Here is a 57,671-nt window from a genome sequence, read left to right as displayed (position 1 = left end):
GGTGGTTGCCGCCGATCGACAGCACGTCACCGTCACCGGTCACCACCCACACCGACAGATCCGGCCGGGTCACCGCGAGCCCGGTCGCGATGGCGGGCGCGCGGCCGTGGATGGAGTGGATGCCGTAGGCCTCGAGGTAGTACGGGAACCGGCTCGAGCAGCCGATCCCGGAGACGAACATCAGGTTCTCCCTGCGCAATCCGAGTTCGGCGAGGAAGCCGCGTACGGTCGCCAGGATCACGTAGTCACCGCAGCCGGGGCACCAGCGCACCTCCTGATCGGAGGTGAAGTCCTTGACCTTCTGCGGTCCGTCTGCGGACGGCACTCCGGAAAGGCCGGTGAGACCCAGATCGGTTCCGACGAGCGAGGTTTCGACCATGGTCATCAGTTACCCCCAGTCGAGTACGTGGCCCGCGCCCGTGCCGCGAAGGCCTTATCGTGTTCCATATCCCCGATCGACCCGTCGAGTGCCGCATCGATCACCCCGACGAGTTCCTGTGCGGAGAATGCCGTGCCCGCGATCTTCGTCCACGGTTGCACATCCACCAGATACTTCGCGCGCAGCAGCATGGCCAGCTGGCCGCCGTTCATTTCCGGCGCGACCACCGTCCGATAGCTACGCAGCACGGCACCGAGGTTGGCGGGCAAGGGATTCAGATGGCGCAGATGCGCCTGCGCGACCGGGACACCGCGACGGCGGGCGCGGCGGCAGGCCTCGCCGATCGGCCCGAAGGAACTGCCCCAGCCGATCAGCAACAGTTCGGCCCGTCCCTCCGGATCGTCGATCTCGAGGTCGGGGACGGTGATGCCATCGATCTTGGCCTGCCGCAGCCGCACCATCAGTTCGTGATTGCCGGGCTCATAGGAGATATTGCCGCTGCCGTCGGCCTTCTCCAGTCCGCCGATCCGATGCGCGCGACCGGCGGTGCCGGGCACGGCGAGCGGTCTGGCGAGCGTGTCGGGATCACGCGAGTAGGGCTGGAACGGCGTGCCCTCCTCGGCCCCGGGTTCGAAGCGCGGATCGATCGGCTCCAAGTCGGCGACACGCGGAACCGACCATGGCTCAGAGCCATTGGCGATCGAGCCGTCGGAGAGCAACAGCACCGGCGTGCGGTAGGTGAGTGCGATGCGGGCCGCTTCCACCGCGGTGGCGAAGCAGTCGGCGGGGGAGCGCGGCGCGAGTACGGCGACCGGCGATTCCCCGTTGCGGCCATAGAGCGCCTGCAGCAGGTCGGCCTGTTCGGTCTTGGTCGGCAGTCCGGTCGATGGACCGCCGCGTTGCACGTCGACGATCACCAACGGCAGTTCCGTCATCACCGCGAGCCCGATGGTTTCGCTCTTGAGCGCCAGTCCGGGGCCGGATGTACTCGTGACGCCGAGCGCGCCGCCGAGCGAAGCGCCGAGGGCGGCGCCGATGCCCGCGATCTCGTCCTCGGCCTGGAAGGTGGTGACGCCGAAGTTCTTGTGCTTGCTGAGTTCGTGCAGGATGTCGGAGGCGGGCGTGATCGGGTACGTGCCGAGAAATACCGGCAATCCGGACAACTGCCCCGCGGTGACGAGGCCGTAGGCGAGCGCGGTATTACCGGTGATCTGGCGGTAGGTGCCCGGGGGCAGCTCGGCCGGTGCCACCTCGAAGGTGGTTGCGAAGCTCTCGGTGGTCTCGCCGTAGTTCCAGCCCGCGCGGAAGGCGAGCAGATTCGCCTCGGCAATATCGGGTTTCGCGCCGAACTTCTCGCGTAGGAAGCGTTCGGTGCCGCCGATCGGACGTCCGTACATCCAGGACAGCAGCCCGAGCGCGAACATATTCTTCGCGCGCTGACCGTCTTTCTTGCCGACACCGGTGGGTTCGGTCGCGCCGAGGGTGAGTGAGGTCATCGGCACGCGGTGAACTACGAAATCGCTCAGCGTGTCGTCGTCGAGCGGATCGGTGGTGTAGCCGACCTTGCTCAGATTGCGTTTGGTGAACTCGTCGGTGTTCACGATGAGGGTGGCGCCGCGCGGCAGATCCTCCAGGTTGGACTTGAGCGCGGCCGGGTTCATCGCGACCAGCACGTCCGGTTGGTCGCCCGCGGTCAAGATGTCGTAGTCGGCGATCTGGATCTGGAAGGACGAGACGCCGGGAAGTGTGCCCTGCGGCGCCCGGATCTCGGCCGGGAAGTTGGGCTGGGTGGCCAGGTCGTTGCCGAATGCGGCCGCCTCGTGCGTGAAGCGATCACCGGTGAGCTGCATTCCGTCACCGGAGTCACCGGCGAACCGAATTACGACCTTTTCCAATTTCGCTGTGCCGACATCACTTTGGTCGGAAACCATATGCCTGCTTCACTTCCTCGTCCGATGGGAGGTGCCACTGGCCAACGTACTCCGCCGTGTGCGGGAATTGCTTGTGAAATGCTCTACGCGAAGAGCGCCAGCTGCGTGTCGTTCGGCTGCGGTGTCGAGAGTCTGGGCTCGGGCTCCGGGGTGTGCTCGCGGGTGAGGCCGTGCCGCTGGAGCAGTGGCTGCACACGCTCGCGTAGCCAGGACGCATATTCCGGTGTCACATAGGCGCCGCGGCCATAGAGCTGGCGGTAGCGGCGCACCAGTGCGGGATGCGCCTCGGCCAGCCAACTCAGGAACCAGCCACGGGTGGCGCCGCGCAGATGCATCGGGAAGGCGACCACCGATACCGCCCCGGCCTCGGCGATCGCGGCGAAGAGTGCGTCGAGATGGGCGCGGCCGTCGGTGAGATACGGAATCACCGGCGCGACCATGACGTTCACCTCGAATCCGGCGTCGGTCAGCGCCCGCACCAGCTCCAACCGCGCCTCGGGTGACGGGGTACCCGATTCCAGGCTGCGGTGCAGATCCATATCCAGGATCGCGATGGAGACGGCGATGCTCACCCGGACCTGGTGGGCCGCGGCGGTGAGTAGCGGCAGATCCCGCCGCAGCAGGGTGCCCTTGGTGAGAATGGAGAACGGCGTGCCGGAATCGGTCAGCGCGCGAATGATGCCGGGCATCAACCGATATCGCCCCTCGGCCCGTTGATACGGATCGGTATTGGTGCCCAGCGCGACGGGTTCGTGATGCCAAGACCGCCGGCCGAGTTGTTTGCGCAGCACCGCGGCGATATTGGTCTTCACCACGATCTGCGAATCGAAGTCCCGGCCCGCATCCAGATCCAGATACTCGTGGGTGGGTCGCGCGAAACAGTAGCGGCAGGCGTGTGAACAGCCGCGCATCGGATTGATCGTCCAATGGAACGGCAGGTTCGACGCCTCCGGCATCTTGTTCAGCGCGGTCTTGCACAGCACCTCATGGAATGTGATGCCCTCGAATTCGGGGGTCTGCACAGTACGCACGAAGCCTGCCCGGTCGAGACCGGGCAGGGCACCGTCGTCGGCATCCAGGGTTTGGTTTTGCCACCGCACTCCTTCAGTCGAACATGTGTTCTAAGAGGTGTCAAGCAATCTGTCGGCTGTCGGGTGAGTTGAGCTGCTTCGGATCGGTGAAGAACGTGACCAGATCGCGCACTGTCGTCTCGATGGGCCGTGGCTGATAACCGATTTCGCGCTCCGCCTTGCCGTGATCGACGATCGGAGCCGAGACCAGCGCGCCGAGTGCGGCCTTCGACACGATATCGGTTTTGAACATTTTGCCGATCGGTTCGAGCACTGGAATCAGGCCGTTGACGACCTTGGGGGAGATCGAGAACTTCGGCCCCTTCTTGCCGCTGCATTCGGCCGCGGTGCGACACAGGTCGAGCATCGAGATCATCGAACCGCCGAGCAAGTAGTTCTCGCCGGTCCGCCCGTGCTCCCCGGCCAGGATCAGACCCTTCGCGACGTCGCGCACGTCGACCAGATCGAAGCCGCCGCCGATCATCGCGGGCACTCGGCCGCGGGCCGCGTCCTTGAGGGTGCGATTGATCCTGGACAGTGGGGTGCTGTAGTCGAGCGGGCCGAAGACGCCGGTGGGATTGCAGATCACCGCGTCCAGGCCCTGTTCGATCACCTTGCGCAGTTCGACCTCGCCCGCCCATTTGGAGCGGTCGTAGACGGGCAGGCTGGGATCGGTTGAGCGCACCGAGGTCTCATCGATGCGGCCGCCGCAGGTGTACTGGTTGAAGGCGTGGATGGAGCTGGCGTGCACCATACGGCGCACGCCGAGGGCCAGCGCCGCCTCGGCGACGACCCGCACGCCCTCGGTATTGACTCGCCATGCGAGGTCGTGCTGCTCGGCCAGGGTGATCACGGCAACCAGGTGATAGACGATCTCCGCGCCGGCAAGCACGGTGCGCATGGATTCGGGGTCGAGCACGTTGCCGGAGACCCAGCTGACGTTCGGGTCTGCTCGCTGTTCCGGAATCACGCGATCGATTGCCGTGACCTCGTGTCCTTGTTCGACCAGCAGGCTGAGCAGATTTGTGCCAAGGTAGCCGGCTGCGCCGGTCACTGCGACCTTCATGCGATCGAGAATATAGAACTTGTTCTAATTTGCAACATGTTCCAGTTCCTTTCCGGTGGCCTCGCTTGGCTCGAAACTTGCCGGTGGGGTCCGCTATATTGGGCGCAACCGCAGTGGCGCCGGAACCGATTCGCGACTGCGCAGGGGCTCGGTCGCAGCCGAGCTGCCGGGGCGGGCAGGGAGTAGATGTTGATCGACGCTATGAACACTGAACTGCAGTTCACGACGATTTGGGGGGTGCAACTCGATGGCTGATCTCTCGGTGGAGACCGATGCGGTCCGAGTGTTCGCGACGACCAATGCCGGGGTCGCTGGCGAGATCGCGGGCGCGGCGAATTTCGATGCCGTGCAGAACGTTGCCGCGCTCACGCCGGTTTTCGGCTTGATCGGCGGCGACTATCTGTTGGCGTTCGCCGCGGCACAGGTGTTGCAGGCCAAAGATATCAATGAGCTATCGGCCAAGTATGACAAACTGTCGAAGTCCGCATTCACCGCCGCCGCCGCGTTCGACACCACCGACTCCGGCAACGCGAGCGTGCTGAGCGCCCTCGCCAACGAGGTCGGAGGTGGGGCATGAAGCCGATGGATTCGGGCGTGACCGGCGTGATCGCACCTGACCAGCAGAGCGTCGCCATCGAAGAGGCCATCATCGCGACGCAGAACACCGCGGTTGATGCGCTGCAGAACGCGTCGCAGGGATTGAGCGATCTGTCGCTGCCGCAGTTGCCCGCGGATCTGCCGCCGATCGAGGCGCCGGAATTCGTGCTCGCGCGCAAGATCACCGAGGAATCGCCGCAGCTGGGAACCATGCCCGGCGGGCTGTCGGGGCTCAACGGCAATTCGACCCCGGACGCGAGCGCGATTCTCTCCGGTGCGGTCCCGCCCGATGTATCGCAGGCACTCACCGATGCGCAGACCGCGATCAGCCATGCGGCGGCGCCGGTCGTGCAGGCGGCGCAGGGCGTGGCGCAGCAGGCACAGAGCGCGGTGAGCGGTGCGCTCGGTGGAGCGAGCGGCCAGGGCGCGGCCTCGGCCGTGACGAATATTCCGTCCGATCCGGTCGCGGCGCTGATGCAGGGGCTGTCGATTCCCGGGATTCCCGGCATCGACACGTTGTTCCAGCCGATCCTCGAGCTGCTCAACAGCTTCGGCACCGGTGTCATCGGTGCCTTCGACCCGACCGCGATCCTCAGCCAGTCCTCCAAGATCATCGAGGCCGCGGTATCGGTCGGTAAGGGCGGTCTGCAGACCGTTGAGCAGGTCTGGCAGGGCCAGTCGTCTCGTGAGGCGCAGGCCGCGAGCCAGACCGCGCAGAACCAGGGGCAGGACACCAGTCAGCGCGGTATCGATATCTCCGAACTCACCCAGCGGGCCGCGGCTGTGGTGCAGCAGGGCAATGCGCAGTTGCTCGGGATCGCGAGCGAATTCGCCACGCAGGCAACCGCACTCGTGCCGGTGGCACTGACGCCGCCCGGTCAGGCCGCGCTCATCGCGACGGCGACCGAACATCTCGGGTCGGCGGTCTCGGTAGCCAATGCGACCCGCGGTGATCTGGCCGGGAAGACGGCCGAGCTGACCGGTATGGTGAACCAGCTGCTCGGGACCAGTGGTCTTCCCTCGCCGCAGGAGGTCGCGCAGGCAGCCATGCAGAATCTCGGTGAGCCGATCATGTCGCAGGCGCAGGAGGTCGCGCAGAATGCGTCGACCAATGCGGCCGGCCTGTTGGACGGCTCCAGTACCTCCGGTTCGCCGAGCACGTCCACGTCGGCGGCATCGATCAATACGGGCCACACCACTACGGGCACCCCGGGCATCACCGGCATCGGAAGCCATGCCGGTTCGCCGAGGACATCGGGCTCGCCGTCGACGCAGAAGTTGGCCGGCACGCCGGGCAGCACGGTCGCGCCCATCAGCCGGGTCTCGGGCCTGTCCGGCACATCCTTCGGCACGGGCACGTCGACCGGCGCGGCGAGCTCGGGGAACTCCTTCATGGGCGGCAGCCCCGGTGCCACCGGCCAACGCGGCGCCAACGACGACGAGCACGCGCGCAATGTGGAGCCGTACCAGAGCCGTACCGGCAACGATGACCTCACCGGCCCCCTCGGTGAATCCACTCCGGACGTTATCGGCGCGACCCATCCTGATGAATTGGTCAGCTCGGACTACGAACAGGACCAGTTCTAGTCCGAAAGCAGTTCGCCAGTGCCCCGCTCGGTTTCGAGCGGGGCACTGGCGTTCTCGGGTTGTGGTGGACGGCTGCGCGACCTTTTGTGTTGCGATCGCCGATTTCGTGGTGGCGCAGCAGTTTGTCGGGCTGCTGCAATGCCGCACCCCACGCGCGAGTGGGAGGGCGTTGGCTGCGGGATCGGCTCAGTGGTCTTTGGTGAAGGCGTCGATGAGTTTGCGGTAGAGGTCGGTGAAGCGTTTGCGGTTCGATTGTTGATCGGGGGTGAGGTTCTCGGTCGCGTCGGGGGCGTACATGAGCAGATGGACGTCTTGGTCGGGTGGGGTGGGCATGAGATCGATGATCTGGGTCCCCTGGTCGGTGGCGCTGGGCATGCCGAGGTCGAGGGCGGCGAGTGCTTTGGTTTCCGCCAGTGCCGCATTCAGAACATCGACGGGGATGGTGCCGGTGAGTCGCTGCGGTGGGACTTCGGCGGCGCGGGTGGTGGATGCGGCGTCGGGTTGTTGGACCGCGCGGCCGTCGGCGTAAATCTGCAGGAGCGGACGCAGGTCGACCCGCTCGGACCAGCCGCTCGGGATGGTGGTGAGTGTGAGCAGCGCGGTGACAGGCGGTTGTGGTGTGTCGGCGGTCGGTTGGGCCGAGGCGACACCCCAGCCACCCGCGAGTGCGACGACGAGAACCAGCAATACCGACTTTGTTATCCGCATGAAATCCCTATCTACGCTGTGCCACAGTCCAATTGGTCTCGACGACCGAGGCCATCGATCATCCCGGCGCGCGGGTCCGCATCCGTACCGCGCCGTTGTGTCGCTCGAATTCCTGGCGCCGAGCTGTTGATCATCTGTTGGTGATCAGCGCAAGGCCGATGGGTTGTTCAGGTCGGCGGCCGAGTACGTGTCGCATGCTCGGACCTGGCCGGTCTTGTAGCCGGTGAGGAACCATTTCTGGCGTTCGCTCGAGGAGCCGTGGGTCCACGCCTCCGGGTTGACGCGGCCCTGGGCGGCACGCTGGATTCGGTCGTCGCCGACGGCGGAGGCTGCGGAGAGGGCATCGCGAATATCGTTGTCGGACAGAGGTTTCAAAAAAGGCTGGTTGGTGCCGGGAGCAGGCAGTTTGTCGGCGAAATGGGCCCAGATGCCCGCATAGCAGTCGGCCTGGAGTTCGGTGCGCACCGCGCCGGATTCCGGTCCGCGCGGATCCTTTTGCGCCCGGCCGATATCGCCGAGCAGATTCTGGATGTGGTGACCGACCTCGTGTGCCACCACATACTCCTGGGCGAGCGGGCCGCCGCTGGCGCCGAATCGGTCGACGAGTTCGCGGAAGAAGCTGATGTCGAAGTAGGCGGTCATATCGGCCGGGCAGTAGAACGGGCCGACCGCGCTGGTTGCATTGCCGCACCCGGTCGAGACCGCACCGGAGAACGGCCGCACCTTCGGCTCGACGTACTGTTCGCCGGTCTGCTTCGGCAGTTCGGTGCCCCACACCGCGTCCAGGCTCTGGATGGTGAGGGCGACCCGGCAGTCGGCGTACTTGTTGGCGCTCGCGCCGTCGGTGCAGTGTTCAGGCAGGGTGCCGGTGCCCGGCTGCTCCACCATGGTGCCCCCGACGCCGTTGAAATTTCCGAGCACCGAGCCGGGATCGCCGCCCAGCAGCAGCGCCAGCAGCAGCAGGATGATGCCACCGGCGCCGCCGCCCAGCGCGATCTTGCCGCCCATGCCCGGTCCGCCACCCCACGAAACTCGATTCGGATCGATCTGCATGCCCTCGTTGAAGGTCATCGTCGTCGCTCCCTGTGTGTCGGCCGCACGGCTCCGCGTTGTCTAGAGCTTGGCATGGGCGGGTCCTGTGTTTCCACTCGGCGGATGTGTCTCATCATCACGATCCGTGATTTCTCGCCGGATCATCGGACCGGCCCGTTGTGGTGCCGTTCGTCACCGGACACGGACGCGGCGCCGTTCGCCATTGCGGATGTCGTTGCCGGACAGTGGTTTCGGGAAATGCCCGGTGGTGGATGAGCCACCGCGAACTCTTGTGCGTGGTCGGCGCAATTGCTAAAGTCACCTCCAGAGGGATGATTCATTCGCCGGGGGGTGTAGATATGCGCTGTCCGATGGATCTTATTTTGGGGAAAGTGAGTCCACCATGACTTTCAACGATGGCATAGGCGTAGAGCCCTGCAGGGCAGGTGTGTCCGGCTGGTCCTGTACACCCACACCCATTGATGGCGACCGAATGGGCGAGACCTGGTGCCGCCACGACACGGGGGAATGTTATGGCAGGCCGTGCTGCAGTATCCCGCAGCCCATTGCGTATGCATCCGCCTCCACAAACCTGCAGCCCGATAGCGTTTCCACGTTTGCCCTGGTGGGGATCCTGATCGCATTTCTTATTCGCCGTACCGTCTGGAGATTTCTTTCCGCGTTCGGTGGATCCAGAATTTTTACCCGGCGCCGAACAGTGTGAGGCACCGACGCACCTGTGAATTGGTGTCGTCGTGATTATCGACCGAGATTATTTCCTGATCGTCCGATTCCGCTGCGGCTGTTCATGTCCGTGTAATTGACTACTCATCCGGTCGTGCCGACATCACCGGTTCCGCTCGGTGATGTCGGGTTCCGGGTCCGCTGCGGGACTGGCTACGATGGCTACCGCATCTGGTCATTGCCTGCCGGTGCGGAAAGTCGTCGAAAGGAATCCCGTGCTGCGCACCCACTTGGCTGGTTCGCTGCGAAGCGAGCACGCCGGTCAGACCGTCACCCTCACCGGCTGGGTGGCCCGGCGTCGTGACCACGGTGGCGTGATCTTCATCGATCTGCGCGATGCGTCGGGTGTGGCGCAGGCGGTGTTCCGCGAGGGCGAGCCCGCGGCGCAGGCGCACAAGTTGCGCGCCGAATTCTGTGTGCAGGTCACCGGGCTGGTCGAACGGCGGCCCGATGGCAACGAGAACCCGGAGCTGCCGACCGGTTCGATCGAGGTCAACGTCACCGAACTCGAGGTGCTCAACGAGAGTGCGCCGCTGCCGTTCCAGCTCGACGAGCAGCCCGGTGACGAGGCCCGCCTCAAGTACCGCTACCTCGACCTACGCCGCGAGGCGCCGGGTAAGGCCATCCGGCTGCGCTCGAAGGTCAACGCCGCCGCCCGCACGGTGCTGGCCCGTCATGAGTTCGTCGAGGTCGAGACCCCGACGATGACCCGCTCGACGCCCGAGGGCGCCCGTGACTTCTTGGTGCCCGCGCGCCTGCAGCCGGGCAGTTTCTATGCGTTGCCGCAGAGTCCGCAGCTGTTCAAGCAGCTGCTGATGGTCGCCGGTATCGAGCGGTACTACCAGATCGCGCGCTGCTACCGCGACGAGGACTTCCGCGCCGACCGTCAGCCCGAGTTCACCCAGCTCGACCTCGAGATGAGCTTCGTGCGCCAGGAGGACGTGATCCTGGTCGCCGAGGAGATCCTGGATGCGCTGTGGAAGCTGGTCGGCTATGAGATCCCGTTCCCGATTCCGCACATGACCTATGCCGAGGCGATGCGCCGCTTCGGTAGCGACAAGCCGGACCTGCGGTTCGGCGTAGAAATCACCGAATGCACCGAGTATTTCACGGAGACCCCGTTCCGGGTGTTCCAGGCGGAGTACGTGGGTGCGGTCGTGATGCCGGGCGGTGCGAGCCAGCCGCGGCGTCAGCTCGACGCCTGGCAGGAGTGGGCCAAGCAGCGCGGCGCCAAGGGGCTGGCGTATGTGCTGGTGCAGGAGGACGGCACGCTCGGCGGTCCGGTCGCCAAGAATCTCAGCGAATCCGAGCGTGAGGGCCTGGCAAAGCACGTCGGTGCGGTACCGGGTGACTGCGTGTTCTTCGCTGCGGGCCCGACCAAGGCGCAGCGCGCGCTGCTCGGTGCGGCGCGTGGCGAGATCGCGCGCAAATGCGGTCTGATCGACGAGAACGCGTGGGCGTTCGTGTGGATCGTGGATGCGCCGATGTTCGAACCCGCCGCCGAGGCCACCGCGAGTGGCGAGGTGGCACTTGGTCATTCGGCATGGACCGCGGTGCACCACGCGTTCACCTCGCCCAAGCCGGAGTCGCTGGACACCTTCGACACCGACCCGGGCTCGGCCCTGGCCTACGCGTACGACATCGTCTGCAACGGAAATGAGATCGGCGGCGGCAGTATCCGTATCCATCGCCGCGATGTGCAGGAGCGCGTCTTCAATGTGATGGGCATCGGGCACGACGAAGCGCAGGAGAAGTTCGGCTTCCTGCTCGACGCGTTCTCCTACGGCGCCCCGCCGCATGGCGGTATCGCCTTCGGCTGGGACCGGATCACCGCGCTGCTGGCCGGAATGGATTCCATCCGTGAGGTCATCGCCTTCCCGAAGACGGGTGGCGGTGTGGATCCGCTGACCGATGCGCCCGCGCCGATCACCGCGCAGCAACGCAAGGAAGCCGGACTGGACTTCAAGCCCGAGAAGAAGAAGGACGAGGCCGGCGCGGGTCGCCCTTCGGAATAGCGTGGGCCGTCGCTGGAACGGTACTTTCTGGTCAGTCTCATCGATGTTGACCACGAGAGGTTCCAGTGCTGCACTTACGCATGATCAGCCCGCCCGAAGTCACCGAGAAGGTGATGGCGGTGCTGAGTGCCGATCCCGGCGTCACCCATGTGACATTGGCGCCGGGTGCCGCCATCGAACCCGTCGGTGATCTGATCCAGGCCGATATCGCGCGTGAGGCTGCCAACGATGTGCTCGCCGATCTGACCTCGCTCGGCATCAAACACACCGGCGGTATCACGCTCGTCCCCGTCGAGACGGTGATCTCCGACGCGGGCGAGCGGGCGATCGAGGAGGCGCCCGGCGATCCGACCGACGCGGTCGTGTGGGAGGAACTGCTCGCGCAGACGCATGAGGAGTCCGAGCTCACCCTGAGCTTCGTCGCCTTCCTCACCATCGCCTGCCTGCTCGCGGCCGTCGGCGTGGCCACCGACTCATCGGTGACGATTGTCGGCGCCATGGTGGTCGGGCCGGAATTCGGGCCGCTGGCCGCCTTTTCGGCGGGGCTGTGGCGGCGCGATTTCCGACTCGCCCGCAAGTCGGCGGTCGTGTTGCTGGTGGCATTTCCGGTGGCGATGGTCATCACACTGTTGGCGACCTTGCTGTGGGAGCAGTTCGGCTGGATCACCATGACCGGTGTGGAAGCCGTCCAGAACGTCGACTTCATCTATGAGGTCGGGCCGTTTTCGCTGGTAGTCGCACTGCTGGCGGGTGCGGCGGGCATGCTCGCGCTGGTGACGGCGAAATCGGCGGCGCTGGTCGGGGTGTTCATTTCGGTGACGACTGTGCCCGCGGCCGGATTCGCGGTGATCGCGGCAACTTTGGGCCAGTGGCATATCGCGTTCATGTCGGTGGGGCAGCTTGCGGTGAACCTCGCCGGCATCGTCACGGCCGGGGTGCTCGTGCTGGCGCTGCGCCCGCCGACGGGCCGTGAGGGCGGCCCCATCGCACGTTTCAGGCAGTGGTGGTGGACGCGGTCACTGTCCTCGAAGTGACCGCCAATTCTGTTGCGGGGCTGGACGCTAGGAAACGGACGTGGTGCCGCCGGTGAGTGCCCGGTAGGCGTAGGTCACCGCGATCGTGCAGACCGGTCCGGCGACGAGTAGTCCGAAGCCGCACAGCAGGGTGGCGACAAAGGTGATGACCAGCACCGCGAGGGCGAGTAGCAGCACCTGCCCGATATTGGTGATGACCAGCGTCGCGCTGGATTTGATCGCGGCGAACGGACCCTGTTCCTGATCGACAACGAAATGCAGTGAGAACATGCACAGGAATCCGGCGATCAGACCGGGTACGAAGCACAGCGCCGCACCGATCCAGGTGAGCGTGAAAGCGAGCAGGGCCGTCAAGAGGGCATTGCCCGCATTCACGAAATTGAAGTAGGAAGCGAAAGTCTGTTTGTTGCCGTCGGTTTCGTAGAGGGCGCCGCGGATCATCGCGGCCTGTAGCAGCCAGATCGCGACCATGACCACCAGGAAGACCAGCAACAGACTGAACAGCGAATTCGGTTGCACGACTTGGACGATGAGCACGAAGGCGAGATAGATGATCACGCCGAGCGCGGCAACCGCCAGCCAGGGGCCGAAATTCGCGCGGAACTTCTCCCAGCCGTAGCTCAGGGCGTTGCCGACATCGAGGGTGATCGGTGTGCCGGGGGCGGATTGGTAGCCATAGGTCGGTGCGTCGGGCCGGGAGCCTGGGGTCATGGTGCCGGGGGGCGGCATGGTGCCAGGGGGCGGCATAGTGCCAGGGGGCGGCATGGTGCCGGGAGGCGGCATGGTGCCGGGCTGTGTAGCGCCGGGCGGCATTGCGCCGGGAGGTACGGCACCGGGCGGCATGGTGGCAGGTTTCGCCAGACCGGGTGCTACTGCGTCAGCAGGTTCGAAGCCGGGCTGCATTGCGCCCGACGGGACCGCACCGGCAGGCGTCGCGGCAGCTGCAGGAGGCATTGCGCCGGGGGGCATTGTCACGGGCTGCGCCGAGCTGGGACCGGTTCCCGGTGGACCGTAGGTCGGCTGCCCCGGTTGGCCGGGCGCGCCGACCGGTGGCGGCGGCTCCAGCGGTGCACTGCCGTATTGCGCCGCGCCGGGACCCTCGAACTGTGGGTAGCCCGCGGGCCCGGCCATCTCGTGCCTGGCGGGTTCGGTGCCCGCTTCCGTCGGTTGCGGATCGGCACTTTTGTGCTGCCTTGGACGTGCGGCGAACTGTTCGCCACCATCTTCGTCGGGCGCGCCGCCGCTCGGTTCGGGCGAGCCGGTCGGCTCGTTCGGCGTGGGCGACGGTGAGTCGGTCATTGTCTGCAGACCTTTCGACGCAACTGGTTTGCGGTGTGGCGCACGGCAGTTGACGATGAGAAAACCGGACAGCCGCAATAGTGTCAAGCACGCGGCGCCCGTTCCGCGACCTTGACGCAGACACGCCGAACGACGCGGAAAGGTTGTGTAACCGCTCGCTAGAAGTGACCCGGTGCGAGTAGCTTGATTAACGATGACCGCACTATTGGCCGAACGCGCCGCCGAAGTCGTGTCCGCAGCACAGCAGTTGCTCACAAAGCGAATGGGTGCTCCGGTAAAGCTGAGCGATCCGATGGAACTCAGCGGTAGTGGTAGGACGACAGTCCTACGCGTGCGTGTTTCAGAGAACGCCTACTCCCTGCCACGGACGCTCATCGTCAAGCAGGTTCGCGGATCCGCGGCGGACCGCAGGACGGGTGGTCTGGCGCCCGGCGTCGTCAGCATCGACTCCGCGTTTCTGCGCGAAGCCGTGTCGTATCAGTTCACCACGGCGCTCAGCCGCGAACAGCGGCCCGGCGCCTATCTGATTGCGCACAGCCTCCCGGACCGGTTGCTCGTCCTGAGTGATCTCGGGGAGAACGCCCGGCTGACGCAGGTGCTGCAATCCCGTGCGGAGCCGACGACACGCAATGCGCTCATGGCCTTCGCCCAGGCGCTCGGCCGGATGCATGCGGCAACCGTCGGGCGCGAGGCGGATTTCGTCGCGTTGCTGCGCCGGGTGGATGTGGTGCACCGGGTCGACGGCATCGCGCAACAGGCCGAGGCGGCCATCTCCGAGGTGCCCGGCATGCTGCAGCGTGAACTCGGCATCGAGGTGCCCGGTGAGATCGCCGAGCGGATCGTGCGAGGTAATCGCCTGTTCTCCGCGGGTCGCTTCCGGGCATTCAGCCCCTCGGACCTGTGCCCCGACAATGTGATCCTCAATGACGAGGGCGCCCGCTTCCTCGACTACGAATGGGGCGGCTACCGCGACGCCACCCTCGACATCGCCTACGCACTGGTGTCTTCCCCGGGCTGCCTCTGCGACTTCGAACTGTCCCGCGAGCGTGCCCAGCACATGGTCGAGGCATGGCGCGCCGAGGTCGTCGGTGTCTGGCCCGCCCTGGCCGACGACGCCGTACTCGCCGAACGCATCCTGGAAGCCCGCCTCATCTGGGTCTGGCTCAGCACTTACTGGTTCCTGCCCGCCGACCACACCCGCATCGCCTCCGCCCGCGAACACGGCCTCTCCGTTCCGCGCTCGGAAGCCCTCATCAACCGGTGGGCCGCCCTGGCCGAAGACGCGCGCTGCACTGGTGACGACGCCGTCGGTGATTTCGCCGAGGATGTGTCGGCGATGCTCGAAGAGCGCTGGGCGGAATAGGTTTCGGGCTCCTCGCTGTCGCGCCGGGAGACCTCGCACTGCTTGTCGGTGGGGTCAGAGCGAGAGGTCGGACCGGCGGGCTTCGAGGTGGGCTCGTTCGATGGCGTTTTCGGTCAGGAGTAGGGCGGATTCGTAGGCTCGGGCGGCTTCGGTGGTGCGTCCCAACTGGGTGAGGAAGGCGGCGCGGGCGGCTTCGAAGTAGCCGTAGGTGGCGAGGGAGGGTTCGCCCGCGAGGGCGTCGAGGAGCGCGAGGGCTCGCGCCGGGTTGCCGGAAAGGCCAACTGCCACCGCGTGATTGAGGCGCACGACCGGTGACGGCCAGATTCGGAGTAGCAGTACGTAGAGGCCGGTGATCTCGCGCCAGTCGGTTTCCGCCCAGGACGGTGCCTCGTCGTGGACGGCGGCGATGGCGGCTTGCAGGGTGTATCGATCCGTATGTGGCAGAGCGGTTTTCACCAGAGCGATGCCCTCGCTGATGGCCGCGCGATCCCAGCGGGAGCGGTCTTGGTGTTCGAGGGTGCACAGGCGGCCTTCGGCATCCACGCGGGCGGCGCGACGCGCGTCGGTGAGCAGAATCAGGGCCAAGAGGCCAGTGACAGCGGGGTCGTCCGGGACGAGCGCATGCATCATTCGCGCAAGTTGCAGCGCCCGGTCGACCAGATCGGCACGCACCAGCGCGTCACCCGAGGGCGCGGTGTGACCCGTGGTGAACTGCAGATGGATGACCGCGCAGATGGCATCGAGCCGGTCCGGGAGTTCGCGCACCGACGGCACCCGATATGGGATGCGCGCCACCGCGATCTTCTTCTTGGCGCGCGTGATTCGGGCTGCCATGGTCGATTCGCTGATGAGGAAGGCGCGGGCGACCTCGGCGGTGGTGACACCACAGACCAGACGCAGGGTCAGCGCGACCTGAGCCTCGCGCGCCAGGGCCGGATGGCAGCAGGTGCTGATCAGGCGCAACCGGTCATCGGGGATGGCGGCGGCCGAATCCAGTTCCGCGAGTGCGAGATCGGCGGTGTCCTCGGCTTGATCGGTGATCAGCATGGGCAGTGCGCGCTGCATGGTGGAGTCGCGGCGCAGCAGGTCGAGGCCACGGCGGCGGGCGACGGTGGTCAGCCAGGCGCCGGGTTTGGCGGGAACGCCGTGCGCGGCCCATTCGGTGAGTGCGCGTGTGTAGGCGTCCTGGACGCATTCCTCGGCGAGGTCGAAGTCGCGGACGAGCCGCACCGTCGCGGCGAGCACGAAGGCCCATTCGCGACGGTGCGCCTGGTCGACGGCCGCGGCCGCTTCGGTGTCGCTCGGCACAGGGCTAGTCGAAGGTCATGATCGGGCGCACCTCGACGCCGCCGAACCGGGCCGGCACCTGCTTGGCCACCGCGATCGCGGCGTCCAGATCCGCGGCCTCGATCAGGTAGTAGCCGCCGAGCGCCTCCTTGGCCTCGGCGAACGGGGCATCGGTCACGGTGAAATCGCCGTTATCGGTCTGCCGGATGGAGGTGGCGGTGGAAGTCGGCTGGAGTGCGCTACCACCGCGCACCGCATCGCCCGCGATCTCCTGGAAAGCCACGTGCGCTTGGTAGACCTCGCCCATGACCTGCTCCGATGCGGTTGTGTACGCGTTCTCGTCCTCGTAGATCAGCACCAGGTACTGGCTCATGTTCTCGCTCCTTCGGGTTGCGCCGGCCCGCCGATCGGGCCGTCGTATTCGTTCCGACGAGCGAGCTCGACGGAAATCGACAATCTGTCGCGAGAAAAATTCTGCTCCTTGAATCGCGTGGAGTCTCGCGAGTCGACACACATCCCGGACCTGTCGGCCCTGCTCGGTAACGTGCTCGGTGTGAGCGAAGGCCTATTCGACGTGCCCGGCGACGACGCGCCGACCGGACACTCCATCGACAGTGTGGTGCGCCGCGATGCCGGTGCGCCGCTGGCGGTGCGGCTGCGGCCCGCGACATTGGACGAGGTGGTCGGTCAACAGCATCTGCTCGGCCCCGGCTCACCGTTGCGGCGGCTGATCGAGGGTTCGGGTGCGGCGTCGGTGCTGTTGTACGGGCCGCCAGGAACCGGCAAGACCACGCTGGCCTCGCTGATTTCGCAGGCCACCGGTCGTCGCTTCGAGGCGCTGTCGGCCTTGTCGGCCGGTGTGAAGGAAGTGCGCGCGGTCATCGATGTGGCCCGCCGCCGTCTCACCGGGGGCGAGCAGACCGTGCTGTTCATCGATGAGGTGCACCGCTTCTCGAAAACTCAGCAGGACGCGTTGCTGGCCGCAGTGGAGAACCGGATTGTGCTGCTGGTCGGCGCGACGACCGAGAATCCGTCGTTCTCGGTGGTCTCGCCGCTGCTGTCGCGCTCATTGGTGCTGCAATTGCAGTCGCTCACCGCGGCCGATATCCGGCTGGTGCTCGACCGTGCGCTCACGGACCCGCGTGGCTACGACGGCGCGTACACGGTGACCGAGGCCGCGCTGGAGCACATCGTGCGGATCGCGGGTGGTGACGCCCGCCGGGCGCTCACCGCGCTGGAGGCGTCGGCGGAATCCTCGTTGAACGGCACGGTCGATGTGGATCTTGTCGAGGCCAGTGTGGACAAGGCCGCCGTCCGCTACGACCGTGCCGGTGACCAGCACTACGACGTGGTGAGCGCCTTCATCAAATCCATCCGCGGCTCGGATGTCGATGCGGCCCTGCACTATCTGGCCCGCATGCTCAGCGCAGGTGAGGATCCCCGCTTCATTGCCCGCCGCCTGGTGATCTCGGCGAGCGAGGACATCGGCATGGCCGATCCGATGGCGCTGCAGACCGCGGTCGCGGCGGCGCACGTCGTGCAGCTGATCGGCATGCCCGAGGCTCAGCTCACCCTGACCCACGCGACAATTCACCTGGCCACGGCCCCCAAATCCGGTGCCGTACCCGCCGCACTCGGCGCCGCGCTCGCCGATATTTCGGGAGGCAAGGCGGGTGCGGTTCCGGCACATCTACGCGACGGCCACTACGCGGGAGCCGCCGCACTCGGTAACGCCAAGGGGTACAAATACCCGCACGACGACCCGGATGGCGTACTGACCCAACAGTATCCACCCGACGAAATCATCGGCCGCGACTACTACACCCCGACCGACCACGGCGGCGAACGCGATATCCAACGCCGTGTCGAGAAGTTGCGCCGAATCGTGCGAGGCCGATAGCTCGACGCATCGTGGCTGTATCGGTGTATCGACCGTCCGGCCGAGCAGAACGGGAGGACTTGGTGATGGCCATGGCGGCTCGACCCCAATGCTGCTTACGGAGTTCGAAGAACTCGCCAGACATTCAGGGGAGACGGTGACGTTTGAGTTTCTGTACGGGAAGCTGGGGAAAGGCGGTGCCGGATGGGAATGCTGGGTCGACCCAGATCCGGCGCTGCTGGTCGTCGAGTGACGTCCGATGACTCCGATACCGACCGGCGTGACCGTGTCGAGAAGCCGTGCGCAGATACGAAGCCGGTATCCCGGTCGACCTGCTGATCGACCGCGACAGCGGAGAATCCATCGCGTTCAGTCGTCCCGAGGATGGTGTCTACGCCAGCACCATCCGGCACCGATTCGGCAAGACGGTCGTGCCGCCGGACCCGGTCGCCTCACGTGGACACCGAGGCCCTCGAGTCCTGGGTCCGCTGACCGCCTCGTGAGTGTTCGACACAACCCTGGTCGCTGAAAAAGGGGATGTGGGACACCGGTAAGCTGGATATTTGTGCAGACCCACGAGATCCGACGGCGATTCCTGGACCATTTCGTCCGTGCCGGACACACCGAGGTGCCCAGTGCCTCGCTGATCCTGGCCGACCCGACCCTGCTGTTCGTCAACGCGGGCATGGTTCAGTTCAAGCCGTATTTCTTGGGCCAGGAGGCGCCGCCGTTCCCACGCGCGACCAGTGTGCAGAAATGCGTCCGCACCGGCGATATCGAAGAGGTCGGTGTCACCACCCGGCACAACACCTTCTTCCAGATGGCGGGCAACTTCTCCTTCGGTGACTACTTCAAGGAGGATGCCATCACCCTCGCCTGGGAGTTGATCACCACATCGCAGGAGGACGGCGGCTACGGCTTCGATCCCGAGCGGATCTGGGTGACGGCCTACGAATCGGATCCGGAGGCCGCCGAGATCTGGCACCGGGTCGCGGGCATTCCGAAGGAGCGGATCCAGTTCCGCGACGGCAAGGACAACTACTGGGATATGGGTGTGCCCGGCCCGGGCGGCCCGTGTTCGGAGATCTACTACGACCGCGGCGCCGAATACGGCAAGGACGGTGGTCCGGTCGCCGACGAGGACCGCTACCTGGAGATCTGGAATCTGGTCTTCATGCAGGACATCCGCGGTGAGCAGAGCCCCAAGCTCGGCTACCCGCCGATCGGATCGCTGCCCAAGAAGAACATCGATACCGGTATGGGCGTCGAGCGCATCGCGCTGCTGCTGCAGGGCGTCGACAACGTCTACGAGACCGACCTGCTGCGCCCGATCATCGATAAGGCCGAGGAATTGACCGGCCGGTCCTACGGTGTCGAACACGAGGACGACCGCCGCTTCCGCGTCATCGCCGACCATGCCCGCACCTCGGCCATGCTGATCGCCGACGGCGTCAACCCGGGTAATGAGGGCCGTGGCTATGTGCTGCGCCGCCTGCTGCGCCGGATCGTGCGCTCGGCCCGGCTGCTCGGCGCGGATAAGCCGGTGATCGGCGAATTCATGAAGGTCGTCAGCGAGCTGATGTCGCCGTCGTATCCGGAACTGGCTACCGACTTCGCGCGGATCGAGAATGTCGCGGTGGGTGAGGAGACCGCGTTCCTCAAGACCTTGAATACCGGCTCCCGGTTGTTCGCCGACGCCGTCGACGAGGTTGCGGCCAAGGGCGGCAAGACAATTCCGGGTTCGGATGCCTTCAAATTGCACGACACCTATGGCTTCCCGATCGAGCTGACCCTGGAGATGGCGGCCGAGGCCGGACTGTCGGTCGACGAGGAGGGCTTCCGCTCGCTCATGGCCGAGCAGCGCAAGATGGCCAAGGAGGATGCGCAGGCGCGCAAGCACGGACATGCCGACCTGTCCATCTACAAGGAGTTGGTCGATCGTGGCGCAACGGAATTCACTGGTTTCGACGAGCTGACCTCCGAGGCGCACGTCCTCGCGCTGATCGCCGATGGCGTCCGGGTGCCGGCCGCGACCGCCGGTCAGGACGTCGAGGTCATCCTGGACCGCAGTCCGTTATACGCGGAGTCCGGCGGTCAGATCGCTGATCGCGGCACCATTACGGCGCAGGGCCTCAAGCTGCGGATCAACGATGTGCAGAAGATCGCCAAGAAGCTGTGGGTGCACAAGACCACGGTCGAACAGGGCCAGATCACCGAGGGCGATGTCGTTCTCGCCCAAGCCGATCCGGCCTGGCGTCACGGTGCTACCCAGGGCCACTCCGGCACGCATATGGTGCACGCCGCGCTGCGCCAGGTACTCGGCCCGAATGCCGTGCAGGCCGGTTCGCTGAACAAGCCCGGCTATCTGCGCTTCGACTTCAACTGGCAGGGCCAGCTCACCGAGCAGCAAAAGGCCGATATCGAGGCCGTCTCCAATGACGCTGTCGGCGCGGACTTCCCGGTGAATACCTTTGTCACCGATCTGCCCAAGGCCAAGCAGATGGGCGCGCTCGCGCTGTTCGGCGAGAACTACGGCGACGAGGTGCGCGTGGTGGAGATCGGCGGACCGTTCTCGATGGAGCTGTGCGGTGGTACGCACGTACAGCATTCCTCGCAGATCGGCCCGATCACCGTGCTCGGCGAATCGGCGATCGGTTCCGGTAAGCGCCGCGTGGAGGCCTTCGTCGGCCTGGACTCCTATAAGTATCTGGCGAAGGAGCGTGCGCTGCTGGCCGGTGTCGCGTCCGCGCTGAAGGTGCCTTCGGAAGAGGTGCCCGCACGCGTCGAGCAGCTCGTGGAGCGGCTGAAGGTGGCCGAGAAGGAGCTCGAGCGCACCAAGATCGCCACGGTACTCGCTTCGGCGGCCACGTTCGTCGACGAGGCTGAGCGGGTCGGTACGGTGCTGCTGGTGGCCGCCGCCGCGCCCGAAGGTGTCGCCGCGGGTGACCTGCGCACCCTCGCCACCGATATCCGTGGCCGGTTCGGCACCGAACCGGCGGTCGTCGTGCTGCTCGGCAATGCCGATGGCAAGGTGCCGTTCGTCGTAACGGTCAATAAGAGCGCGCAGGATCTCGGCTTCAAGGCCGGAGATCTGGTCGCCAGCTTCGGCCCGAGCATTTCCGGTCGCGGCGGCGGCAAGCCGGAGATGGCGCAGGGCGCGGGTTCGGACCCCTCGGGTATCGAGGTGGGCCTGGCCGCGGTCCGTGCCCGGGTGGCCGAACTGGCCGGGTGATGGGCGACTCGGAGGGTCATCGTCCTTCGCCCGTCACCGATCCCGGCCGCGGCAGGCGGATCGGCATCGATGTCGGCAGCGTCCGAATCGGGGTCGCCTCCAGCGACCCGGACGGCATGCTCGCCACGCCTGTGGAAACGGTGGCGCGCGCGAAGCCGAATAAGCGCGCGTCCGAACCGGCCAGCGATATCGCCAGGATTGCCGAAATTGTGCGGGAGTACGAAGCTGTCGAGGTCATCGTCGGTCTGCCACGGACATTGCGCGGGGAAAAAGGGACCGCCGCCGATGCGGCGCTGGCATTCGCGGAGCGTTTGCGCGCAGTCATAGCGCCGGTGCCTATCCGACTTTCCGACGAACGTTTGACTACGGTGTCAGCTGCACGTGCATTGCGGGACAGTGGAGTTCGCGCGCGTGGCCAGCGGCACGTGATCGATCAGGCGGCCGCCGTAGCGATCCTGCAGGGATGGTTGGACGAACGGAGTGCGGTGTTGAAGTCGGCCGAGGCAGCGTCTGAGTGCGGAGACGGTGCATGACGGATCGATGGGCGCAAGCCGAGGAACGTTTCCGTCAGCGCGAGGCTGAGCGGCGTTACCGGCGAAACGACCAGGCATGGGAGGAATACGAGGACGACACGACGGTTATCCCGCGCTATATCGACGAAGATTACGATGAGCCGGTCGATGCCGGGGCTTCGCAGCGTGCTGCTCCGCAGCGTGCCGAGCGTGGGGAACCGCGGCGCGGGCGTCGCCAGCGGGCCGAGGGTGCGCAGCCGCGCCGGTCCCGCGATGACGGGTTGGATGATGGACGCTCCGGTGCCGCGGCCGAGCGGTCCGGTCGCGGCCGGTCCGAGCGCGGCGGAAGTCGGACCGAGGAGCGTGTGGAGTCCCGCTCGGAGCGTCGGCGCAGTGCGCCCGCGCGCGGCCGACGGTCCCGGGCGGCCTCCCGCAAGGCCGCCGAGCGGAAGAAGCGCCGCCGGAATCTGTGGCTCATGGGTGCGCTGTTCGTGGCGTTGTTCGCCGGCGCCGCGGTGTTCGCTGGGTTGAAAGTCGTCAAGATGTTCGGCGCGCCCGAGGATTTCGCGGGCCCAGTCGGACCGCTGGTGGTGGTGCAGGTGCATCCGGGCGACACGTCGAACCAGATCGCGGAGGAGATGCAGAAGAAGGGCGTCGTCGCGAGCAGTCAGGCCTTCTTTCAAGCGGCCATGCGCAATTCGAATATGAGTTCGGTGCAGCCTGGCTACTACGCGATCCCGAGCCACAGCCCGTCCACGCAGGCGGTGGTGGCGCTGCTCGGCAAGAGTTCGCGGGTCGGCAATCTGGTCGTCTCGGAGGGACGGCAGCTACACGACCAGCACGACGTGAATACCGGCTCGCGTAAGGACGGCATCTACCGCAAGATCGCCGACGCCAGCTGCGTCGGCACCGGCACGAATCAGAAGTGCATCACCTACGAGCAGCTCGACACCGCCGGGGCGGGTGCGGATCTGACCGCCCTCGGCGTGCCGAGCTGGGCCGAGCAGCGGGTGCGTGACGTGCCGGACCGCGGCAGGCAGCTGGAGGGCCTGATCGCCGCGGGCACCTGGGATTTCGATCCGAGTGGTACACCTGAGCAGATCCTGAAGCAGCTGGTCAGCGCGAGTGCGCAGGGCTACGAGTCGACCGGTCTGCTGCAGTCGGGCGCCGAAACGAAGCTGAATCCGTACCAGACTCTGATCGCCGCCTCGCTGGTGGAACGCGAAGCGCTGCCGCAGGATATGGGCAAGGTGGCGCGGGTGATCGTGAACCGGCTCGCGGACAGCCAGCCGCTGCAGTTCGACTCGACGGTGAACTACGCATTGGACCGCACCGAGGTCGCGACCACCGACACCGACCGCACCAAGCGCACGCCGTGGAACACCTACGCCATGCCGGGATTGCCTGCGACCCCGATCTCCGCGCCGTCGTTGAATGCGTTGCGCGCGATGGAGAATCCGGAGCAAGGGACCTGGTTGTACTTCGTGACCATCGATAAGCAGGGGACCACCTTGTTCACCGAGAGCTACAACGAACATCTGCGCAATATCGAAAAGGCCAGGCAGAGCGGAATTCTCGACAGTGGGCGGTGAGGCGATGCCGGAAACGCGCAAGGCGGCCGTGCTCGGTAAGCCGATCGCGCATTCGCGTTCGCCGCAGCTGCATTTGGCGGCCTACCGTGCGCTCGGCCTCGATTGGACCTATGAGCGGATCGAATGTTCGGCCGAGGAGCTGCCCGGTCTGGTCGATGGGCTCGGTCCGGAATGGGTCGGGCTTTCGGTGACGATGCCGGGCAAAGAGGCCGCGCTGGCATATGCGAGCGAACGCACGGAGCGTGCGGTGCTGGTGGGCTCGGCGAACACTCTGGTTCGGATCGGTTCGGGAACGGTCGGCGGCTGGCGTGCCGATTGCACCGATGTCGACGGGGTGCTCGGCGCGTTGCGTGGTGGTGGTGTCGGCGAGCTGACCAAGGCCGTTGTACTCGGTGCGGGCGGGACCGCACGTCCGGCGTTGCTCGCGTTATCCGAACTCGGCGCGAAGACGGTAACCGTTGTCGCCCGCGATGCCGGAAGGGCGCGTGGCGCGGTCGATCTCGCGGAGCGGCTGGGTATGACCACCGCCGTGATTGCCTTCGACAAGGACATATTGCGCGCGGTGTGCACGGATGCCGGTGCCGTGGTCAGCACGATCCCGGCCGAGGCCGCCGCCGTTGTCGCCGAGGCGGTGGCGACGGCCCCGGTGGTACTCGACGCGATCTACAATCCCTGGCCGACGCCGCTGGCCGTTGCGGTCGCGCGGGCGGGGCACACCGTGGTGAGCGGGCTGGAGATGCTACTGAATCAGGCCTACGGGCAGGTCGAACAGTTCACCGGCCGCGCGGCGCCGCACGCGGAAATGGCCGCGGCGATAAATCTGTAACCGGTTCTCGTTTGGATCCGGCCGGCTCGAGGCTATCGTGTTGACCATGAATGGTTGGGTGTTGCGGGCCACAGTGCTCGGCGCGCTGGTCGTTTCCCTGCGTGCCGCGCTGGGATTCGCGATGGTGTACTGGCCGACCGAGGGCAGTTGGATGCGGCCGCTGTGTCTGGTGGTGCTGCTCGCGGCCGTCGTGTATTGGGGTGTGGTCGATGGCCGCAAGGACCGTGTGGTCCATCCGGATCCGGAGCACGGCTCGGACCTCACCATCCTGTGGCTGAAGACCGCGGCTGCCGCGGGCCTGGGTAGTGGCGCGGTCTCGTGGCTGCTCGACTGGCTGCCTCGGTTCGATCTCGGCGACAACGCTCTGCTCTTCGAACTGACCGCGGGCGCGTCCTTCATCGTCCTGCTGGTCTTCATTCCGGGCCTGATCGGAGTCGGCATCGGCCGCATCATCGCCGACCGCCGGATCAACAAGTCCGCGAACCGGCCCGCACCCCAGGCACCGGGATCCGCTGCGACTCCCGCGTAGCCGCTCACGAATTCGACCGCAGGCGACCCTTTCATCGACTGGAGGGTCGCCTGCGCTTTTCCGGACAGGTCGCAGTCCGGTTCGCGACTACAGGAGGATCGCGCCGCTGTTCGGACTGTCCTCGCGGGCGATGGCCGAATAGGCGGCGGCCAACAGAGTGGGGTCCGGGCCTTCGAGGCGGCCGGGTTTGGCGAGGCCGTCGAGGACCACGAAGCGCAGCACGCCGGAGCGGGTCTTCTTATCGGTCTGCATGGTGTCGAGGAGTTGGGGGAGGGCGTCGGCGTCGTAGCTGGTCGGCAAGCCGATGCTGGCCAGGACGGTGCGATGGCGGTCGGCGGTGGCGTCGTCGAGGCGACCGGCGAGGCGGCCGAGTTCGGCGGCGAAGACCAGACCGACCGAGACGGCCGCACCGTGCCGCCACCGGTAGCGCTCGCGCCGCTCGATGGCGTGGCCGAGGGTGTGGCCGTAGTTGAGGATCTCGCGCAGGCTGGCTTCCTTGAGATCAGCGGCGACGACATCGGCCTTGACCTGGATGGCGCGGCGGACCAGTTCGGGCAGCACATCGCCGGTGGGGTCGAGTGCGGCCTCCGGATCGCGCTCCACCAACTCCAGGATCACCGGGTCGGCGATGAAACCGGCCTTGATGATCTCGGCCATACCCGCGACGATCTCGTTGCGCGGCACCGTTTCCAGGGTCGCCAGATCCACCAGCACCGCGGCCGGTTCGTGGAAGCTGCCGACGAGATTCTTACCCGCTTCGGTATTGATACCGGTCTTACCGCCGACGGCCGCGTCGACCATGGCCAGCAGCGTGGTTGGCACATGCACGATGCGCACCCCGCGCATCCACGTGGCGGCGACGAATCCGGCCAGATCGGTCGCCGCGCCGCCGCCGAGGGATACCACGACATCATTGCGGGTCAGACCGATGCGGCCGAGTACCTCCCAGCAGAAGCCGGCCACGGCCAGATCCTTACCCGCCTCGGCATCCGGGATTTCGACGCGGTGCGCATCGATGCCCTTGTCGGCCAACGCCTTGCGCACCACCTCGGCGGTTTCGGCCAGCGGCGGCTGATGGAAGATCGCGACGGTACGCACACCGGTGGTGGCGCCGGCGACCGACTCGACGAGCTCACCGAGCAGGCCGCGGCCGATGATCACCGGATACGGATCGGCGGTGCGGACCTCGATGCGACTCGGCTCGTTCGGGCTGGTCGGGTGCTGCTCGGCTGGGCTGATAGGCCGCTCGCTTCGCTCACTCATGGGTACTCGGCTCCGATTCTGTGCGTGCTGTTTGTTTGAGCGTTCGCGCGCGGGCGCGACGGGCCCGGGTGCGCCGGGACCGGCTTCTGGGTGTTGCCCCCTCACCGGATACTTCGGAACCAGCGGGGCCACTGCCGATTTTGCCGGTGGGCTTGGAACGGTCGACCGTCGCGTTATCGGTCGTGCTCCGGTTGGCCGCGGTGATCTTGCCGGCGGGCTCGATCCGGTCGGTCGCCGCGGATTCGGCGCTATCGCCCTGTGCCGCGGCGGCCCTGCGCCGGGCCGCTGCACGGGCCCTGGCGGCGCGCCGGGCTCGGGATCTACTGCTGCCCTGCGGTTTCGACGCTACGACCTCCGGCGCACCGCTGGAATCGGGCTCCGCTTCTTGCGGCAGCACCGATTCCATGCCCAGCTTCGCCATGATCATCCGTACGACGCGGCCCGGACTGCGGCCGTCGGTGCGCACCCGCACCGTGGCGACCTCCCGGTAGAGCGGTCGACGCTTGCGCATGAGCTCGCGATACTTCGCACCCGGATCGGCACCGTTGAGCAGCGGTCGCTGCGTACTCGCGCCGGTGCGCCGAAGCCCTTCGGCCACACTGATTTCCAGATACACCACGGTGCGATTGCGCAGCAGGGCCCTGGTGTCCTCGGACAGCACGGCTCCGCCACCGAGCGACACCACACCGCGCTCGGCGAGGATGGCGCGGCGCACCACCTGCTCCTCGATTCGGCGGAACTCCGGTTCGCCATTCTCGGTGAAGATCTCCGGGATGGTGCGCCCGGTCTCGCGCTCGATTCCGGCATCGGTGTCGTAGAGCTCGACCCCGAGTTCCTTGGCGAGTTTGCGGCCGATCGTCGATTTCCCCGCCCCCGGCGGTCCGACCAGCACCACGCGCGGTGCGCGCGGATCGGACTGCACGATCATTGCGGCACGTGTGGTCGGGTGCCGACGCGCTTGACATAGCTCGTGATGTTGTCGACGGTCTCGACCAGCGAATCGCCGCCGAACTTCTCCAGCGCGGCCTGCGCGACGACCAGCGCGACCATGGTCTCGGCGACCACACCCGCGGCGGGCACCGCACAGACATCCGAGCGCTGGTGGATGGCGACGGCCTCCTCGCCGGTGGTCATATCTACCGTGGCCAGCGCACGCGGCACCGTCGAGATCGGCTTCATCGCGGCGCGCACGCGCAGCGGCTCGCCATTGGTCATACCGCCCTCGAGACCACCCGCACGGTTGGTCGAGCGCAGCACGCCGTCCGGTCCCGGCTTCATCTCGTCATGTGCCTGGCTGCCGCGGCGGCGCGCGGTTTCGAAACCGTCGCCGACCTCGACGCCCTTGATCGCCTGAATTCCCATGAGCGCGCCTGCGAGTCGCGAATCCAGCCGATCCGCGCCGCTGATGAATGAACCCAAACCGACGGGCAGCCCCGCCACGACCACCTCGACCACACCGCCGAGGGTGTCGCCGTCCTTCTTGGCGGCCTCGATCTCGGCGATCATCGCGGCCTCGGCGTCCTTGTCGAAGGCACGCACCGGGCTTTCATCGATAGCGGCCAGGTCGGCGGCGGTCGGCACGATACCGGTGGTGTTGGCGGCGGTGCCGATCGAAACGACATGCGAGACGACCTCGACGCCTAATGCCTGCCGCAGGAAGTTCCTGGCGACCGTGCCCGCCGCGACGCGCGCGGCAGTCTCGCGGGCGCTGGCCCGCTCCAATACGTTGCGGGCGTCGTTGAAGTTGTACTTGAGCATGCCCGAGTAGTCGGCATGGCCGGGCCGCGGCCGGGTCAGCGGTGCGTTGCGAGCCAGATCGGCGAGTTCACTCTCGTCCACCGGGTCCGCGGCCATGACCGTCGTCCACTTCGACCATTCGGAGTTCGCGATCTCGATGGCCACCGGTCCGCCCATGGTGCGTCCATGTCGCACCCCGCCGATGACGGTGACCTTGTCGGCCTCGAACTTCATCCGGGCCCCGCGCCCATACCCGAGCCGACGGCGCGCCAACTGTGCGGAGATCTCGTCGGACGTCACCTCGACACCGGCCACCATCCCCTCGAGGATGGTGACGAGAGCGGGACCATGGGATTCTCCGGCAGTTATCCAGCGCAACACGCCGTCCATCTTCCCATGTCGGCGCGGGTGCTCCGGCACGCGGCCCGCCGTGATCATCGGCACGGCCGCGCCACGGTATCGGCTAGCCATACGCCGCCGCCAGGCTCAGTACCGTCGCGAGGCACATGGCGGGCCCATGGGGTAGCGCATGCGGTCCGGCCCGATCAGCACCGGATCGAATCCGCCAGTGGGCCAACACAGCGAGTCCGAATGTCGCGGTCAGAATCGGTGCGAGGAGTGCCGCTCGCACCCAGACCTGCGCACCGCCGAGTGCGGCGACCGCGCCGAGTCCGACAGCCAGCTTCACATCACCCGCCCCGAGTGTGGCGGGTGCGATCAAGTGCACCAATAAATATGGCGTCGCCAACCACACCGAACCGACGACCGCGGCTGTGAATTGTGTTGTGAACAGCGCATATCCGAAGATGATCAGCGCGCCGGAGGCGGTGAGCACATTGGGCAGTCGGCGCTGCCGGAGATCGCAGGTGGTGAGCACCGAGCACCAGAGCACCAGCAGGGCAAATGCGGTGGGGGACATGACTTTCAGCCTCGTCCGCGCCGGTCGTGGAACCAGCCCCTATTTCCGGATTGGGGATAACCGATCGGTATGTGAACATCGATCGCCTCGCTCGAATACCGCGATACCGGTGTTTTATGCGGATCTACACGTGTCGGCGGTAGTTTTGACACATGTCTGCTGATCACGCGGGCCCTTGGCCCGACTACGCGGCGCGCCGTGGCGCACTGCGCAGTCTGCTGGTGGAGAACGAGGTCGACGCGCTGTTGATCACCGATCTGGTGAACATCAGGTACCTGACCGGCTTCACCGGGTCCAATGCCGCATTGCTGGTGAACTCCTGGGATGTGCGTAATTCCGAGGAGCGCACCGTGATCGGCACCGACGGGCGCTATCTGAGCCAGGTCGCCGAGCAGGTGCCGGATCTGCGTGCCGAAATCGCCAGGGCCACCGCCCGCAGAATCGTGGAGCTCGCGGGGGAGTGGCAGCTCGGCCGGGTCGGTTACGAGAGCCATATCGTCACGGTCGACCAGCATCGCGGATTCATCGAGCAGAAGACCGGTTTGGAGTTCGTCGCCACTCCGGGGCTGGTCGAACAGCTGCGGATGGTCAAGGACGATTACGAGATCGAACAGTTGCGCGCCGCCTGCGCCGTCGGTGACGCCGGGCTGGCGACCCTGCTGGAACGCGGCGGTCTCCGCCCCGGCCGTACGGAACGCCAGGTGGCCAGGGATCTCGAGTGGGCGATGTTCGAACACGGTGCCGATGCGGTCGCCTTCGAGACCATCGTGGCGACAGGTGCGAACTCCGCCATCCCGCATCACCGGCCCACCGAAGCCGTCCTGGCCACCGGCGATTTCGTCAAGATCGACTTCGGCGCCGTTGTCGGCGGCTACCACTCCGATATGACCCGCACCTTCGTGCTCGGTACCGCATCCGACTGGCATCGGGAGGTGTATGCGCTGGTCGAGGCGGCGCAGCGGGCCGGACGTGCAGCGCTGCACCCCGGCGCGCAGGTCAGGGACGTGGATGCGGCGGCGCGCGCGGTGATCGAGGAAGCCGGGCACGGGAAGCTGTTCGTGCACGGTCTCGGGCACGGTGTCGGACTGCAGATCCACGAAGCGCCGGGAATCGCCAAAACCGGAACCGGTACACTTCTGTCTGGCGTGGCGGTGACCGTCGAACCAGGTGTGTACTTCCCCGGCCGCGGCGGCGTCCGGATCGAGGACACGCTCGTGGTGCGCGAGGGGGGCCCGGATCTGCTCACCAACACAAGCAAAGACCTGACCGTCGTCGGCTGACGCCGGTTGCCTGAACATTCATGAACTTAGGAGATCCGAGAACAGTGGCGGACACCAGCGACTTCAAGAACGGCCTCGTGCTGAAGATCGACGGTCAGCTCCAGCAGATCGTCGAATTCCAGCATGTCAAGCCGGGTAAGGGCCCTGCGTTCGTGCGGACCAAGCTGAAGAACGTGCTGTCCGGCAAGGTCGTCGACAAGACCTTCAACGCGGGCGTCAAAGTGGAGACCGCCACGGTCGACCGTCGCGATATGACCTACCTGTACCACGACGGCTCGGATTACGTCTTCATGGACGGCGAGACCTTCGACCAGATCTCCATCGGCGAGGACACCATCGGCCCCGGCGCCCGCTTCCTGCTGGAGAACATGGTCGTGCAGGTCGCCACGCATGAGGGCGCGCCGCTCTACGTCGAGCTGCCGGTCACTGTCGAGCTCGTGGTGCAGCACACCGATATCGGTCTGCAGGGCGACCGCTCCACCGGCGGCACCAAGCCCGCCACCCTGGAGACCGGCGCCGAGGTGCAGGTCCCGCTGTTCATCAACACCGGTGACAAGCTGCGCATCGATTCGCGCGACGGCAGCTACCTCGGTCGCGTGAACGCCTGATCGCCCGCCCTTCGCGGCTGTAGCGACGGGCCCGGAGGAGGTAGCGGAGCCGTAACCACGGTGGGACCCGCTACTGCCGCCATCAAACAAGTGACAGGGATAATGACTGCTGTGGCGGAACAGCCCGTAGACAAGAAGTCCACGTTCAAGAAACTCGGCGCGCGCCACAAGGCCCGCCGCCGGGCAGTCGATCTGCTCTTCGAGGCCGAGGCCCGCGACGTGGACGCGGCCGACCTGCTCACCGAGCGGGCCGAGCTGGCCACCCAGGATCAGGCGGTCGCCCCGCTGCATGCCTACACCCGCACTCTGGTCGAGGGCGTTGCCGACGATCTGGATCGGGTGGACGGCACCATCGAGTCCTACCTCAAGGATTGGGAGCTGTCCCGGCTGCCCGCCGTCGACCGGGCCATCCTGCGGATCGCGGTGTGGGAGCTGTTCCACGCCAACGATGTTCCGCCGGTCGTCGCGGTCGACGAGGCGGTGGAGTTGGCCAAGGAGCTGTCCACCGACGATTCGCCCGGCTTCGTCAACGGTGTGCTCGGTCAGGTCGTGCTGGTTGCCCCGCAGGTGCGCGCGGCCGCCGCGGCCACCCGCGCACCACGTCCGGAGTCGCAGGCGTGAGCAACAAGTACCTGGTCATGGCGATGCGCAAGCCGTCGTTCGACCCGGCAGTGATCGAACCGCACCGGCAGTTCCTGAACGAGCTGCTCGAGCGCGGGCAGTTGGTGGAGAGCGGACGGTTCACCGACGGCACCGGCGGTGCATATGTGATCCACGCCGAAAGTCTCGAAGCCGCAAGGAAAATCGCGTTCACCGATCCGGTGCATACCACCGATTCCTCGGAACTCATCGTGTACGAGTGGGAGATCGCGGTCTCCGCCTGACCGACACCGAAAGCAGTCGCACAGCGAAATGGTGTGCGACTGTTGTCGTTTCAGGACATATCGCGATCCGCAGCAAGGGGCACCCGTGCTCCCGCTGGTGGGTGTAGTTGCCCAGCGGGAGCGAACCGCGAGCCGCCGACAGTGACGGGCTCACGGACTCGGGTGTGCCCGGCCCTGCGGTGCGCACCGACGGATGGTGTGCACCGCATGCGGTGAACCTGGGCACGGTGAGATCCTGGTTCCTCAACCGCACTCGAGGTCAAGGGCTCGGTGCGTGACCTTGGTCACTCGCAGGGGGCTAGGCGTGTGTACGACGCTGTCGCCGCATCGCGCCGAGACCGGTTGCGGCTCCACGAAACCACCATCGCAGAGGGCATCAATCTCGGCGAGGTCGCCCCCGATAGCGAGCCCGCCGATCTCGCCTTCGAACTCGATGCCACCGGCACGCACCGTGGCTCAGGACGCGCTGCTGTTCGGCGAATCGGTGCCCTACGAACGAGCCCGCCACATCCTCGCCGCGCGACTCGTCGCCGTGTCCATACACCGGTCCGCCAGTGAGACTTGACGGTTCGCTCGTTGCGTCCACATCAATGCACCTATCCTGGGTAGAAACCCTAGGGGAGGCCGAAAACACATGGCACGGGTGCTGATCTGGCTGCGGAACAATATCGACGGTCTCGTCGCCTTGGTTCTCGCGGCCATCTTCGGTGTGATCTCGCTGATCGATATCGGCTTCTTCGATGCGGATCTGATCAACGCGGTCATCCTGCTGGTGCTCGGTCTGCTGGCCACCACGCTGCTGCGTGATCGGCACCTGTCGGCCAAGGCCATTCGGGATTCGAATTCAGTGCAGCTGCTCTACGGTCCGGAGATCGGGCACGCGCATACGCTCGCGCGGCGCGGCACCGAACAGTGGCTGTTCAAGGGGGGAACCGGAACCTATCTGCGGGCCGTCACACTGCGCGAATGCGTCGAAAACGCCCGCCGCGACCAGCGTCCGCTGCGCATCCAGGTCGAGGTCCTCGACCCGACCAATGAGCAGCTGTGCAAGACCTATGCGCAATTCCGCTCGTCGCTGGTGCCGGAGGCCGACCGCACCGGCGAAATGTGGACCACCGAACGCACTCGCAAGGAATCCTTCGCGACGGTGCTGGCCGCCTGCTGGTACCGGCAGCGCTTCACCTTCCTGACCATCGATGTCGGTCTGTCGACGGTGATGACGACCTTCCGCTGGGACTTGTCGTCGAGTTGCGTCATTGTCACCCAGGACAATCCGAATACTCCGGCCCTGATGTTCGAACGGGACAAGCCCTATTACCGGGACTTCAACCGGGAGCTGGTGGCAAGTTTCAAGCAGGCCAGGCAGGTGCCGCTCAGCCGAAGCGAGGAGTTGTCGCTGGCCGACGAGCCGTCCGTCGATCAGACCCGCGGACTGTTCGATGCGCTCGGTCTCGCGCTACCGGCCTCCTATACCGATCGCGACGTCGCCGATATCGTGCGCCGCGCGCTACAGCCGAGGAATCCGTACTGAATGAACGACTATGCCCGACTACGAAGGCTGATCGGCTCCGATGCGGCAGGTCCTGCGGTGCGACGATGGGCTCGAGATCTCATGACCGGGGTGCTGGCCGGTCGCGTCGATGTCGGCGCGGTCCGGCATCCGTTGGGGTTCTTGTGTTTTCCCGCATGGCGTGACGGCGGACTCGGCGTCTGCGTGCATGTCTGGACCGACGGTCTGCGGTCGTATCCGACGACCTCGGCGATGCACGCGCACAGCTGGGATCTGCTCAGCGTGGTGTTGTACGGCGAGGTCGGCAACGAGATACTCGAAGTGGAGAACACCAGCGACCGGCCGACCCATCGTATCTTCGAAATCGACAGTGGCGTAGACGGTGATGTGGTGCGGGCGACCGAGCGATTGGTCCGCTATCGGACTCGATCCAGTCGGCATTTCCGCACCGGTGAGGTGTACACCCTGCCGCATGGGGTATTTCACCTCTCCGATGTGCAGGATGAGGCGGCGACCGTGGTGCTCGGCGAGGTGCGGCGCGGCGGACCGGACCGATCACTCGGCACGCTCGCCACCACCGACCACCGGGTGCACCGAACCGGTTGCACCCCGACCGAAACCCGCCGTGCCGCGCAAACGGTGCTGGACCACCTGTGTTTACCCACCCCGCCGGCTGCCATCCCCCAGCGGGAACCGAACCTGCTGGAACAACTGGAGGACCGATGCGAGCAGGCGACGTAGCGAACCTGGCGCTGTCACCGGATGGTCCGGCGCTCACCGATCCGGCTCCGATCAGCCCCTTCGACCGGATGGACACCTGGCTGATGACCGCCGCCGAGGTCGCCAGAGAAGCGGCGATCGAGGCGGGGCGGGCGATTCGGGAGGGGCTGGCCGGATCACTCACCGTCCGCATGAAGGACGCCAGCGGCGATCTGGTCACCGACCTGGACCTGCGCGCCGAACATATCATCGTCGGCCATATCCGCCGCGCCTTCCCGCACCATCGCATCCTCGCCGAGGAATCCGGGCTGCAGGGCATCGACGATTCCTGGTGCTGGGTCGTCGATCCGCTGGACGGCACCAATAACATCGCCATCGGTCTTCCTGTGTGCACGATCGGTATCGCCCTGTGCCACAACGGAGTTCCGATACTCGGCCTGGTCCACGAACCATTGGCCGACCGCACCTGGTCCGCCGTGCGCGGATCCGGCGCAACGGGTCCGGACGGCCCGCTCCGGCGACCGCCGCACCGTCGCGTCGAATCCGCACCGACCCTGGCCTGGCTGCAGGGCTATCCGGTGACCCGCTCCGACAACACGGCACGCGCCCTGCGCCTAGCCCTGGAATCCGGTTCCCGTCGGCTGATTCAACTGTGGTCTCCGCTGCTGTGCTGGGTCATGCTGAGCCGCGGCGATATCGACGGGTTCGTCGGTTATCGAGCGGGTTTGGTAGACCTGCCCGCGGGCGCCCTGCTGGCCCGCGAATCCGGGATCCACATCACTGATTTCGACGGTGCACCGCTTGACGACCACCTCGATCTCCCCGGCGGCGAGGTGAACTTCATTGCCACCAGCACTGAAATGTTGCCCGAGTTGGCCTTGCTGGTGAAGGCCGCCGCCGAGGTTACCGTGACGGGGCTGCCGGGCTGAGGGGCGATCGAGCCGATCGTTTCGGTTATCCCGTTGCCAACAGCGCAGCTACGGCACCGGTCGTGGCGACGACCGCGAGCCCGAGTCCGGTGAGCACGAACCGCGGCATCGGCACCCGAACACCATGGGTGCGGCAGAACTCCAGGCACAGCAGCGTTGCCAGCGATGCCCATGGCGTCACGATCGGCCCTACGTTGGTGCCGATGAGCAAGGCCAGCAACTGATTTCGATTCTCCTCGGGCAGCACCGCCTCACCGGCGGTGTAAGCCGGAAGATTGTTGGCCAGATTGGACAATCCGGCACCTGCGCCCGCCGCCCGGTACGCACCGACAACGCCGGAGTCGTGCCCGATCAGCGCTTGCATGACATCACTGAGTCCGAACCTGCTCAACGTCGGTACCACCAGGAACAATCCGACCACGAAAACCAGCAATTGCCACGGGATCAGCGAAAGTCGCAGCGACGAACGGTCGACGATCGCGAAGGCTGCCACCGCAATGGCGGCGGCGAGGGTGGCGGCAATGCCGATCCGGTCACCCACGATCGGAATCGCCAGGATGAACAGCAGACACGCGCCGGCCGTCGTGTAGAGCAGCGTGCGTTCCCTGGCGTTCTTCGGGTGAATCGGTTCCGGCGGTATATACCGGTCGGTTTCACGGCGGCCGCGCCGCCAGTACCAGACCCATAGGCACACCATGGTCGCCGCGATCGAGACCAGCTGCGGCGCCCACATCCGTGCTGCGAAATCCGTGGCACGCAGCGCAACCCGGTCGGCGGCCAGGAGATTGGTGAGATTCGAGACCGGCAGCAGCAGACTCGCCGTATTGGCCAGCCAGAGCGTGGTCATCGCCAATGGCAGTGGCGGAATGCGGGCCGGCACCGCCAGCGCCAGCATGACCGGGGTGAGCAATACGGCGGTGGTATCGAGATTGAGCAGAATCGTTGTCGCCGCCGCGAAAAGCACGCAGAGCAGGAACAACGCCGGGTAGTAGCCACGCCCGAGAATGGCCAGCCGGTGTGCGATCACATCGAACACCTTCGCCTGCCGCGTCAGCTCCGCGAGAATGATCACACTGCACAGGAACAGCAGCAGCGGACCGATCCGGCGCATATTGTCGGCGGCCTCGGCGCGCGGCAGCAATCCGGTCGCCACACATAGCAGTCCGGCCGCGAAGAGTCCGAGCCGGACCCAATCCAGCCTGCTCAGCGCCCATCTCTGCGGCGCGGACACCAGGGCACTCGACGGCGGGTTCTCCGCAGCGGAATCGACCTGTTGCTCGGACACATGCCTATCATGCAGCATATCGGCTGGGCCACTTCCGGATTCGGTCCGCACAACGATCTTTCTCTGTTTGGCGTGGCGCCCCCTCGGGGCATACTGATGCTGTGACTTCGGGCGGGCGGCGGGACTTCTTTATCAGTTATTCACCGGCCGACGAGCGGTGGGCGACCTGGTTGGCCTGGCAGTTGGAGACCGTGGGTTACCGCACCCTCATCCAGGCCTGGGATTTCGTGCCCGGTACCAACTTCATCGATTTCATGGACCGCGGTGTGCGCGATTCGGCGGTTGTGCTGGTGGTGCTATCGGAGAATTATCTCGGTTCCTACTACGGAACCATGGAATGGCAGGCGGCCTACCGCACAGATCCCGGCAAGCTGATGCCGGTGCGCATCGCCGAATGCACGCTCGAGGGGCTACTCGCCACGATCACCTATCTCGACCTGGTGCGGGTGTCCACTGCCGATGAAGCGCGCCGAATCCTGCTGGAGCGGGTCGGACATCTGCTCGCGGGGCGGGCGAAGCCGCAGTCGGAACCGGGCTTTCCGCAGGCGGGTCCCGAGCGGTTCGCCGCCGAAACCATCTCGGACACACCAGGATCCGTGCTGCCGCGCCGCACGCCTGTTGCGGCCCCTGCCTTTCCGGGCGCCAGCGATCATGGCGAGCCACGTACCAGTGTCTCCGTACTGCATGTCGCGGGTCCGCGCTTCGGTCGCGGGCTCCTCGCGCCGGACGAGCCGAGCACCGCGGCCGAATTACAGGCGCGCATCTACGCCAATGTCACCCATCTGGTGAATCAGGGTGTGGCCAAACCAGATTTGATCGTGGTGTCCGGGGATATGACCGAATCCGGCCGCCCACGTGAGGTCGAGGAGGCGCTGACCTTCCTGAGTGGATTGCGCACGCTACTCGGCCTCGGTCCGGAGCGGCTGATCGTGGTGCCGGGCAATCACGATGTCTCCAAACCGGCCTGTCACGCGTACTTCCTGAGCTGCGAGGCTCACGATCGCAAACCACAGCCGCCGTACTTCCCGAAGCTCGAGCAGTATGCGCGGCTGTTCGGTGCGCTGTACCAGGGGCTGGATCACCTCGTCTTCGATATCGGTCAGCCGTGGACGCTGTTCCCGATTCCCGAATTGCGGGTGGTGGTAGCCGGACTGAATTCGACCATGGCCGCGACCCATCTGCCCGAGGACGATTACGGCCGGATCGGCGAACCGCAGGCGTCCTGGTTCGCCGAGCGGCTGCGCCCGTTCGAGGAGAACGGCTGGTTGCGCCTCGGTGTCGTCCGGCATGATCCGCTGCCCGGCGCGGGTACTCCCGCCCATGATCCGGACCTGCTGCGCGACGCGGATACGCTGTCCCGGCTGCTCGGCGGCCGGTTGAATCTGTTGCTGCACGGTCCGGGACCCGGTGGGCCGCATCTGGATCGGATCGACGACACGTTGCCTGTGCTGCCCGCGACCGCACCGGGGCGCGACGAGATCATCCAGCTCACCGCCGCAGGTCTGGCCCGGTTCGCTGGACGCGGCGAGTCCACCAGACAAGTCGAATTCGACTGGCTGAAGGTGTCCGCGGCGCTGCCGACGGCCAAACAGCCCGAACTACTCGGACCGGAGGAGCCCGAGCTCCCGGAACCGCCGGCCGAAACTCCGGCGGTCGATCCGCACGGGCGGCTGCTCGAGCGCGTCGCCGAGGTATGCGAAACCCGTTATCCCGGTGCGAAGATCCGGCACATCGAGGTTGCGCCGCCACATTTGCTGATCACCAGGGAGGACGACGAGGTGATCGGCCAGTGGCGCGTCGGTGTGCACGTCGGTGATATGACCCGGCAGGTCGTCGAGGATTTCCTCGGCCACGATCCGGAGTACGGTTCCGAACTCGTGTATCGCGGTGCGCCGCCGCCACGTTCGCTGCGTGAGGAGGCGGCCAGCCACGGTCTGCGGGTGCGCAGCTTCACCGAATTCCAGGGCCTGCTCGATCTGGACGACTATCTCGCGCACCAGGCGGCACGGTTGCGCGCGGATCGCACCTATCCGCCGGATCTGTATGTGCCGCAGCGCTTCCGGATCCTCGAACACGACGACCAGCAGATCCGCGACGATCTCGTGGGCGAACTGATGAAGGTGATCGCGGCCGACCACGGCCGATTCATCCTGATACTCGGTGATTTCGGACGCGGAAAAACCTTCGCGCTGCGCGAATTGGCTCGCCGCATCACCGAAACCATGCCCGCGCTGGTTCCGATCCTGATCGACCTACGGGCCTTGGATAAAACCCATTCGGTGGATGGTCTGGTCGCCGCGCATCTGGCCAATCACGGCGAGGATCGGATCGACCTGAAGGCGCTGCACTACATGTTGCGCGAGGGCCGGGTGGTATTGCTGTTCGACGGCTTCGACGAACTCGTCACCCGGATCAGTTACGACTTCGCTGCCGACCATCTGGAAACCCTGCTGCAGGCCGCCGTCGGCAAGGCCAAGATCATCGTGGCCAGCCGCACCCAGCACTTCGCATCCCGCGCCCAAGTGCTCACCGCCCTCGGCGAACGCGTCGGTCTGCTGCAGGATCGGCGCATCGTGGGCATCGAGGATTTCGCGCCGGCGCAGATCCACGCCTTCTTGACCAACCGCTACGGCGGCGATATCCGCCGCGCGGACGCCAGAATGGGGTTGATCACCGGTATCGAGGATTTGCTCGGACTGGCACAGAATCCCCGGATGCTCGGCTTTATCGCCGATCTGGACGAGCGGCGGCTACGGGCCGCGGCGGGCGCCAAACAGGCGGTGGGGCCGGCCGGGCTGTACCGGGAGATCCTGGAGTCCTGGCTGACCCACGAGGCCGACCGGACCGCGGGCATCGCCGGCGCGCCGCCAGGGTTGCGCCTGCACGAATTGTGGCTCGGGGTCACGGCATTCGCGCTACGCGCCTGGGGAACCGGCGAGCCATATCTGCGGCTGTCCGAATTGACCGAGGTGGCAGCGGGTTTGGCCGAGCTGACCGGATCGAGCCGGATGTCGGTGCAGCAGTCGGCACATGCCATCGGCTCCGGCAGCCTCCTGGTGCGCACCGAGGACAACCTATTCGGCTTCATCCATTCGTCGGTAATGGAATGGCTGGTGGCCAACCATATTGCCGAGCAGTTCGAGGTCGGCACGATCGCGCCCGCCCAACTGAACCAATCGCCGCTATCTCAACTTTCGATCGACTTCCTGTGCGATCTCGCCGACAACCGGGCGCTGCGCACCTGGGCCGACGGAGTGCTCGCCGAGCAGGCGGCCGAGGAAGTGACGCGCACCAATGCGATTCGGGTGGCGACGCGACTGCGCACCGCACCGACCGCGGATCTGCGCGGTGCGAGTCTGGCGGGGGAGGATCTGTCGTATCGGGATCTGCGCGATGTCGATCTCACCGGAGCCGACCTCAGCGGCGCCCGATTGGTCGGCACGAACCTCGACCGCGCTGTGCTGCACGGTGCGCGGTTGGTCGGCGCCCGACTCGACGAGGCCAGCCTGGTCGGAGCTGATCTCGGCGAGGCTGATCTGACTCGCGCCCGACTGGTGCACACCGATCTGACCGGATCGCGGGCGAGCGGCAGCCGCTGGTCTCGCGCGGCACTCATCGATGTCACCGGCATCCCCACCGGTACCGATCTGCATGGCGCGGCGTGGGTGCCCGGGGGCGCGGCGCAGACCGAATTCGCACCTGCCGCAATCGGCGTCCGGCACGGCTTCCACGCCAGACACGGCCGACTGCCGCAGCCGGTCGCCTACAACCCGGACGGCGGCACGCTCGCCATCGGCAGTGATGACGGTGGTGTGCTCATCTGCGACGCCGAAACCGGAAGGCCGCTGCGCACCTTGCAGACCCACCGTGCCCGTGCCTTCGCGGTGGCGTTCACCGATACGGTGTTGGTGACCGGGTCCGGCGACGGCACCGTGGCCATCTGGGATGCCGCCACCGGTGAACTGCGCCGAATCCTGTTGGGGCACAAGAGCTGGCCGTGGCCGGTGGTGCTGAGTCCCGCCGGTGATCTGCTTGCCACCGGTGATGCCGATGGTGTGCTGCGGCTGTGGACATTGCCGAGCGGCGAATTATGGCACGAATGCCGTCCCGCGGGTGGCGGTGGCGGGGAACTCATCTACAGCTTGGATATTCGCGGGCGGCTTGTCGCAGCCTCGTATCGGGACGGCACTGTACGTCTGTGGGATATCGAAAATGGCAGGGAGAGTGGCGAATTCAGAGGTGCGTTGGGATCGGTGTTCCGGGTGGCGTTCAATCCGACCGGTGAACTACTCGCGGTCGGTGGCGTGGACGGCACGCTGGCGCTGTGGGATCCGTTGAGCTGCCGCAAGGTTCGCGATCTGCCCGGACACACCGGGCGGGTCTATTCCGTGGCCTTCCATCCCAGCCTCCCGATCGTGGCGAGCGGGGACACCGATGGCGGATTGCGACTGTGGGATGCGGACACCGGTGCGCAACGGCAGTCGCTCACTGAACACGCCGCGGCCATCTACTGGCTCACCTTCGATCCGTCGGGTGAACTGCTCGCCTCGGGCGATAGCGCCGGACTGGTCTGTCTGCGCGATAGCAAAACCGGGGAGTTGCGACATCGGCTCACCGCGCATACCGGCTCGATCTGGCCGTTCGCCTTTCGCCCGGACGGTACCCAATTGGCCGTTACCGACGACCAATTCACCACCCGGCTCTGGGATCCGGTAACCGGCACCTGCAAACACACGCTCACCGGCCACGGTCGCCAGGTCCGCACGGTCAGCTTCAATGCGGACGGCACCCTGCTTTCCGGCGTGGGTAACGACGGGGTGGTTCGACTGTGGGATCCAGTGACCGGACGGATGGTGCGCCGACTGGTGGGCAGCGAAGACCGTCTGCTCACCTTCGAATCGGCGATATTCAGCATGCTGGGCCGCCATCAGCTCGGTCTCGTCGTCAATGACGGGCGGCTCAGCCTGTTCAACCTCGACGCCGACCTGTACGAACGCCATATCACTATCGAATCCGCACCGATCTGGGCGGCCGCCTTCGACCCGACCGGCGAATATGTGGCCACTGCCAATGACGACGACACGGTGATCATCTGGGTGCGCACGACCGGCGCACTGCATGCCGTCTGCGCGGAACATCGCGGCCGGGTGCGCTCCATCGCATTCAGTGCCGACGGTGCGCTGATGGCCACCGGCTGCGACGATTCCGTGGTGCGATTGTGGGATGTGCGCTCCGGACGGTTCCTGCGGGCACTGCACGGACATCGCGACCGGGTGTACGCCGTCGCCTTTCATGAGGGCCGCCTAGCCAGCGTGTCCTGGGATACCACCGCCCGTATTTGGGATATCGAATCCGGTGATGCGCTGCATACGCTGACCAGGCATACCGGCAGGCTGTGGACGGCCGCGGTCGACCCGTGCACCGGCACCTTGGCAACCGGGGGCGATGATCTGGTCGTTCGGTTGTGGGATATGGCCTCGGGACGTCATCTGCATACGCTCGAGGGCCATAAGCGCCGGGTATGGTCGCTGAGCTTCGACCCGTCCGGCAAGCTGCTGGCCAGCGGCGGTGATGACGGCAACATCCTGTTGTGGTCACGGCCGGAGGATGACGCGCCGTCGATCCGCGCGATCCTGCTCGGTCTGCCCGAAGGGTGGGCGGCAATCGCGCCCGATGGTCGGTACAAATTCGAGGGCAATATCGCCGGGCAGTTCTGGCATGTCATCGGCATGTCGCGGTTCGAATCCGGTGAACTCGATCCCTACCTGCCGGAAGTGGGTCAGCTGGCGGCCGATGCACCTTTCTGAGGTGTGCGCCTTCTTTGTTCAGCGTCACTGATCTGATCTGATCTGATCTGATCTGATCGCAGCGCAACGTTGCGGGCCTGGTGCTCGGCTGCGCGGCATACCATTGAAGTCGGCCCAGAGAAACGTTACATCCGCGCCCGCGGAATGTCCGTCCGGCGCGTGCGCACGGAGGGAGGTCGGGGCAATGGAAAGCACGACGTGTCTGGTGGTCGGTGGTGGACCGGCCGGCATGGTGCTGGGACTGCTGCTGGCCCGCGCCGGCATCGATGTCACCGTTTTGGAGAAACATCAGGACTTCCTGCGGGACTTCCGGGGCGACACAGTGCATCCCACGACCCTGGACCTGCTCGACGAACTGGGTCTCGGTGAGGAATTCGCGAAACTGCCCTCGCGCAAACTGGAGCAGGTCCTGCTGCCGATCCGGGGGGCGGTGCAGACGGTGTTCACTCTGGAACATCTGCCCGGTACGCATAAATACATCGCGATGGTGCCCCAGTGGGATCTGCTGGACCTCTTGGCCGGTGTGGCCGATCGAGAGCCGAGCTTCCGGCTGCGCATGAACACCGAAGCGACAGCGGTGATTTGGGATGACCGCCGGGTCGCCGGTGTCGCCTACCGGACCAGCGACGGCGAAACGGGCGAGATCCGCGCCGACCTGACGGTGGCCTGCGATGGCCGTGACTCGGTGTTGCGTGCCGAGGTCGGACTCGGCTCACGCAGTTGGCCGACACCGATGGATGTGTGGTGGTTCCGGCTGCCGCGGACCGATGTCGACCCCGCTGGTTTGCTCGCACTGCTCAGCGCCAACCGCGTCGCGGTCATGTTCGATCGCGGTGACTACTGGCAGGTCGCGACCCTCATCGCCAAGGGCAGCGATGCAGCGGCCCGCCGCGGTCCGGTCACCGAAATCGTGCGGAGCATGGCTGATTCCGCGCCGTGGCTGCGTGACCGGGAGGGTGCGCTCCGGGACTGGGACGATGTGAAACTGCTCGACGTGAAATTGGACCGCCTGACGAAGTGGTACACCGACGGTCTGCTCTGTATCGGCGACGCCGCGCACGCGATGTCCCCCGCCGGCGGCGTCGGCATCAACCTCGCCGTCCAGGACGCCGTCGCCACCGCGAGAATCCTTGCCCCACTACTGACTTCGGGCACCCTGACCACCCGCGACCTGGTCAGGGTGCAGCGTCGCCGCACTCTCCCAACCGTTGTCACCCAGGACCTGCAACGCGTCCTCCACGCCACGGTAATCCGCCCCGCCCTATCCGGCCGAATCGATATCGCCAACGCCACAACGACTCCCTTGCCGCTACGCATCCTGCGCCGAACCCCTGTCCTGCGCACCGTCCCGCCTTTTCTGATCGCCCGAGGAATACTCCCCGAGCACGCCCCGGCTTTCGCCCGCCGCCCTTGACGCGCCCGCTAGATGCACTCGGTGCAACAGTGAGCGCGACTCATGATTCATGGGAAACATCAACGACCACATGGTGTTTCATCACTTGTGCACGGTGCTTCGGCGATACGAATGCCCGAGCGGTGTGAGTTCCGCAAAGGTGTACGGCCCTTCGCGCTACGACGGGGGAGAGGGTGGCGACCCGGCCTGCGTTGACTGCGAGGCGGTGGCAGTGAGAAATGCGAAGGGGCGGACGAGGTTTGCGCCGATACTCGGCGTCAGGGGCGCAGCACGATCTTGCCGATAGGAGAGCGCTCCTCGATGAGCCGGTGGGCCTTGGCGGCCGCGTCGAGGGGGAGGACGGAATCGACTTGGGGAGTGAGGGTTCCGGTGGTGGCTCGGTCGAGGGCGGCGGCGCGGGAGCGGGATACTTCGGCGAGCCAGGCCGGTCCGGCGCAGGCGGTGAGGGTGAGGCCGTGGGGGAGCAGGTCGGTCGTGGAGATCTGGGCCGGCGCTCCGGAGAGCCAGCCGTAACTGAGGATCCGGCCGCGTACCGGGGTCATCACTGCCAGTAGGTCTCGGGCGGTGGTGCCGCCGATGGAATCGAAGACGACATCGAGCGTGGTGCCGTCGAGGGTTTCGCGCAGTCGGGTAGGCCAGTCCGGTGCGTTGTGGTCGATGACCTCATCCGCGCCCAATGCCTTTGCCCGCGCGGACTTCTCGGAACCGCCAGCGGTCGCGATGACGCGCGCGGCACCGAATTCCTTGGCGAGTTGGGTGAGTGCGCTGCCGACTCCGGTCGCGGCGGCTTCGATCAGAACCGTTTCGGAGCCGGTGAGTGCGGCGGTCGCGAGCAGGGGCAGTGCCACCGATCCGTCCATCAGGACGGCGGCCGCATCGACGGACGAGAGGGCGTCCGGGATCGTGGTCACGGAAGCTGCCGGCGCGCAGACGAATTCGGCGTAGGAACCGAAGCCCGTGGTGGCCACCGCGACTCGTCGGCCCAGCAATACCGGGTCGACCCCGTCCCCGATCTCGACGACCACTCCGGCGGCCTGGAAACCGAAGACCACCGGTGGTTCGGTAGGCATCGGAAACTCACCCGAGCGCAGTTTGGTCTCCGGGAACAGCACCGGAATCGCCTCGGCGCGGATCACCAGCTCGCCGGGGCCTGGATGTGGTGCGGCGACATCCTGCGCGACCAGGACCTCGGGGCCGCCGATGCCCGTCATTACGATTGCTTGCATTGTCAACTCCATAACTTGACTGTCGGTCCACATGGTTTTTCAGAATCATATGGACCGGCGGTCAAGTTGTCAATAAAGGTGGTGGAATGACCGACGAACGCCCGAGGGAACGGGCGGATGCCGCGCGTAATCGGGAGGCGATCCTGGCCGCGACCGCTGCATTGCTCGCCGAACACGGTGCCGACGCATTAACCATGGATCGGGTCGCGGCGGCCGCCGGTGTCGGCAAGGGCACGATCTTCCACCGCTTCGGCAATCGCGCCGGATTACTGCACGAGATGATCGCCGAGAGCACCTTCGCATTGATGGATACGGTCCGCAGTGGTCCGCCGCCGCTGGGCCCCGGGGCGCCGGCGGGGGAGCGATTGCTGGCCTTCTTCGACGCCTTCCTGCGAATGATGACAGACAACATCGAGGTGACGGTCGCCTATATGCAGGGCCCGCCGCACCCGCGTACCGCCGAGATCCACGAATTCTGGGACGCGCACATCACCGCATTGCTGCGGGAGGCCCGTCCGGACCTGGATGCCGAGGTCGTCGGCAGGCTGCTGCTGGGCGCACTGGGCGGCGAACAGGTGCCGCGACTCGCGCGTGCGGGGGAGACCGAACGGCTGCTCACGGCGGTCCGTCAACTCGTCGAATCGGTGCTGCGCGCGCCCCGGTCGTAGTGCCCTGAGAGGTACTGGCTGGTGGTGTGCCCCGAGCGCGGTGTGCCCTCATGCTCCCGAGCAGATCACTCGAAGGACGCCTGATCTCTGGCGAGAATGGCGTCGAAGCGTTCGTCGGCGCTGTCGAGTTGGTGCAGGATGCGCCGCTTGACGTGCTCGGCGAGCGGAGTGTCGGCCCGGGTGACGAGGTCGCGGTAGATGTCGGTGAGCGGGCGGTACTTGGTGGCGAGTCTGCGCATCGCCGGTCCGTCGGCGTAGAGGATCCCGACGCCGTTATCGGTGAAGTCGGAGAATTTTACGATCCGAGCCCACGGCGCGCGATCGAGATTTGCCGCCACGTGTTCGCGGTATTGTGCGTGTCGATCGATCTCCGGATCGGGTTCCGGATTGGTGACGGCGGCGACGAGTTCGGCGACCCTGGCGCCGAACCGGGCCGCGATTTCCGCGAGTGCGGCATCGGTCGGCGAACCGGGACGCGCGCCGGCCAGTTCGACCGGGTGGTCCTCGACGGAATCGTGCAGCAGCCCGGCCGCGACGACATCCGGATCCCGCACTTCGTAGTGGCTGACGATCCGAATCGCAACGCGCAGTAGATGACTCAGATACGGTTCGCGGCCGTAACGATCGTCGCGGTGCAGTTCGGTAGCCAGGTCCAATGCCTCGGTGAGCCGTTCGGTATCGGACAGTTCGGCGATTTCCAGCAGTAGTCGTTCGCGCAGTCCGCTTTCGCCGTAGACCTCGCTGATCGTATGCAGCGGCATCACGGCCAAAACCCCCGCCCCAGGGTTGCTCATATGGCCAATCTATCGGGGGCGGCCGCGCACCGCTGTAGATGGACCATTGTTCAACTTCGTGACAATAAATCCGTTGCCGCGCGCCGGCGGCCATGGTCCCCTGGAATGCACGCGAGGCAGAACTGGAGGTGAACGTGGCCGCGCAGTACAAACGGCCGCGCCCAGGTTCGGCCACCGACACTATGGCGAAACTGCATCGACGCACCATGGTGCTCGACGGGCGGGTATATACCGTGCTGACCCTGCGCCCCGGCAGCGATTTCCGCTTCGCCACCAACTATTTCCATGAGACCTGGCATGTGCTCTCCGATTGGCGCGGAGCGCGGATGCTGGCTCGGCTGCTGTGGGGTCTGGCCTATCAGCGGCGGCCGGACACGCTTGTCGTCATCGACCCGGCGCATCTGGATCCCAATCCGTTCGACGCCGCGCCATCGGATCCGATCGTGCTCGTGCCCGCGGACCTGACCGTCTTCACCCGCGCCGCCGCCGTCGCATTGCGGAGGCGATTGCCGTTTCGCGACAGCTCACAGGGCACGGTGCGCTGGCAGACCTTCGGTCTGGATGCCGCGGTGGCAGAGCTCCAGGAATGGCGCGCGAAGGGGCCGGGGGAGCGGGACTGGAATTTCGTCGGGGTGCCCACCGGTTGGGAACGGATCGACCGCATCGGCGGCATGGTCACGATTTTCGGTGCGCGCGAGCAGTTGCGATCCTGGGGAACCTCGCTTGCGACACTCGGGAACTACGCCTACTACGGCATGGACTACGAGTACCTGGACGACGACCGCAATGGCGAGGTGCAGATCTTCCGTCAGTACCGGCGGAAGGTGAACATCGCTCGCCAGGCCCGCGCCGAAGTGCTCGTCCGATTCGATGAACAGGTTTCGACGGAGGAGGTTCAGTGGGCAATCTGGTCGCATGGCGCGACAGTTCGCCGCCGTCGCTTCCCGACGCGCGAGGAACGGCTCGCCACGCCCTGAGCTGCGGCTACTTCGCCTGCGGGATCAGTGTGTTCTGCCGCGCCGCGGTCCACCACCGACCGTTCTCTTTGACCAGAACGTACAGCGCGATCATCGCGTGATCGATATCGATGAGCTCGCCCTCGGCCGTCGTCGCCCGGGCGAGTTTGTGCGCGATTGCGATATCGGGCCGCAGGAATACGATGTCGGCGACCTCGTAGCGGACATACTGATCCTTCAAGAATCCCGCCAGTCCCTGTCGATTGGCCGCCAGCAGTGCGTCTTTCCCGACCATGAGCGCACCGACCGCATTGACCACCGCCGCGTTGGCCGTGAAATCGGCGGTCATGAGTTCGGCGTCATTGGTGTTGTATGCGGTTTCGACAGTGGCGATGATCTGCTCGATTGCCGTGATGTCCGCGGTGTGGTCGACGGTGGTGTCGGCGACCACGGGCTGAATTGTTGTTGCGCTCATGGCCATCAGCCTCTTATCTCAACCTTGGTTCAGGTCAACAGGCTGTCGGCTTCGTCACAAGCGTTGGCGAGGTCAGCGCACGCCCCGCGGTCGAAATTGAATGCTGATTCGCGGCCCGGTCGGCCTGCGCGTCTTCGGTACGGCGTGTTCCCAGGTGCGCTGGCAAGAGCCGCCCATGACCAGCAGATCGCCATATCCGACCTGAAACCGAAGACTCGCGCCGCCGCCGCGCGGTCGCAGCAGGAGTGCGCGCGGCGCGCCGATCGAAATGATGGCGACCATGGTGTCATCGGTCGCCCCGCGCCCGACGGTATCGCCGTGCCAGGCCACGCTGTCGCGTCCGTCGCGGTAGAAGCACAACCCGGCCGTGCGGAACGGTTCGCCGAGTTCCGCGCGATAGTGTGCGGTCAGTGCCTCCCGTGCCGCGTCCAGCGCCGGGTCCGGCAACTGCGCGCCCTCCTCGTAGAAACACAGCAGCCGTGGCACATCAACCACCCGGTCGTACATCGGCCGCCGCTCCGCCTGCCACGGCACCCCGTCCACCAGGCGTTCGAACAGTATGTCCGCCCCCGACAACCACCCGGGCAGCACATCCACCCAGGCACTATGACTCAATGTCGTTCGGCGCACACCACCGAATTCGCCCACCTCGATATCCCCGAACCCGTCGAGCAATGATCCCTGCAGCGGTGTCGACATGCCGCCGAATCTACGCCTTATCGAACATATGTGCTAGCGAGAAACGGTCATTCAATTCTTGGTGAGTATGTCGCACGCGATATCGACCCGGCCGTGTAGCGCTCGTCGTCGGAGCGCGGGAGATCGCCCATCATTGCGGTGCTCCAGCTGGTTCGACATCGATCTGCCGGAGCTGTTCGCGTTCAAGGAACCGGTCCTCACCGCGGCACATGCGCAACCTTGCTGTGACCGCGCGGTGCTTGCCATCGATGTGCGCGAGGATTGGGCAAAGCTGCTCGGGGAGTACGGATTTCGGCCGGACGAGCCGACGCACCGGGTGGACGAGGGCGTCCTGGGCTACCTGGCTCACGAACATGCATTGCACGTGGTCGCGACACTGCCGAATTCCGGTCTCCGGGAAGCCGTTTCGGCGTCAGCGCTTCGTCGTCGACGAAAACGCCCGGCCGTATACCGAACTCGAACGCCTGGTCCATGGTGTCGAAGGAGCGGATCGTCCGCGCACCGGCCTCGGTGCGGACGCCAGAGCCTGGCTGGACGAACACGGCTGGCGCACCGAATTCCGTCGCTGGGACGATATGGTCGCCACCCTCGAGCGGCCCGCCGCCTTGAACGATCCCGACGTCGGAGTCGTCATCGCGGTTCGCGAACCGTAGGCGCACCTGCCGAACACGGAGTGTCCGAATCGCACGTGGCCCCGCTCACAGCAGGATATGCCTGGTTAAAGCGGTGCAAACAGCGCTGCTAGGCTGCATGCCGTAAGACATCCTTTAACGGACCGTCCGGTGAGGCGGGGAAGGAGGTCGGCATGGCCGTGCCCGAGGAACGGGCCGCCAAGTCCGGCGCTGCCGAAACGTCGCAGCGACACACCCCCGATTGGGTGAGCGCGGGACGCGAGTTGCTGTCTCCTTCCGACGTCGGCCGGACCATTGCGCGCATCGCGCATCAGATCATCGAAAAGACCGCCCTGGATGCGGGCGATCCGGACGCACCGCGCGTGGTGCTGATCGGCATTCCCACCCGCGGTACCACCCTGGCCGCGCGTCTCACCGACAAGATCGAGGAATTCTCCGGCGTCCGCCCGGCCCTCGGCTCGCTCGACATCACCCTCTATCGCGACGATCTGCGCAGCCGCCCGCACCGCCCGCTCGAGCGCACCTCGGTACCCGAGGGCGGCATCGAGGATGCACTCGTGGTCCTGGTCGATGACGTGCTCTTCTCCGGCCGCACCGTGCGTTCTGCCCTCGACGGTCTGCGCGATCTGGGCCGCCCCCGCGCCGTCCAACTCGCGGTGCTCATCGACCGCGGCCATCGTGAACTCCCGATCCGCGCGGATTTCGTCGGCAAGAATGTGCCGACCTCCCGCAGCGAGGACATCTGCGTACTACTCACCGAACACGACGGCCGCGACGGCGTCTATTTGCATCAGGAGGAAGCGCAGTGAACCGGCTGGCCGGAGCGAGTGTCAGCGAGGTGGAGTCGTGAGGCATCTGCTGACGGTGACCGATCTCGATCGTGCCACTGCCACCGAATTGCTCGACGAGGCAGAACGTTTCGAGCAGGCGCTGCTCGGCCGTGAGGTGAAGAAGCTGCCGACGCTGCGCGGCCGCACCGTGATGACGGTCTTCTATGAGAACTCCACCCGTACCCGGGTGTCGTTCGAGGTCGCGGGCAAGTGGATGAGTGCCGATGTGATCAATGTCAGCGCGAGCAGCTCCTCGGTTTCCAAGGGCGAATCACTGCGCGATACCGCGCTGACTCTGCACGCGGCAGGCGCGGACGCGCTGATCGTCCGGCACCCGGCCTCGGGTGCGGCCCATCAGATCGCGCGTTGGATGGATGCCTGGGCGGTTTCCGAGGGGCGTCGGGGCCCAGCCATCATCAATGCCGGTGACGGCACGCACCAGCATCCGACGCAGGCGCTGCTGGACGCGCTGACCCTGCGGCAGCGCCTCGGCGATATCGAGGGCAAGCGGATCGTCATCGTCGGCGATATCCTGCACAGCCGGGTCGCGCGCTCGAATGTCTTCCTGCTCAACACCCTTGGCGCCGAGGTGGTGCTGGTCGCGCCGCGCACGCTGCTGCCGGTCGGCGCGGATCTGTGGCCCGCCCGGATCTCGGCGTCGCTCGATGCCGAATTGCCCGGCGCCGATGCGGTGCTGATGCTGCGGGTTCAACAAGAGCGGATGAACGGCGGTTTCTTCCCGTCGGCCCGCGAATATTCGGTCAACTACGGACTTTCCGAGCGCAGGCTCGCAATGCTGGACGAGAACGCGGTCGTCCTGCATCCGGGGCCGATGCTGCGCGGTATGGAGATCGCCTCGCCGGTGGCGGATTCCTCGCAGGCGGCGGTTCTGCAACAGGTGACGAACGGAGTACATATGCGGATGGCCGTGCTCTTCCGGCTGCTGGTCGGTACCCAGGAGGCTGCCGCATGAGCCTGCTGCTCAAGAGTGTTCGGCCGTACGGCGAGGGCGAGCCGGTCGACGTGCTCGTGCGCGACGGTGTAATCGCCGCCATCGGAACGGATCTGGGCATTGCCGACGCCGAGGTCATCGACGCGCGGGGTCAGATCCTGCTGCCCGGCTTCGTCGATCTGCACACCCATCTGCGCGAACCCGGCCGCGAGGACACCGAAACCATCGAAACCGGTTCCGCCGCCGCGGCACTCGGTGGCTATACCGCTGTCTTCGCCATGGCAAATACCAGCCCGGTCGCCGATTCGGTGGTCGTCACCGATCATGTATGGCGCCGCGGCCAGGAGATCGGCCTGGTCGATGTGTATCCGGTGGGTGCGGTCACGGTCGGCCTGGAAGGTAAGCAGCTCGCCGAAATGGGCACCATGGCCGCCGGCGTCGGCGCGGTGCGCATGTTCTCCGATGACGGCCACTGCGTCTATGACCCGCTGCTCATGCGCCGCGCACTGGAGTACTCGAACTCCCTCGGTGTGTTGATCGCCCAGCACGCCGAGGAGCCACGCCTGACCAAAGGCGCTGTCGCGCACGAAGGTCCGACCGCCGCCCGCCTCGGCTTGGCCGGTTGGCCGCGCGCCGCGGAGGAGTCGATCGTTGCCCGGGACGCACTGCTGGCCCGGGACGCGGGCGCCCGCGTGCACATCTGCCACGCATCCACCGCCGGCACCGTCGAATTGGTGAAATGGGCCAAGGCGCAGGGGATTTCGATCACTGCCGAGGTCACCCCGCACCATCTGCTGCTCGATGACTCGCGCCTCGAGACCTACGACGCGGTCAACAAGGTGAACCCGCCGCTGCGCGAGGTCTCCGACACCATCGCACTGCGGCAGGCACTCGCCGAGGGCATCCTCGACTGTGTCGCCACCGACCATGCCCCGCACGCCGAACAGGACAAGTGCTGCGAATTCGCCGCCGCCCGCCCCGGTATGCTCGGGCTGGAAACCGCGCTGTCGATCATCGTGCAGACCATGGTCGAACCCGGCCTGTTGGACTGGCGCGGTGTGGCCCGCGTGATGAGCGAGCGTCCGGCCGAAATCGTCGGTCTCGACGGCCACGGCCGCCCGATCGAGGTCGGTGAACCGGCCAACCTGACACTGGTCGATCCGGATGCGACCTGGACGGTGCGGGCAGCGGAGCTCGCCAGCATTTCCAATAACACGCCGTTCGAGGACATGACGTTCCCGGCCCGGGTGACAGCGACGTTGCTCCGCGGCCGGGTAACCGCCCGTGAGGGCAAGGCGGTGGGAGGTTCGTAAGTGGAAAGAACGCTGTGGGTGGTCGGACTGCTCGCACTGTTCGCCTTGTGCATCTGGTTGATGTACCGAGGTTGGCAGAATCGTGCCGCGCGGCAGGCGGCACGGATCGGCGAACTACCGCATGTGCCGGGTGATCTCGGTGCTCAGGTGCTCGAGCCGACCACCGGAGTGTATCTCGGCAGCACCATCGCACCCAGCTGGCAGGACCGAATCGCGGTAGGCGACTTGGGTTTCCGGGCCACGGCGGAACTCACGCGGTTCGAACGGGGGATTCTGCTCGAGCGCGACGGTGCGACGGTGATCTGGATTCCGCATGAATCCATTACCGCGGTGCGGACCGAACGCGGACATGCGGGCAAGGTGATGACCGAAGATGGTGTGCTGGTAATTCGCTGGAAGCTGCCGACCGGAACCGAGATAGATACCGGTTTCCGAGGTGACGACAAGACGGTGTACCCGGCGTGGGCCAGGACGATGACGGGAGACGACGAGGGATGAAACAAGAAGTAGCAGCGTTGGTACTGGAGGACGGCCGGGTTTTCCGCGGCACGGCCTTCGGCGCCGTCGGCGAAACACTCGGTGAGGCGGTGTTCTGCACCGCGATGACCGGGTACCAGGAGACCCTCACCGACCCCAGCTACCACCGCCAGATCGTGGTGGCCACGGCCCCGCAGATCGGCAATACCGGCTGGAACGACGAGGATGACGAATCCGGCAAGATCTGGGTCGCCGGATACGCGGTCCGCGACGCCTCGCGCGTCGCGTCGAACTGGCGCTCGAGCGGCACTCTGCAGGACCAGTTGGACCGCCAGCGGATCGTCGGCATCGCGGGTATCGACACCCGCGCGCTGGTACGCCACCTGCGCACCCGCGGTTCGATGAAGGCGGGCATCTTCTCGGGTTCGGCGCTCGCCGAGGCCGACGAACTGCTGGCCCGGGTCAACGGACAGCCCTCGATGCTCGGCGCGGATCTGGCCGAAGAGGTCAGCACCAACGCGCTGTACACGATCGAACCGAACGGCGACCCGCGCTTCACCGTCGTCGCGGTCGACCTCGGCATCAAGACCAATACCCCGCGCATGTTCGCCCAGCGCGGCATGCGGGTGCATGTGGTGCCGTCGACCGTCTCGCTCGACCAGATCCTGGAGCTGAAGCCGGACGGTGTCTTCCTGTCCAACGGTCCGGGCGACCCAGCCACCCAGGACGGCGCGGTCGCCATCACCCAGGGTGTGCTGGAGCAGGGGCTGCCGCTGTTCGGCATCTGCTTCGGCAATCAGATCCTCGGCCGCGCCTTGGGCCGCAAGACCTACAAGATGAAGTTCGGCCACCGCGGCATCAATATCCCGGTCGTCGAACACGAGACCGGCCGGATCTCGATCACCGCGCAAAACCACGGCTTCGCGCTGGAGGGCGAACAGGGCGAACAGTTCGACACCCCGTTCGGCAAGGCCGAGGTCAGCCACGTCTGCGCCAACGACGGCACCGTCGAGGGCGTACGCCTGGTCGACGGCCGCGCATTCTCGGTGCAGTACCACCCGGAGGCCGCCGCCGGACCCCATGACGCCGCCTATCTCTTCGACCGTTTCGCCGGTCTCATGGAAGGAGCCTGATGCCTCGCCGCGAGGATCTGAAGCACATCCTGGTGATCGGCTCCGGCCCGATCGTCATCGGCCAGGCCTGCGAATTCGACTATTCCGGCACCCAGGCGTGCCGGGTGCTGCGGGCCGAGGGCCTGCGGGTATCGCTGGTGAACTCCAACCCGGCGACCATCATGACCGATCCGGAATTCGCCGATTCCACCTATGTGGAACCGATTACCCCGGAATTCGTCGAGAAGGTCATCGAAAAGGAGCGCCCCGACGCCATTCTCGCCACCCTCGGCGGGCAGACGGCACTGAATACCGCGGTCGCCCTGCACGAGCGCGGTGTGCTGCAGAAGTACAACGTCGAGCTGATCGGCGCCGACTTCGAGGCCATCCAGCGCGGTGAGGACCGGCAGAAGTTCAAGGACATCGTCGCCAAGGTCGGCGGCGAGAGCGCGCGCTCCAAGGTCTGCCACACCATGGACGAGGTCCGCGAAACCGTTGCGGAACTGGGCTTTCCGGTGGTCGTGCGGCCGTCGTTCACGATGGGCGGCCTTGGCTCCGGGATGGCCTACAACAACGAGGACCTGGATCGCATCGCCGGCGGCGGCCTGGCCGCCTCGCCGACGGCCAATGTGCTCATCGAGGAATCCATCCTGGGTTGGAAGGAATACGAACTCGAGCTGATGCGCGACGGCCGCGACAATGTCGTGGTGGTCTGCTCGATCGAGAATGTGGACCCGATGGGTGTGCACACCGGTGATTCGGTCACCGTCGCACCCGCCATGACCCTCACCGACCGCGAATACCAGCGGCTGCGCGACCTCGGTATTGATATCTTGCGCGAGGTCGGCGTCGACACCGGCGGCTGCAATATCCAGTTCGCGGTGAATCCGCGTGACGGCCGCCTGATCGTCATCGAGATGAATCCGCGCGTCTCGCGTTCGTCCGCATTGGCCTCCAAGGCGACGGGTTTCCCGATCGCCAAGATCGCCGCCAAGTTGGCCATCGGCTACACCTTGGACGAGATCGTCAACGACATCACCAAGGAAACTCCGGCCTGTTTCGAGCCGACCCTGGACTATGTGGTGGTCAAGGCGCCGCGCTTCGCCTTCGAGAAGTTCCCCGGCGCCGACGCCACGCTGACCACCACCATGAAGTCGGTCGGCGAGGCGATGTCGTTGGGTCGCAACTTCGCCGAGGCGCTCGGCAAGGTGCTGCGCTCGCTGGAAACCAAGGCCGCGGGCTTCTGGACCCAGGACGACGGCACATGGACCGATGCCGAGGCCGTCCTGGCAGATCTGCGTACCCCGACGGAGGGGCGCATCTACCAGGTGGAGCGCGCGCTGCGCCTGGGCGCGAGCATCGAAGACGTCGCGTCGGCCTCCGGCATCGACCCCTGGTTCGTCGCCGAGGTGGCCGGACTGGTCGAGCTGCGCCGGGAGGTCATCGACGCACCCGTGCTCGACGAGCCGCTGCTGCGCCGCGCCAAGCATTACGGCCTCTCCGATCGCCAGATCGCCGCGCTGCGACCGGAATTGGCGGGTGAGACCGGCGTGCGCGCACTGCGGCACCGGCTCGGTATCCGTCCGGTCTTCAAGACCGTCGACACCTGCGCCGCGGAGTTCGAGGCCAAAACCCCGTACCACTACTCGGCCTACGAGCTCGATTTCGAGGGCACAGAGTCGGAGGTCTTGCCGCAGCGCGAACGGGACAAGGTGATCATCCTCGGTTCCGGGCCGAACCGGATCGGCCAGGGCATCGAGTTCGACTACTCGTGTGTCCATGCGGCGCAGACGCTTTCGCAGGCCGGATACGAGACCGTCATGGTCAACTGCAATCCGGAGACCGTCTCCACCGACTACGACACCGCCGACCGCCTCTACTTCGAGCCGCTGACCTTCGAGGATGTGCTGGAGGTCTACCACGCCGAAACCGAGTCGGGCACGGTCGCCGGTGTGATAGTGCAGCTCGGCGGGCAGACCCCGCTGGGGCTGGCACAGCGCCTCACCGATGCCGGTGTGCCGGTGGTCGGCACCAGTGCCGCCGCGATCGATCTGGCCGAGGATCGCGGCGAGTTCGGTGACGTCCTGGTGGCCGCCGGCCTGCCCGCGCCGAAGTACGGCACCGCGACCACCTTCGCGCAGGCCAAGAAGATCGCCGCGGGCATCGGCTATCCGGTACTGGTGCGCCCCTCCTACGTGCTCGGCGGACGCGGTATGGAAATCGTCTACGACGAGGCCTCACTGGAGGGCTATATCTCCCGGGCCACCGAACTCAGTCCGGAACATCCGGTACTGGTCGACCGCTTCCTGGAAGATGCTATCGAGATCGACGTGGACGCGCTCTGCGATGGTGACGAGGTCTACCTGGGCGGTGTGATGGAGCATATCGAAGAGGCGGGCATCCACTCCGGCGACTCCGCCTGCGCGCTGCCGCCGATCACCTTGGGCCGCAGCGATATCGAGGCGGTGCGCCGCTCCACCATCGCGCTGGCCAAGGGCATCGGTGTCAAGGGCCTGCTCAATGTGCAGTACGCGCTCAAGGACGATGTGCTGTACGTACTCGAGGCGAATCCACGGGCGAGCCGGACGGTTCCTTTCGTCTCGAAAGCCACCGCGGTACCGCTGGCCAAGGCGGCCGCGCGGATCACCATGGGCGCAACCATCGCCGAACTGCGCAAGGAGGGCATGCTGCCCGCCGAGGGCGACGGTGGTCACGTGCCGCTCGACGCACCGGTCGCGGTGAAGGAGGCGGTGCTGCCGTTCCACCGGTTCCGCAAGGCCGACGGCAGCGGTGTGGATTCGCTGCTCTCGCCGGAGATGAAGTCCACCGGTGAGGTCATGGGCATCGACGCCGATTTCGGCACGGCCTTCGCCAAGAGCCAGGCCGCGGCCTATGGTTCGCTGCCGACGGAGGGCACCGTCTTCGTCTCGATCGCCAACCGGGACAAGCGCGCCATGGTGTTCCCGGTCAAGCGCCTCAACGATCTCGGCTTCCGCATCCTGGCCACCGAGGGCACCGCGGAAATGCTGCGCCGCAACGGAATTCCGTGCGAACAAGTGCGCAAGCATTCCGAGGACGGTCCAGCCGACCAGCCGACCATCGTGGAGCAGATCCGCGATGGCGAGGTCGACATGGTGTTCAACACCCCGTACGGCAATTCCGGGCCGCGTGTGGACGGCTACGAGATCCGCACGGCGGCGGTCGGGGTCAACATTCCGTGCATCACCACGGTGCAGGGTGCGGCCGCGGCGGTGCAGGGCATCGAGGCGAGTATCAACGGCGGCATCGGGGTGCGTTCGCTGCAGGAACTGCATTCGGTGCTGCGTGGGTGACCATGGAGGCGGTGTGATGAAAACGTTCGGTGCCCGATTACAGCACGCAATGCGGCACTTCGGGCCACTGTGCGTCGGCATCGATCCGCATCCCGGCCTGCTCGAATCGTGGGGCCTCACCGACGATGTCGGTGGTGTCGAGGCATTCGCCGAGATCTGCGTCGAGGCCTTCGACGGCCGGGTCGCGCTGATCAAACCGCAGGCCGCCTTCTTCGAGGCGCACGGTTCCGGCGGTATCGCGGTGCTGGAGCGCACCATCGAGGTGCTGCGCGACTCGGGCACCCTGGTGCTCGCCGATGCCAAGCGCGGCGATATCGGCTCGACCATGAACGCCTACGCCCGCGCCTGGCTGGGCGACGGACCGCTCGGCTCGGATGCGTTGACGCTCTCGCCGTATCTCGGATTCGGTTCGCTCGCACCGGCTTTGACGCTGGCGGAGGCGAACGGCCGCGGCGTCTTCGTACTCGCTGCCACGTCGAACCCCGAAGGTGCACTGGTGCAGCGGGCGTTGGCGGCGGACGGTCGCACGATCGCCCAAACCATGGTCGACGCGGCGGCGCAGTGCAATGCGGGCCAGGAATTCGGCTCGGTCGGCATCGTGCTCGGGGCCACCCTCACCGAGGCGCCGGAGCTCGCGGGACTCAACGGCCCGATCCTGTTGCCGGGCGTCGGAGCGCAGGGTGGTGGTCCGGAAACGGTGCGTGAACTGGTGCCGCAGGAGTTGTTGCACGCCGCGGTGCCGACGGCTTCGCGCGAGGTGCTCGGTGTCGGTCCTTCCGTCTCGGCACTGCGTGCCAAGGTGAGCGCGCTGCAGGAGGAATTCGCGTTCCTGCGGCGATGAAGTGGTGATGATTGCGGTGGACCGGCGTTTCGGCGTCGGTCCATTTCGCGTTTCGGGACGGGGGAGGTCCCGTTGAACGGGCATGACGTGTCATATCGAACAGCTGTGCGGCCCGCTGCGCCGATTTCCCTGCCATCCGGCACACCGATGGCCGCGGCGGTGTCCTGATCGATTACGGAGCGAACTGGACCGGCACAGAGTGCCGTTGGTGCTTGCCGCGCTGAGATCGCGGCGAATGCCGGGATTTCGTGGCTGTTCACCGGCCCGGCGTCGCTCCGGCAGGTACGAAGGGCCGAAATCAGTGATTTCTCGCCTCCGACACGCGC

General features: G+C 66.2%; 48 protein-coding genes and 2 pseudogenes (1 of these 50 only partly in view). 32 read left to right on the top strand and 18 right to left on the bottom strand.

Annotated elements, in window-relative coordinates; translation table 11 throughout:
- The 4 genes from AB0J29_RS08960 to AB0J29_RS08945 all read right to left on the bottom strand — a co-directional run.
- Positions 1–385 carry the 5' portion of a 2-oxoacid:ferredoxin oxidoreductase subunit beta gene (locus AB0J29_RS08960; protein WP_364781618.1) on the bottom strand. Its footprint begins 695 nt before the window's first position, so 385 of the gene's 1,080 nt are visible here — the first part of the coding sequence; it begins with the start codon at positions 383–385; its stop codon lies off the left edge, out of view.
- The gene (locus AB0J29_RS08955; RefSeq protein ID WP_364781615.1) at positions 385–2,310 is read right to left on the bottom strand and encodes a 2-oxoacid:acceptor oxidoreductase subunit alpha; all 1,926 of its coding nucleotides are present in this window, start codon (positions 2,308–2,310) and stop codon (positions 385–387) included. The genes AB0J29_RS08960 and AB0J29_RS08955 overlap by 1 nt, the downstream gene beginning before the upstream one ends.
- Before the next feature lie 83 nt (positions 2,311–2,393).
- Entirely contained in the window at positions 2,394–3,410 is a 1,017-nt protein-coding gene (locus AB0J29_RS08950) for an Rv2578c family radical SAM protein (RefSeq protein WP_364781612.1), read from the bottom strand.
- 31 nt (positions 3,411–3,441) lie between these two features.
- Positions 3,442–4,446 carry an NAD-dependent epimerase/dehydratase family protein gene (locus AB0J29_RS08945; protein WP_364781609.1) on the bottom strand — a complete coding sequence of 335 codons (1,005 nt, stop codon included), beginning with the start codon at positions 4,444–4,446 and terminating at the stop codon, positions 3,442–3,444.
- Positions 4,447–4,693: 247 nt separating this feature from the next.
- Here AB0J29_RS08945 and AB0J29_RS08940 point away from each other — a divergent pair, with 247 nt between their 5' ends.
- Both AB0J29_RS08940 and AB0J29_RS08935 read left to right on the top strand, forming a co-directional pair.
- Positions 4,694–5,023 carry a type VII secretion target gene (locus AB0J29_RS08940; protein ID WP_364781606.1) on the top strand — a complete coding sequence of 110 codons (330 nt, stop codon included), beginning with the start codon at positions 4,694–4,696 and terminating at the stop codon, positions 5,021–5,023.
- Entirely contained in the window at positions 5,020–6,630 is a 1,611-nt protein-coding gene (locus AB0J29_RS08935) for a hypothetical protein (protein ID WP_364781603.1), read from the top strand. The genes AB0J29_RS08940 and AB0J29_RS08935 overlap by 4 nt, the downstream gene beginning before the upstream one ends.
- A 186-nt stretch (positions 6,631–6,816) precedes the next feature.
- Here the strand turns inward: AB0J29_RS08935 and AB0J29_RS08930 are convergent, their stop codons facing one another.
- Together AB0J29_RS08930 and AB0J29_RS08925 are read right to left on the bottom strand one after the other, a co-directional pair.
- Complete coding sequence (locus AB0J29_RS08930; RefSeq protein WP_364781600.1) at positions 6,817–7,338, bottom strand: hypothetical protein; 522 nt, start codon at positions 7,336–7,338, stop codon at positions 6,817–6,819.
- A gap of 144 nt (positions 7,339–7,482) precedes the next feature.
- A complete protein-coding gene (locus AB0J29_RS08925) occupies positions 7,483–8,409 on the bottom strand; it encodes a neutral zinc metallopeptidase (protein ID WP_364781597.1) in 927 nt (308 codons plus the stop codon).
- A gap of 920 nt (positions 8,410–9,329) precedes the next feature.
- Between AB0J29_RS08925 and aspS the strand changes: the two genes are divergently transcribed.
- Positions 9,330–11,129, top strand: a complete 1,800-nt coding sequence (aspS, locus tag AB0J29_RS08920) for an aspartate--tRNA ligase (protein WP_364781594.1) — start codon at positions 9,330–9,332, stop codon at positions 11,127–11,129.
- 65 nt (positions 11,130–11,194) lie between these two features.
- On the top strand, positions 11,195–12,163 hold the full coding sequence (locus tag AB0J29_RS08915) for a DUF389 domain-containing protein (protein ID WP_364781591.1): 969 nt from the start codon (positions 11,195–11,197) through the stop codon (positions 12,161–12,163).
- A gap of 27 nt (positions 12,164–12,190) precedes the next feature.
- Here AB0J29_RS08915 and AB0J29_RS08910 read toward each other — a convergent pair whose 3' ends face one another.
- On the bottom strand, positions 12,191–13,462 hold the full coding sequence (locus tag AB0J29_RS08910; RefSeq protein ID WP_364781588.1) for a hypothetical protein: 1,272 nt from the start codon (positions 13,460–13,462) through the stop codon (positions 12,191–12,193).
- Between the two features lie 193 nt (positions 13,463–13,655).
- Here AB0J29_RS08910 and AB0J29_RS08905 point away from each other — a divergent pair, with 193 nt between their 5' ends.
- Positions 13,656–14,825, top strand: a complete 1,170-nt coding sequence (locus AB0J29_RS08905) for a kinase (RefSeq protein WP_364781585.1) — start codon at positions 13,656–13,658, stop codon at positions 14,823–14,825.
- A 54-nt stretch (positions 14,826–14,879) separates the two neighbouring features.
- Here the strand turns inward: AB0J29_RS08905 and AB0J29_RS08900 are convergent, their stop codons facing one another.
- Positions 14,880–16,133 (bottom strand): sigma-70 family RNA polymerase sigma factor, encoded by a 1,254-nt coding sequence (locus tag AB0J29_RS08900; protein WP_364781582.1) that lies wholly within the window; start codon positions 16,131–16,133, stop codon positions 14,880–14,882.
- Between the two features lie 4 nt (positions 16,134–16,137).
- Positions 16,138–16,485 (bottom strand): YciI family protein, encoded by a 348-nt coding sequence (locus AB0J29_RS08895; protein WP_364781579.1) that lies wholly within the window; start codon positions 16,483–16,485, stop codon positions 16,138–16,140.
- Positions 16,486–16,635: 150 nt separating this feature from the next.
- On the opposite strand from AB0J29_RS08895, the gene AB0J29_RS08890 reads away from it, so the two are divergent.
- From AB0J29_RS08890 to AB0J29_RS08860, 7 genes are all read left to right on the top strand, one after another.
- Positions 16,636–18,012: a replication-associated recombination protein A gene (locus AB0J29_RS08890; RefSeq protein ID WP_364781797.1), complete on the top strand. Its 1,377-nt coding sequence runs from the start codon at positions 16,636–16,638 to the stop codon at positions 18,010–18,012.
- Positions 18,013–18,290: 278 nt separating this feature from the next.
- Complete coding sequence (locus tag AB0J29_RS08885) at positions 18,291–18,494, top strand: hypothetical protein (protein ID WP_364781576.1); 204 nt, start codon at positions 18,291–18,293, stop codon at positions 18,492–18,494.
- Between the two features lie 62 nt (positions 18,495–18,556).
- The gene (gene alaS, locus AB0J29_RS08880; RefSeq protein WP_364781573.1) at positions 18,557–21,223 is read left to right on the top strand and encodes an alanine--tRNA ligase; all 2,667 of its coding nucleotides are present in this window, start codon (positions 18,557–18,559) and stop codon (positions 21,221–21,223) included.
- A complete protein-coding gene (gene ruvX / locus AB0J29_RS08875; protein ID WP_364781570.1) occupies positions 21,223–21,756 on the top strand; it encodes a Holliday junction resolvase RuvX in 534 nt (177 codons plus the stop codon). Before alaS ends, ruvX begins: the two co-directional genes overlap by 1 nt.
- A complete protein-coding gene (locus tag AB0J29_RS08870; RefSeq protein WP_364781567.1) occupies positions 21,753–23,327 on the top strand; it encodes an endolytic transglycosylase MltG in 1,575 nt (524 codons plus the stop codon). The genes ruvX and AB0J29_RS08870 overlap by 4 nt, the downstream gene beginning before the upstream one ends.
- 4 nt (positions 23,328–23,331) lie before the next feature.
- On the top strand, positions 23,332–24,153 hold the full coding sequence (locus AB0J29_RS08865; protein ID WP_364781564.1) for a shikimate dehydrogenase: 822 nt from the start codon (positions 23,332–23,334) through the stop codon (positions 24,151–24,153).
- 46 nt (positions 24,154–24,199) lie between these two features.
- Complete coding sequence (locus AB0J29_RS08860) at positions 24,200–24,682, top strand: B-4DMT family transporter (protein ID WP_364781561.1); 483 nt, start codon at positions 24,200–24,202, stop codon at positions 24,680–24,682.
- A gap of 87 nt (positions 24,683–24,769) precedes the next feature.
- Here the strand turns inward: AB0J29_RS08860 and aroB are convergent, their stop codons facing one another.
- The 4 genes and pseudogenes from aroB to AB0J29_RS08840 form a co-directional block, all read right to left on the bottom strand.
- Positions 24,770–25,945 carry a 3-dehydroquinate synthase gene (gene aroB, locus AB0J29_RS08855; protein ID WP_364781558.1) on the bottom strand — a complete coding sequence of 392 codons (1,176 nt, stop codon included), beginning with the start codon at positions 25,943–25,945 and terminating at the stop codon, positions 24,770–24,772.
- A gap of 409 nt (positions 25,946–26,354) precedes the next feature.
- Positions 26,355–26,873 (bottom strand): annotated as a pseudogene (locus AB0J29_RS08850) (shikimate kinase); the annotation flags it as partial.
- A complete protein-coding gene (aroC, locus tag AB0J29_RS08845) occupies positions 26,870–28,063 on the bottom strand; it encodes a chorismate synthase (RefSeq protein WP_364781794.1) in 1,194 nt (397 codons plus the stop codon). The pseudogene AB0J29_RS08850 and the gene aroC, both read right to left, overlap by 4 nt.
- An 82-nt stretch (positions 28,064–28,145) precedes the next feature.
- Positions 28,146–28,601 carry an A24 family peptidase gene (locus AB0J29_RS08840; protein ID WP_364781555.1) on the bottom strand — a complete coding sequence of 152 codons (456 nt, stop codon included), beginning with the start codon at positions 28,599–28,601 and terminating at the stop codon, positions 28,146–28,148.
- Positions 28,602–28,753: 152 nt separating this feature from the next.
- On the opposite strand from AB0J29_RS08840, the gene AB0J29_RS08835 reads away from it, so the two are divergent.
- The 7 genes from AB0J29_RS08835 to AB0J29_RS08805 all read left to right on the top strand — a co-directional run bounded on the left by AB0J29_RS08835 (position 28,754) and on the right by AB0J29_RS08805 (position 34,532).
- Positions 28,754–29,881, top strand: a complete 1,128-nt coding sequence (locus tag AB0J29_RS08835) for a Xaa-Pro peptidase family protein (RefSeq protein WP_364781552.1) — start codon at positions 28,754–28,756, stop codon at positions 29,879–29,881.
- A gap of 44 nt (positions 29,882–29,925) precedes the next feature.
- Complete coding sequence (gene efp, locus AB0J29_RS08830) at positions 29,926–30,489, top strand: elongation factor P (protein WP_364781549.1); 564 nt, start codon at positions 29,926–29,928, stop codon at positions 30,487–30,489.
- A gap of 111 nt (positions 30,490–30,600) precedes the next feature.
- Positions 30,601–31,110: a transcription antitermination factor NusB gene (gene nusB, locus AB0J29_RS08825; RefSeq protein WP_364500491.1), complete on the top strand. Its 510-nt coding sequence runs from the start codon at positions 30,601–30,603 to the stop codon at positions 31,108–31,110.
- Positions 31,107–31,373, top strand: a complete 267-nt coding sequence (locus tag AB0J29_RS08820) for a YciI family protein (protein ID WP_364781546.1) — start codon at positions 31,107–31,109, stop codon at positions 31,371–31,373. Before nusB ends, AB0J29_RS08820 begins: the two co-directional genes overlap by 4 nt.
- Before the next feature lie 634 nt (positions 31,374–32,007).
- A complete protein-coding gene (locus AB0J29_RS08815; protein ID WP_364781543.1) occupies positions 32,008–32,904 on the top strand; it encodes a hypothetical protein in 897 nt (298 codons plus the stop codon).
- Positions 32,905–33,624: a hypothetical protein gene (locus AB0J29_RS08810; protein ID WP_364781540.1), complete on the top strand. Its 720-nt coding sequence runs from the start codon at positions 32,905–32,907 to the stop codon at positions 33,622–33,624.
- Positions 33,606–34,532, top strand: coding sequence for an inositol monophosphatase (locus tag AB0J29_RS08805; protein ID WP_364781537.1), 927 nt, complete (start codon positions 33,606–33,608; stop codon positions 34,530–34,532). Before AB0J29_RS08810 ends, AB0J29_RS08805 begins: the two co-directional genes overlap by 19 nt.
- Positions 34,533–34,557: 25 nt before the next feature.
- Here AB0J29_RS08805 and AB0J29_RS08800 read toward each other — a convergent pair whose 3' ends face one another.
- Entirely contained in the window at positions 34,558–35,817 is a 1,260-nt protein-coding gene (locus AB0J29_RS08800) for an SLC13 family permease (RefSeq protein WP_364781534.1), read from the bottom strand.
- Positions 35,818–35,918: 101 nt separating this feature from the next.
- Between AB0J29_RS08800 and AB0J29_RS08795 the strand changes: the two genes are divergently transcribed.
- On the top strand, positions 35,919–41,624 hold the full coding sequence (locus AB0J29_RS08795) for a TIR domain-containing protein (protein ID WP_364781531.1): 5,706 nt from the start codon (positions 35,919–35,921) through the stop codon (positions 41,622–41,624).
- Positions 41,625–41,808: 184 nt separating this feature from the next.
- The gene (locus AB0J29_RS08790) at positions 41,809–43,038 is read left to right on the top strand and encodes an FAD-dependent oxidoreductase (RefSeq protein ID WP_364781528.1); all 1,230 of its coding nucleotides are present in this window, start codon (positions 41,809–41,811) and stop codon (positions 43,036–43,038) included.
- Positions 43,039–43,295: 257 nt separating this feature from the next.
- Here AB0J29_RS08790 and AB0J29_RS08785 read toward each other — a convergent pair whose 3' ends face one another.
- Complete coding sequence (locus tag AB0J29_RS08785) at positions 43,296–44,264, bottom strand: zinc-binding dehydrogenase (protein WP_364781525.1); 969 nt, start codon at positions 44,262–44,264, stop codon at positions 43,296–43,298.
- 86 nt (positions 44,265–44,350) lie between these two features.
- On the opposite strand from AB0J29_RS08785, the gene AB0J29_RS08780 reads away from it, so the two are divergent.
- Positions 44,351–44,932 (top strand): helix-turn-helix domain-containing protein, encoded by a 582-nt coding sequence (locus AB0J29_RS08780; RefSeq protein ID WP_364781522.1) that lies wholly within the window; start codon positions 44,351–44,353, stop codon positions 44,930–44,932.
- 65 nt (positions 44,933–44,997) lie between these two features.
- Here the strand turns inward: AB0J29_RS08780 and AB0J29_RS08775 are convergent, their stop codons facing one another.
- Complete coding sequence (locus AB0J29_RS08775; protein WP_364781519.1) at positions 44,998–45,726, bottom strand: HD domain-containing protein; 729 nt, start codon at positions 45,724–45,726, stop codon at positions 44,998–45,000.
- A 134-nt stretch (positions 45,727–45,860) separates the two neighbouring features.
- On the opposite strand from AB0J29_RS08775, the gene AB0J29_RS08770 reads away from it, so the two are divergent.
- On the top strand, positions 45,861–46,703 hold the full coding sequence (locus AB0J29_RS08770) for a hypothetical protein (protein WP_364781516.1): 843 nt from the start codon (positions 45,861–45,863) through the stop codon (positions 46,701–46,703).
- A 7-nt stretch (positions 46,704–46,710) separates the two neighbouring features.
- On the opposite strand, the gene AB0J29_RS08765 is transcribed toward AB0J29_RS08770, so the two are convergent.
- On the bottom strand, positions 46,711–47,157 hold the full coding sequence (locus AB0J29_RS08765; RefSeq protein ID WP_364781513.1) for an SgcJ/EcaC family oxidoreductase: 447 nt from the start codon (positions 47,155–47,157) through the stop codon (positions 46,711–46,713).
- A gap of 72 nt (positions 47,158–47,229) precedes the next feature.
- Positions 47,230–47,856: an alpha-ketoglutarate-dependent dioxygenase AlkB gene (locus tag AB0J29_RS08760; protein WP_364781510.1), complete on the bottom strand. Its 627-nt coding sequence runs from the start codon at positions 47,854–47,856 to the stop codon at positions 47,230–47,232.
- A gap of 67 nt (positions 47,857–47,923) precedes the next feature.
- Here AB0J29_RS08760 and AB0J29_RS08755 point away from each other — a divergent pair.
- The 9 genes and pseudogenes from AB0J29_RS08755 to pyrF all read left to right on the top strand — a co-directional run.
- A pseudogene (locus AB0J29_RS08755) lies at positions 47,924–48,169 on the top strand (class I SAM-dependent methyltransferase); the annotation flags it as partial.
- A gap of 40 nt (positions 48,170–48,209) precedes the next feature.
- Positions 48,210–48,509: a hypothetical protein gene (locus tag AB0J29_RS08750; RefSeq protein WP_364781806.1), complete on the top strand. Its 300-nt coding sequence runs from the start codon at positions 48,210–48,212 to the stop codon at positions 48,507–48,509.
- Between the two features lie 152 nt (positions 48,510–48,661).
- Positions 48,662–49,297 (top strand): bifunctional pyr operon transcriptional regulator/uracil phosphoribosyltransferase PyrR, encoded by a 636-nt coding sequence (gene pyrR, locus AB0J29_RS08745; protein ID WP_364500531.1) that lies wholly within the window; start codon positions 48,662–48,664, stop codon positions 49,295–49,297.
- Between the two features lie 37 nt (positions 49,298–49,334).
- Positions 49,335–50,291 carry an aspartate carbamoyltransferase catalytic subunit gene (locus AB0J29_RS08740; RefSeq protein ID WP_364781507.1) on the top strand — a complete coding sequence of 319 codons (957 nt, stop codon included), beginning with the start codon at positions 49,335–49,337 and terminating at the stop codon, positions 50,289–50,291.
- Positions 50,288–51,583 carry a dihydroorotase gene (locus AB0J29_RS08735; protein ID WP_364781504.1) on the top strand — a complete coding sequence of 432 codons (1,296 nt, stop codon included), beginning with the start codon at positions 50,288–50,290 and terminating at the stop codon, positions 51,581–51,583. The genes AB0J29_RS08740 and AB0J29_RS08735 overlap by 4 nt, the downstream gene beginning before the upstream one ends.
- The gene (locus AB0J29_RS08730; protein WP_364781501.1) at positions 51,584–52,081 is read left to right on the top strand and encodes a transporter; all 498 of its coding nucleotides are present in this window, start codon (positions 51,584–51,586) and stop codon (positions 52,079–52,081) included.
- Positions 52,078–53,193 carry a glutamine-hydrolyzing carbamoyl-phosphate synthase small subunit gene (gene carA / locus AB0J29_RS08725; protein ID WP_364781498.1) on the top strand — a complete coding sequence of 372 codons (1,116 nt, stop codon included), beginning with the start codon at positions 52,078–52,080 and terminating at the stop codon, positions 53,191–53,193. Before AB0J29_RS08730 ends, carA begins: the two co-directional genes overlap by 4 nt.
- Positions 53,193–56,504: a carbamoyl-phosphate synthase large subunit gene (carB, locus tag AB0J29_RS08720; RefSeq protein WP_364781495.1), complete on the top strand. Its 3,312-nt coding sequence runs from the start codon at positions 53,193–53,195 to the stop codon at positions 56,502–56,504. Before carA ends, carB begins: the two co-directional genes overlap by 1 nt.
- A gap of 16 nt (positions 56,505–56,520) precedes the next feature.
- Entirely contained in the window at positions 56,521–57,345 is an 825-nt protein-coding gene (gene pyrF, locus AB0J29_RS08715) for an orotidine-5'-phosphate decarboxylase (RefSeq protein ID WP_364781492.1), read from the top strand.
- The last annotated feature ends 326 nt before the right edge of the window (positions 57,346–57,671 follow it).

Source organism: Nocardia sp. NPDC049707, assembly GCF_040674855.1.
Classification (GTDB): domain Bacteria; phylum Actinomycetota; class Actinomycetes; order Mycobacteriales; family Mycobacteriaceae; genus Nocardia.
This window is presented reverse-complemented; position numbering and strand designations above follow the sequence as displayed.

Bases quoted from the DNA above. Each gene is read 5' to 3' on its own strand.
- AB0J29_RS08955 (WP_364781615.1), bottom strand. From the start codon at position 2,310: ATGGTTTCCGACCAAAGTGATGTCGGCACAGCGAAATTGGAAAAGGTC.
- AB0J29_RS08945 (WP_364781609.1), bottom strand. From the start codon at position 4,446: ATGAAGGTCGCAGTGACCGGCGCAGCCGGCTACCTTGGCACAAATCTG.
- AB0J29_RS08940 (WP_364781606.1), top strand. From the start codon at position 4,694: ATGGCTGATCTCTCGGTGGAGACCGATGCGGTCCGAGTGTTCGCGACG.
- AB0J29_RS08935 (WP_364781603.1), top strand. From the start codon at position 5,020: ATGAAGCCGATGGATTCGGGCGTGACCGGCGTGATCGCACCTGACCAG.
- AB0J29_RS08930 (WP_364781600.1), bottom strand. From the start codon at position 7,338: ATGCGGATAACAAAGTCGGTATTGCTGGTTCTCGTCGTCGCACTCGCG.
- AB0J29_RS08925 (WP_364781597.1), bottom strand. From the start codon at position 8,409: ATGACCTTCAACGAGGGCATGCAGATCGATCCGAATCGAGTTTCGTGG.
- AB0J29_RS08910 (WP_364781588.1), bottom strand. From the start codon at position 13,462: ATGACCGACTCACCGTCGCCCACGCCGAACGAGCCGACCGGCTCGCCC.
- AB0J29_RS08905 (WP_364781585.1), top strand. From the start codon at position 13,656: ATGACCGCACTATTGGCCGAACGCGCCGCCGAAGTCGTGTCCGCAGCA.
- AB0J29_RS08895 (WP_364781579.1), bottom strand. From the start codon at position 16,485: ATGAGCCAGTACCTGGTGCTGATCTACGAGGACGAGAACGCGTACACA.
- ruvX (WP_364781570.1), top strand. From the start codon at position 21,223: ATGGGCGACTCGGAGGGTCATCGTCCTTCGCCCGTCACCGATCCCGGC.
- AB0J29_RS08870 (WP_364781567.1), top strand. From the start codon at position 21,753: ATGACGGATCGATGGGCGCAAGCCGAGGAACGTTTCCGTCAGCGCGAG.
- AB0J29_RS08865 (WP_364781564.1), top strand. From the start codon at position 23,332: ATGCCGGAAACGCGCAAGGCGGCCGTGCTCGGTAAGCCGATCGCGCAT.
- AB0J29_RS08860 (WP_364781561.1), top strand. From the start codon at position 24,200: ATGAATGGTTGGGTGTTGCGGGCCACAGTGCTCGGCGCGCTGGTCGTT.
- aroB (WP_364781558.1), bottom strand. From the start codon at position 25,945: ATGAGTGAGCGAAGCGAGCGGCCTATCAGCCCAGCCGAGCAGCACCCG.
- AB0J29_RS08840 (WP_364781555.1), bottom strand. From the start codon at position 28,601: ATGTCCCCCACCGCATTTGCCCTGCTGGTGCTCTGGTGCTCGGTGCTC.
- AB0J29_RS08835 (WP_364781552.1), top strand. From the start codon at position 28,754: ATGTCTGCTGATCACGCGGGCCCTTGGCCCGACTACGCGGCGCGCCGT.
- AB0J29_RS08815 (WP_364781543.1), top strand. From the start codon at position 32,008: ATGGCACGGGTGCTGATCTGGCTGCGGAACAATATCGACGGTCTCGTC.
- AB0J29_RS08810 (WP_364781540.1), top strand. From the start codon at position 32,905: ATGAACGACTATGCCCGACTACGAAGGCTGATCGGCTCCGATGCGGCA.
- AB0J29_RS08805 (WP_364781537.1), top strand. From the start codon at position 33,606: ATGCGAGCAGGCGACGTAGCGAACCTGGCGCTGTCACCGGATGGTCCG.
- AB0J29_RS08790 (WP_364781528.1), top strand. From the start codon at position 41,809: ATGGAAAGCACGACGTGTCTGGTGGTCGGTGGTGGACCGGCCGGCATG.
- AB0J29_RS08785 (WP_364781525.1), bottom strand. From the start codon at position 44,264: ATGCAAGCAATCGTAATGACGGGCATCGGCGGCCCCGAGGTCCTGGTC.
- AB0J29_RS08780 (WP_364781522.1), top strand. From the start codon at position 44,351: ATGACCGACGAACGCCCGAGGGAACGGGCGGATGCCGCGCGTAATCGG.
- AB0J29_RS08775 (WP_364781519.1), bottom strand. From the start codon at position 45,726: ATGAGCAACCCTGGGGCGGGGGTTTTGGCCGTGATGCCGCTGCATACG.
- AB0J29_RS08765 (WP_364781513.1), bottom strand. From the start codon at position 47,157: ATGAGCGCAACAACAATTCAGCCCGTGGTCGCCGACACCACCGTCGAC.
- AB0J29_RS08760 (WP_364781510.1), bottom strand. From the start codon at position 47,856: ATGTCGACACCGCTGCAGGGATCATTGCTCGACGGGTTCGGGGATATC.
- AB0J29_RS08750 (WP_364781806.1), top strand. From the start codon at position 48,210: ATGCATTGCACGTGGTCGCGACACTGCCGAATTCCGGTCTCCGGGAAG.
- pyrR (WP_364500531.1), top strand. From the start codon at position 48,662: ATGGCCGTGCCCGAGGAACGGGCCGCCAAGTCCGGCGCTGCCGAAACG.
- AB0J29_RS08735 (WP_364781504.1), top strand. From the start codon at position 50,288: ATGAGCCTGCTGCTCAAGAGTGTTCGGCCGTACGGCGAGGGCGAGCCG.
- carA (WP_364781498.1), top strand. From the start codon at position 52,078: ATGAAACAAGAAGTAGCAGCGTTGGTACTGGAGGACGGCCGGGTTTTC.
- carB (WP_364781495.1), top strand. From the start codon at position 53,193: ATGCCTCGCCGCGAGGATCTGAAGCACATCCTGGTGATCGGCTCCGGC.
- pyrF (WP_364781492.1), top strand. From the start codon at position 56,521: ATGAAAACGTTCGGTGCCCGATTACAGCACGCAATGCGGCACTTCGGG.